This is a genomic window from Roseivirga sp. UBA1976, from assembly GCF_002336325.1.
GTDB lineage: Bacteria > Bacteroidota > Bacteroidia > Cytophagales > Cyclobacteriaceae > Roseivirga > Roseivirga thermotolerans.
Genome location: NZ_DDDQ01000180.1, coordinates 1 through 50724 on the forward strand (window position 1 = coordinate 1; position 50724 = coordinate 50724).

52 protein-coding genes are annotated in these 50724 nt (G+C 44.0%); 29 read left to right on the top strand and 23 right to left on the bottom strand.

Annotated features, from left to right (window positions below):
- The 4 genes from B3763_RS18585 to B3763_RS18600 form a co-directional block, all read left to right on the top strand.
- Nucleotides 1-210 (top strand): WxcM-like domain-containing protein (locus B3763_RS18585; RefSeq protein WP_286748351.1); only part of this gene is annotated, 210 nt, incomplete at its 5' end.
- On the top strand, nucleotides 207-1130 hold the full coding sequence (locus B3763_RS18590; RefSeq protein WP_286748352.1) for a GNAT family N-acetyltransferase: 924 nt from the start codon (nucleotides 207-209) through the stop codon (nucleotides 1128-1130). The genes B3763_RS18585 and B3763_RS18590, both read left to right, overlap by 4 nt.
- Nucleotides 1131-1146: 16 nt before the next feature.
- Nucleotides 1147-2403 carry a hypothetical protein gene (locus B3763_RS18595; RefSeq protein ID WP_286748353.1) on the top strand — a complete coding sequence of 419 codons (1257 nt, stop codon included), beginning with the start codon at nucleotides 1147-1149 and terminating at the stop codon, nucleotides 2401-2403.
- The gene (locus B3763_RS18600; RefSeq protein WP_286748354.1) at nucleotides 2400-3326 is read left to right on the top strand and encodes a glycosyltransferase family 2 protein; all 927 of its coding nucleotides are present in this window, start codon (nucleotides 2400-2402) and stop codon (nucleotides 3324-3326) included. Before B3763_RS18595 ends, B3763_RS18600 begins: the two co-directional genes overlap by 4 nt.
- Nucleotides 3327-3329: 3 nt before the next feature.
- Here B3763_RS18600 and B3763_RS18605 read toward each other — a convergent pair whose 3' ends face one another.
- From B3763_RS18605 to rpsF, 4 genes are all read right to left on the bottom strand, one after another.
- Nucleotides 3330-3911, bottom strand: coding sequence for an HD domain-containing protein (locus B3763_RS18605; RefSeq protein ID WP_286748355.1), 582 nt, complete (start codon nucleotides 3909-3911; stop codon nucleotides 3330-3332).
- A gap of 237 nt (nucleotides 3912-4148) precedes the next feature.
- Complete coding sequence (gene rplI, locus B3763_RS18610) at nucleotides 4149-4592, bottom strand: 50S ribosomal protein L9 (protein WP_189629676.1); 444 nt, start codon at nucleotides 4590-4592, stop codon at nucleotides 4149-4151.
- Nucleotides 4593-4614: 22 nt separating this feature from the next.
- Nucleotides 4615-4866, bottom strand: a complete 252-nt coding sequence (gene rpsR, locus B3763_RS18615; RefSeq protein WP_189629677.1) for a 30S ribosomal protein S18 — start codon at nucleotides 4864-4866, stop codon at nucleotides 4615-4617.
- Nucleotides 4863-5225 carry a 30S ribosomal protein S6 gene (gene rpsF / locus B3763_RS18620; RefSeq protein WP_189629678.1) on the bottom strand — a complete coding sequence of 121 codons (363 nt, stop codon included), beginning with the start codon at nucleotides 5223-5225 and terminating at the stop codon, nucleotides 4863-4865. The genes rpsR and rpsF overlap by 4 nt, the downstream gene beginning before the upstream one ends.
- Nucleotides 5226-5358: 133 nt before the next feature.
- Here rpsF and B3763_RS18625 point away from each other — a divergent pair, with 133 nt between their 5' ends.
- The 3 genes from B3763_RS18625 to B3763_RS18635 all read left to right on the top strand — a co-directional run bounded on the left by B3763_RS18625 (nucleotide 5359) and on the right by B3763_RS18635 (nucleotide 9017).
- A complete protein-coding gene (locus B3763_RS18625) occupies nucleotides 5359-6915 on the top strand; it encodes a sensor histidine kinase (RefSeq protein WP_286748357.1) in 1557 nt (518 codons plus the stop codon).
- Between the two features lie 21 nt (nucleotides 6916-6936).
- On the top strand, nucleotides 6937-7626 hold the full coding sequence (locus B3763_RS18630; RefSeq protein ID WP_189629680.1) for a response regulator transcription factor: 690 nt from the start codon (nucleotides 6937-6939) through the stop codon (nucleotides 7624-7626).
- A 392-nt stretch (nucleotides 7627-8018) separates the two neighbouring features.
- Nucleotides 8019-9017 (top strand): beta galactosidase jelly roll domain-containing protein, encoded by a 999-nt coding sequence (locus B3763_RS18635; protein ID WP_286748358.1) that lies wholly within the window; start codon nucleotides 8019-8021, stop codon nucleotides 9015-9017.
- On the opposite strand, the gene B3763_RS18640 is transcribed toward B3763_RS18635, so the two are convergent.
- A complete protein-coding gene (locus B3763_RS18640) occupies nucleotides 9005-9658 on the bottom strand; it encodes an alpha/beta hydrolase (RefSeq protein WP_189629682.1) in 654 nt (217 codons plus the stop codon). The genes B3763_RS18635 and B3763_RS18640 overlap by 13 nt on opposite strands.
- Nucleotides 9658-10149, bottom strand: a complete 492-nt coding sequence (gene cdd / locus B3763_RS18645; protein ID WP_286748359.1) for a cytidine deaminase — start codon at nucleotides 10147-10149, stop codon at nucleotides 9658-9660. Before cdd ends, B3763_RS18640 begins: the two co-directional genes overlap by 1 nt.
- 277 nt (nucleotides 10150-10426) lie before the next feature.
- On the opposite strand from cdd, the gene B3763_RS18650 reads away from it, so the two are divergent.
- Nucleotides 10427-11770, top strand: coding sequence for a saccharopine dehydrogenase family protein (locus B3763_RS18650; RefSeq protein ID WP_286748360.1), 1344 nt, complete (start codon nucleotides 10427-10429; stop codon nucleotides 11768-11770).
- Nucleotides 11771-11813: 43 nt separating this feature from the next.
- On the opposite strand, the gene B3763_RS18655 is transcribed toward B3763_RS18650, so the two are convergent.
- Complete coding sequence (locus B3763_RS18655) at nucleotides 11814-14153, bottom strand: penicillin-binding protein 1A (protein WP_286748361.1); 2340 nt, start codon at nucleotides 14151-14153, stop codon at nucleotides 11814-11816.
- Nucleotides 14154-14246: 93 nt separating this feature from the next.
- On the opposite strand from B3763_RS18655, the gene B3763_RS18660 reads away from it, so the two are divergent.
- Nucleotides 14247-14912, top strand: coding sequence for a hypothetical protein (locus tag B3763_RS18660; RefSeq protein ID WP_189629686.1), 666 nt, complete (start codon nucleotides 14247-14249; stop codon nucleotides 14910-14912).
- 4 nt (nucleotides 14913-14916) lie between these two features.
- On the opposite strand, the gene ppgK is transcribed toward B3763_RS18660, so the two are convergent.
- From ppgK to aroQ, 6 genes are all read right to left on the bottom strand, one after another.
- On the bottom strand, nucleotides 14917-15663 hold the full coding sequence (ppgK, locus tag B3763_RS18665; RefSeq protein WP_189629687.1) for a polyphosphate--glucose phosphotransferase: 747 nt from the start codon (nucleotides 15661-15663) through the stop codon (nucleotides 14917-14919).
- Between the two features lie 61 nt (nucleotides 15664-15724).
- Nucleotides 15725-16216: a VOC family protein gene (locus B3763_RS18670; protein WP_286748362.1), complete on the bottom strand. Its 492-nt coding sequence runs from the start codon at nucleotides 16214-16216 to the stop codon at nucleotides 15725-15727.
- Nucleotides 16213-16929: a tRNA1(Val) (adenine(37)-N6)-methyltransferase gene (locus tag B3763_RS18675; RefSeq protein ID WP_286748363.1), complete on the bottom strand. Its 717-nt coding sequence runs from the start codon at nucleotides 16927-16929 to the stop codon at nucleotides 16213-16215. Before B3763_RS18675 ends, B3763_RS18670 begins: the two co-directional genes overlap by 4 nt.
- Nucleotides 16930-17084: 155 nt before the next feature.
- A complete protein-coding gene (gene rnhA / locus B3763_RS18680; protein ID WP_189629690.1) occupies nucleotides 17085-17543 on the bottom strand; it encodes a ribonuclease HI in 459 nt (152 codons plus the stop codon).
- On the bottom strand, nucleotides 17540-18112 hold the full coding sequence (locus B3763_RS18685) for a MarC family protein (RefSeq protein WP_189630058.1): 573 nt from the start codon (nucleotides 18110-18112) through the stop codon (nucleotides 17540-17542). Before B3763_RS18685 ends, rnhA begins: the two co-directional genes overlap by 4 nt.
- A gap of 87 nt (nucleotides 18113-18199) precedes the next feature.
- The gene (aroQ, locus tag B3763_RS18690; protein ID WP_286748364.1) at nucleotides 18200-18619 is read right to left on the bottom strand and encodes a type II 3-dehydroquinate dehydratase; all 420 of its coding nucleotides are present in this window, start codon (nucleotides 18617-18619) and stop codon (nucleotides 18200-18202) included.
- A 129-nt stretch (nucleotides 18620-18748) separates the two neighbouring features.
- Here aroQ and xerD point away from each other — a divergent pair, with 129 nt between their 5' ends.
- Entirely contained in the window at nucleotides 18749-19648 is a 900-nt protein-coding gene (gene xerD, locus B3763_RS18695; RefSeq protein ID WP_286748365.1) for a site-specific tyrosine recombinase XerD, read from the top strand.
- Nucleotides 19649-19844: 196 nt separating this feature from the next.
- Here the strand turns inward: xerD and B3763_RS18700 are convergent, their stop codons facing one another.
- From B3763_RS18700 to B3763_RS18715, 4 genes are all read right to left on the bottom strand, one after another.
- A complete protein-coding gene (locus B3763_RS18700; RefSeq protein ID WP_286748366.1) occupies nucleotides 19845-20351 on the bottom strand; it encodes a hypothetical protein in 507 nt (168 codons plus the stop codon).
- A gap of 98 nt (nucleotides 20352-20449) precedes the next feature.
- Complete coding sequence (corA, locus tag B3763_RS18705; RefSeq protein WP_286748367.1) at nucleotides 20450-21565, bottom strand: magnesium/cobalt transporter CorA; 1116 nt, start codon at nucleotides 21563-21565, stop codon at nucleotides 20450-20452.
- A complete protein-coding gene (locus B3763_RS18710; RefSeq protein WP_189629695.1) occupies nucleotides 21495-22376 on the bottom strand; it encodes a mechanosensitive ion channel family protein in 882 nt (293 codons plus the stop codon). The genes corA and B3763_RS18710 overlap by 71 nt, the downstream gene beginning before the upstream one ends.
- The gene (locus B3763_RS18715; protein WP_286748368.1) at nucleotides 22376-23230 is read right to left on the bottom strand and encodes a universal stress protein; all 855 of its coding nucleotides are present in this window, start codon (nucleotides 23228-23230) and stop codon (nucleotides 22376-22378) included. The genes B3763_RS18710 and B3763_RS18715 overlap by 1 nt, the downstream gene beginning before the upstream one ends.
- 132 nt (nucleotides 23231-23362) lie before the next feature.
- Here B3763_RS18715 and B3763_RS18720 point away from each other — a divergent pair, with 132 nt between their 5' ends.
- From B3763_RS18720 to B3763_RS18755, 8 genes are all read left to right on the top strand, one after another.
- Nucleotides 23363-24415 carry a quinone-dependent dihydroorotate dehydrogenase gene (locus tag B3763_RS18720; RefSeq protein WP_286748369.1) on the top strand — a complete coding sequence of 351 codons (1053 nt, stop codon included), beginning with the start codon at nucleotides 23363-23365 and terminating at the stop codon, nucleotides 24413-24415.
- Nucleotides 24416-24476: 61 nt separating this feature from the next.
- Nucleotides 24477-27014, top strand: coding sequence for an FtsK/SpoIIIE family DNA translocase (locus B3763_RS18725; RefSeq protein ID WP_286748370.1), 2538 nt, complete (start codon nucleotides 24477-24479; stop codon nucleotides 27012-27014).
- A gap of 21 nt (nucleotides 27015-27035) precedes the next feature.
- A complete protein-coding gene (locus tag B3763_RS18730; RefSeq protein ID WP_286748371.1) occupies nucleotides 27036-27674 on the top strand; it encodes a LolA family protein in 639 nt (212 codons plus the stop codon).
- Nucleotides 27674-28489 carry an orotidine-5'-phosphate decarboxylase gene (pyrF, locus tag B3763_RS18735; protein WP_286748372.1) on the top strand — a complete coding sequence of 272 codons (816 nt, stop codon included), beginning with the start codon at nucleotides 27674-27676 and terminating at the stop codon, nucleotides 28487-28489. The genes B3763_RS18730 and pyrF overlap by 1 nt, the downstream gene beginning before the upstream one ends.
- A gap of 24 nt (nucleotides 28490-28513) precedes the next feature.
- Complete coding sequence (locus tag B3763_RS18740; protein ID WP_286748373.1) at nucleotides 28514-29788, top strand: DUF2851 family protein; 1275 nt, start codon at nucleotides 28514-28516, stop codon at nucleotides 29786-29788.
- 91 nt (nucleotides 29789-29879) lie between these two features.
- Complete coding sequence (locus B3763_RS18745) at nucleotides 29880-30512, top strand: acetyltransferase (protein WP_189629702.1); 633 nt, start codon at nucleotides 29880-29882, stop codon at nucleotides 30510-30512.
- Between the two features lie 91 nt (nucleotides 30513-30603).
- Entirely contained in the window at nucleotides 30604-31572 is a 969-nt protein-coding gene (locus B3763_RS18750) for a rhodanese-related sulfurtransferase (protein ID WP_286748374.1), read from the top strand.
- On the top strand, nucleotides 31569-32441 hold the full coding sequence (locus B3763_RS18755) for a nucleoside phosphorylase (protein ID WP_286748375.1): 873 nt from the start codon (nucleotides 31569-31571) through the stop codon (nucleotides 32439-32441). The genes B3763_RS18750 and B3763_RS18755 overlap by 4 nt, the downstream gene beginning before the upstream one ends.
- Here the strand turns inward: B3763_RS18755 and B3763_RS18760 are convergent.
- Nucleotides 32428-33012 carry a hypothetical protein gene (locus tag B3763_RS18760; RefSeq protein WP_286748376.1) on the bottom strand — a complete coding sequence of 195 codons (585 nt, stop codon included), beginning with the start codon at nucleotides 33010-33012 and terminating at the stop codon, nucleotides 32428-32430. The two genes, B3763_RS18755 and B3763_RS18760, sit on opposite strands and share 14 nt — an antisense overlap.
- A gap of 442 nt (nucleotides 33013-33454) precedes the next feature.
- Between B3763_RS18760 and B3763_RS18765 the strand changes: the two genes are divergently transcribed.
- The gene (locus tag B3763_RS18765) at nucleotides 33455-34825 is read left to right on the top strand and encodes a M28 family peptidase (RefSeq protein ID WP_286748377.1); all 1371 of its coding nucleotides are present in this window, start codon (nucleotides 33455-33457) and stop codon (nucleotides 34823-34825) included.
- A gap of 75 nt (nucleotides 34826-34900) precedes the next feature.
- On the opposite strand, the gene B3763_RS18770 is transcribed toward B3763_RS18765, so the two are convergent.
- The 3 genes from B3763_RS18770 to B3763_RS18780 all read right to left on the bottom strand — a co-directional run bounded on the left by B3763_RS18770 (nucleotide 34901) and on the right by B3763_RS18780 (nucleotide 38257).
- Nucleotides 34901-35605, bottom strand: a complete 705-nt coding sequence (locus tag B3763_RS18770) for a carboxypeptidase-like regulatory domain-containing protein (RefSeq protein ID WP_286748378.1) — start codon at nucleotides 35603-35605, stop codon at nucleotides 34901-34903.
- 224 nt (nucleotides 35606-35829) lie between these two features.
- Complete coding sequence (locus tag B3763_RS18775) at nucleotides 35830-36870, bottom strand: MBL fold metallo-hydrolase (protein ID WP_286748379.1); 1041 nt, start codon at nucleotides 36868-36870, stop codon at nucleotides 35830-35832.
- Nucleotides 36871-36880: 10 nt separating this feature from the next.
- Complete coding sequence (locus tag B3763_RS18780) at nucleotides 36881-38257, bottom strand: aldehyde dehydrogenase (protein WP_286748380.1); 1377 nt, start codon at nucleotides 38255-38257, stop codon at nucleotides 36881-36883.
- 158 nt (nucleotides 38258-38415) lie between these two features.
- Here B3763_RS18780 and B3763_RS18785 point away from each other — a divergent pair, with 158 nt between their 5' ends.
- Together B3763_RS18785 and B3763_RS18790 are read left to right on the top strand one after the other, a co-directional pair.
- Nucleotides 38416-38760, top strand: coding sequence for a PadR family transcriptional regulator (locus tag B3763_RS18785; RefSeq protein ID WP_189629710.1), 345 nt, complete (start codon nucleotides 38416-38418; stop codon nucleotides 38758-38760).
- Nucleotides 38757-41357, top strand: coding sequence for an ABC transporter permease (locus tag B3763_RS18790; RefSeq protein WP_286748381.1), 2601 nt, complete (start codon nucleotides 38757-38759; stop codon nucleotides 41355-41357). The genes B3763_RS18785 and B3763_RS18790 overlap by 4 nt, the downstream gene beginning before the upstream one ends.
- Before the next feature lie 22 nt (nucleotides 41358-41379).
- Here the strand turns inward: B3763_RS18790 and B3763_RS18795 are convergent, their stop codons facing one another.
- Complete coding sequence (locus B3763_RS18795; RefSeq protein WP_286748382.1) at nucleotides 41380-42210, bottom strand: DNA-3-methyladenine glycosylase family protein; 831 nt, start codon at nucleotides 42208-42210, stop codon at nucleotides 41380-41382.
- 121 nt (nucleotides 42211-42331) lie between these two features.
- Nucleotides 42332-42907, bottom strand: a complete 576-nt coding sequence (locus tag B3763_RS18800) for a hypothetical protein (RefSeq protein ID WP_189629713.1) — start codon at nucleotides 42905-42907, stop codon at nucleotides 42332-42334.
- A gap of 297 nt (nucleotides 42908-43204) precedes the next feature.
- Here B3763_RS18800 and B3763_RS18805 point away from each other — a divergent pair, with 297 nt between their 5' ends.
- The 8 genes from B3763_RS18805 (at nucleotide 43205) to B3763_RS18840 (ending at nucleotide 50546) form a co-directional block, all read left to right on the top strand.
- Nucleotides 43205-43939 carry a phenylalanine 4-monooxygenase gene (locus tag B3763_RS18805; protein WP_286748383.1) on the top strand — a complete coding sequence of 245 codons (735 nt, stop codon included), beginning with the start codon at nucleotides 43205-43207 and terminating at the stop codon, nucleotides 43937-43939.
- Between the two features lie 20 nt (nucleotides 43940-43959).
- The gene (gene hisH / locus B3763_RS18810; RefSeq protein WP_286748384.1) at nucleotides 43960-44541 is read left to right on the top strand and encodes an imidazole glycerol phosphate synthase subunit HisH; all 582 of its coding nucleotides are present in this window, start codon (nucleotides 43960-43962) and stop codon (nucleotides 44539-44541) included.
- A gap of 120 nt (nucleotides 44542-44661) precedes the next feature.
- The gene (hisA, locus tag B3763_RS18815; protein ID WP_286748385.1) at nucleotides 44662-45381 is read left to right on the top strand and encodes a 1-(5-phosphoribosyl)-5-[(5-phosphoribosylamino)methylideneamino]imidazole-4-carboxamide isomerase; all 720 of its coding nucleotides are present in this window, start codon (nucleotides 44662-44664) and stop codon (nucleotides 45379-45381) included.
- A 53-nt stretch (nucleotides 45382-45434) separates the two neighbouring features.
- Nucleotides 45435-46196 (top strand): imidazole glycerol phosphate synthase subunit HisF, encoded by a 762-nt coding sequence (gene hisF, locus B3763_RS18820; RefSeq protein WP_189629717.1) that lies wholly within the window; start codon nucleotides 45435-45437, stop codon nucleotides 46194-46196.
- Entirely contained in the window at nucleotides 46193-46810 is a 618-nt protein-coding gene (hisIE, locus tag B3763_RS18825) for a bifunctional phosphoribosyl-AMP cyclohydrolase/phosphoribosyl-ATP diphosphatase HisIE (RefSeq protein ID WP_189629718.1), read from the top strand. The genes hisF and hisIE overlap by 4 nt, the downstream gene beginning before the upstream one ends.
- A 134-nt stretch (nucleotides 46811-46944) precedes the next feature.
- On the top strand, nucleotides 46945-49293 hold the full coding sequence (locus B3763_RS18830; protein ID WP_286748386.1) for a TonB-dependent receptor: 2349 nt from the start codon (nucleotides 46945-46947) through the stop codon (nucleotides 49291-49293).
- Nucleotides 49286-49738 (top strand): thioredoxin family protein, encoded by a 453-nt coding sequence (locus B3763_RS18835; RefSeq protein ID WP_189629719.1) that lies wholly within the window; start codon nucleotides 49286-49288, stop codon nucleotides 49736-49738. Before B3763_RS18830 ends, B3763_RS18835 begins: the two co-directional genes overlap by 8 nt.
- 19 nt (nucleotides 49739-49757) lie before the next feature.
- Entirely contained in the window at nucleotides 49758-50546 is a 789-nt protein-coding gene (locus B3763_RS18840; protein ID WP_189629720.1) for a transporter, read from the top strand.
- Nucleotides 50547-50724: the final 178 nt, after the last annotated feature.

Sequence of the window (50724 nt, forward strand, 5' to 3'; positions counted from 1 at the left end):
GTGTGCATTCAGGGGCTGGTAGAAGTGGTGTTGGAAGATACGGCCGGAGAGCTGTTTACCTGCACGCTCAGCTCGCCCGATCAGGGGCTGTACATTCCTCCCATGTGGTGGGGGAAGATGCTGTTTAAAGAAAAAGCCATATTGCTGGGGCTAGCTTCAGACGAGTTTTCAGAAGAAGATTACATTAGGCAAAAAGCTGACTTTAAATGATTGAACTGAGCCGTGAATTGCCTGATAAGAGCATGGCCAATGAGCCGGAACAATTGCTGTATGGCCTGCCAGCTTACGGTAAAGTAAGCTCGGGCCAGGAGCCACTTTGTTTCTATGGGCTGAGCCCGGGGGGCTTGTGTTGTCGGGTAAGCTTTACAGCCGGAGAACATGAAGTGATTAGTCTCATGAATGCCCCTTTTTCAGGTATAGACATTGCTCCAAGTTGTACTCATTCGGAGGTGCTGGCTTGGCTGCAACAAGTAGAAAAGCACTTGAAGTCTGCCGGCTACAAGACCGTCACTTTACACCAACCTCCGGCAGTCTACGGCAATCAGTCATTGGTAGAGCGAGTGCTTACAGCCAGCGGCTACCAACTCATAAGCAGTCGTAATTTTCATGTGATTTCGGTCAACGAAAGACCTCTAACCAGTCAAATGTCGGGCATGCAACTACGCAGATTCAGGAAGCTCTTGCGGGAGGAACCCGTGTTTGAAAGGTACGACTCGTCTGCTCTGAGCACTGTATTCCGGCAGATTGAACAATGGCGCAACACGGTAGACCAGCCGGTGAGCTTAGGCAAGGAGCAGCTTTTGGAACAAGTCAAGGCCTGCAAAGGGCATTATCATGCTTTTGGTCTCAGTCTTAAAAATCGGTTGGCGGCAGCCACTGTAGCTGTACGGGTGAGGGAAGATGCTTTGTATCACTTTTTACCGGCTAGCGACAGGGGATTGCATTCTGTGAGCCCTATGGTTGGGCTCGTAAACGGGCTGTACGATTGGTGTAGGCAACAGGGAATTACTATGCTCGATTTGGGGTCGTCCTATGTTCGGGGTATTGAAAAAGCTTCCCTTGTTCGGTTCAAAGAAAGCCTTGGAGCAAAAGCCTCAGTGGCTTTGAGTTGGCAGAAAACACTATCTTAGCAGCAAAAGATTGCGGTTGAAATCTAATTTTCTGAAAAGTTCTTCTTGGTCTTTTACCGCGGTGGTATTCAGAGCCTTGGGAGGCTTTACTATCAATAAGCTTTTCGCGGTTATGCTTGGCACCTCAGGCATTACACTACTCTCACATTTTCAAAACCTCACGTCTTTGTTTACTCTTTTGCCCAGCGAAGGGGTGAACCGAAGCATTATGAAGTACTGGTCTGATGAGACCCTGACCGAAGAGGAGAGGAAAAGGGTTTTTAAGACGGGCTTTTGGGTTACCGCTCTTCTTTTCTCCATTACTTTGGGGTTGCTTTTCTTCTGGAAGCAGGATTACTTTTTCGATCGGTTTATGCAGGAAATGAGCCCCTCCCGGTTTCTGCTCATCTTTGTTCCGTCAGTGTTTCTCATGCTTATGTCGGGCTACCTCAATTCGGTTATTCTGGCCTTGCGTAAGGTAAAAACGTATGCCATTATCAATATTGTGGGCCTTGTACTACTGGTAGCAGTGGTTTATGGAGGGGTAAAGTTTGGTGCCATAGATATGGCTCTGCTTAGTTTTGCCATTGGTTACGGCTTAATGGCTTTTGTGGCACTGGGCTATCTGCTGGCCAAAAGAAGGTCCATTAAGCTGGGTTTTGGGAGCCCTGATAAGCAATCGTTTCAGCGTATATGGAAGTTCGTTCTCATGGCCATTAGTGCCATTGTTTTCGGCCGATTGTTAGACTTTGCAGTTAGGGATTATGTGATAGATCTCTATGGTTTGGACAGAACAGGTCTGTGGCAGTCTGTAGCCAAAATGTCTACAAGCTATCTGCTGGTGTTTACCGGCACCGTGGGAGTGGTTTATTATCCTAAAATGGCCTCTCTAATCCATGAGCCGGGAGCACTGAAGTCGTACGTACTCAAGGTAATGGGTTTTGTTGCGTTCGTTACGGTGTTGTGTCTGGGGGTATATTACCTCAACAAGGAGTTTTTTCTCAAGCTGTTTTTCAGTCAGGGTTTTGAACGAGCAGCCTACCTTGTTCGCTACCAGGTAATAGGCGACTTTTTTGCCATACTCTCATATCTACTGGCCTATGTATTGAGTGCCAGAGTGGAAACAGTAAAGTATATAGGAGCTCAGTTTGTTTCGGCCATTATTTACTTGGGTACAGTAGGCTTGCTTATCGATCATTTTGAGCTGGAAGCCCTGACTCTCGGCTATTTATGGCGCTATTTGGGTTTCTTTATTGTCCTCATCATATTTAACCGCAGACTCTTGTTCCGATGAAGCCGCTGGTCTCAGTAATTTGTATAGCCTATAACCACGCACCCTATGTGCAGGAGGCACTTCATTCGCTCTTTGAGCAAACTTATGCTCCTTTGGAGATCATTGTGCTAGACGATGCCAGCAAGGATAACAGTGTAGAGAATATTGAACGCGCCATAGAAGGCCGTTCGGTTAAGACTGTATTTCATACGAGTAACCGGGGTTATACCAAAACCTTCAACCAAGGACTAGCCATGAGCACCGGGCAGTACATAATTGACTTTGCGCTCGATGATCGCATGAAGCCGGACTTTATTGAAGAGAGCATAAAAGCCTTTGAGCAGGGAGAGAGCGATTTGGGAGTGGTTTTCTCCAATGGAAATTATATTGATGCCCAGGGAAATTTCATAGCCAACCATACCGAGGAGCTCTTGAGGAAACACCTTATGCCCTATATACCCAGTGGAGAGGTGTTTCATTGGATACTGCGCAGATATTTTATTTGTACTCCGACTATGGTAGTGAAGAGAGAAGTATTCGATAGACTGGGTGGATACGATGAAACGCTGGCATATGAGGATTTTGACTTTTGGGTGCGTTCCAGCCGCTTCTGGCAGTATAGGTATGTCGATAAGGTGTTAATCGAAAAACGCAAACTAGCCAATAGCATGTCCAGTCAGCGCTATGCTCATCATCTCAACGAACAAATGAACTCTGTTTTCAAAGTGTGCGAAAAAGCGTTTCAGCTTTGTAAAAGTAAGGAAGACTTTGGTGCACTTGCCGTACGCCTTAACTATGAGTACAGGCAATGCCTTCGCTCCGGTCACCTGGTGCTGGCCTCTCAATACAGGCAACTGATGCGCGAAGCCGGTGTTCAATTTAATCCTGTTTCTTATTTGGCCCGGTGGGTAAATCGGGTAAACCGAAAGAAAATCCGTATATAGCCCTTAAGCCTTTTTGTAGTGCTTATCTACCAATGCTTTAGCGTATTGCCAGAGGCTTTCCGAACCTTCTTTTATTCTTTGTTTTTTGGCAATTACTGTTTCGTACGCCACGTTGTGCTGCGCCCATGTACCTCCTTTGTTCGAAGCATTTTGCATCATTGGAGCCAATCGGTCTATGGCTTTGGCAAATTTGGCCTCGTTGGTTTCTGCCGCTTCAAACTCCTTCCATACCTCAATTAATTCTTCGGCCTGATCTTTAGGTAAGAGGCCAAATATGCGATGAGCAGCTCTTAACTCCTCTTCCGTGTTGTCATGGCTCTTCTGCGTATCGAACAGAAAGGTGTCACCGGCATCAATTTCTACTATGTCATGAATCAGTAACATTTTTAGCACCTTGAGCATATCCAAAGGCTGGTCTGAATGAGGGGCCAATACCAGGGCCATCATACAAAGGTGCCAGCTGTGTTCTGCATCGTTTTCGTGGCGGTTACTGTTAAAAAGGCAAGTCATTCGTTCAACGTACTTGAGCTTGTCAATCTCATGAATGAACTGCACTTGCTTACTGAGGGTAGAAGATGAAGACATAATTTAGAGTAGGGTTTACGAAAAAATAAAATGGGTCTACTTGTTCAAATACTGCAGGTGTACTCGACTATTTATACCTGAGGCACTATACATACAAACCCTGCATTGGTTATTGCCGAAGATACAAATGGGGTCAAAGTATAGAAACCTAATTTTCACCATTTAACAGGTAGCCCGGCATTAAAATAAAAAAACCCGAACATCACTGCCCGGGTTTCAATGTGATTGAAAAAAGACTTATTCAGCTACAACAGTGAATTTAACGTCTTTCTTAACTTCTTTATGAAGGTCGATTTCTACTTCGTATTCACCAACCATTTTTACTTCGCTCTTGAAAGAGATTTTCTTTCTGTCTACTTCAATTCCTTTAGCTTTTAGGGCGTCAGAGATCTGAAGAGTAGTAACCGCTCCGAAAATCTTACCGCTTTCACCTACTTTAGCTTTAATCTCTAAAGTGTCATCGCCAATTGCAGCAGCAATAGCTTCAGCGTCAGCTTTAATTTTTTCTGCCTTGTGAGCAGCTTGTTTTATGTTCTCTTCAACGAGTTTTTTGTTAGACTCATTAGCGATAATGGCAAAACCCTGAGGAATAAGGTAGTTTCTACCATAACCGGGCTTTACACTTACTGTATCGTTCTTGTACCCTAAACCTTTAATATCTGTTTTCAATATTACTTCCATGACGTCTATACAGTTTAGGTGATTATTTCAATCCATCAGTTACATATGGCAACAAGGCAAGGTGTCTTGCTCTTTTCACGGCCTGAGTAACTTTTTTCTGGTACTTTAAGCTGGTACCTGTAATTCTTCTTGGAAGAATTTTGCCCTGCTCGTTCACGAAGCTCAACAAGAAATCAGGATTCTTGTAGTCTACGTATTTGATACCGTTTTTCTTAAAGCGGCAGTACTTCTTTTTCTGCTGCTCTCTGTTTACTGGTTCGTTTACAAGTGTCATGCTGCTACCTCCTCTTTCTTGTTTTTCTTAAATGCGCCAGATCTTCTTTTCTCGTTGTATTCAACAGCGTGCTTGTCTAGGGCAACGGTCAGAAATCTCATTACTCTCTCATCCCTTTTAAATTCGATTTCAAGAGTGGCAATTAAACTTGGGTCGGCTTTGAACTCCATCAGGTTGTAGAAACCGGTAGACTTGTGTTGAATTGGGTAAGCCAATTTCTTAAGTCCCCACTTTTCTACGTTGATTACTTCAGCTCCACCTTCTTTGAGGAGTTGTTCGTATTGGCCGACAGCATCCTTCATCTGATCTTCAGACAAAACGGGATTCAAAATGAATACTGTCTCGTAGTTTTTTAACATTTGAATTAAATTAAGTTTTGGGCTGCAAAGGTAGGTAATTCAGTCTAAAAAACCTTGCCTTGTAAAAGATTGTCACAAAATTAATCAGTCAGCTCTTGAATGCTTAATTTCAGGAGATTAAAATTCTTTCTCATTGACGCGCTCGGCAAAAAAATCTCTTGTGGCCATATTGCTTATACTGGTGTTGCCGGTGGTGGCGTATGGCGTATTTCAGCTCAACTCGCTTACTGTAGATGAAAGAGAGCTTACCACCATTTACAGAAGGCAGTTAGAGTCGGTTTTATTTTCGGTAAACCAAACCGCACAAGAAAAGACCGTTGAAGTGGTGGGCACTGCTTTGGGTGGGGAATGGGGAAAACCTGCCGATTCGGTACTTAAGGAACTATCTACTTTTCCCTTTTTCTATGCCTTGTATATGAAAGAATTGGGAACTGATGAAGAACGTCTGCTGTCCCCCAATCCCAAATTTCATGAGCAAACTTTTATCACCAAGGTCGATAGTTTGGTCGATGCACAAGAGGACGTTGTAAACAGGCTGGTACGCTACATGCAAGAAGGTAAATTCCAAAAGATTCAGTCTTTCAAAAGCTATTTGTCATACCAGGGTATGGATATCGATTATCAGTTTTTCATTACTGTAGTGAATGAAAAAGTATTCTTAGATGTCTATTTTTTCAATGCCGTTGGGTTCATAGAACAGTTGTTGGTGCCACGGTTTCAAGAGATGACACAAGGAGACTTTATCATTACCTGCAACCGAATATCGGATGGTACCCAGATTTACTCTACCTCCGGTGAGTTGGTGGGCGATATTGAAAGCGAACCGCTAGATCTTTTGCCACGATTTGAAGTAGGCATTGCCCGCGAAGGTGGCACGGTAGAACAAGCAGTGAACCGTAGAAAAAACCAAAACCTCATAGCCCTGGGCTTGCTTATGATGGTTATGATTATTGGCGTTTGGCTGGTGTTTAGGAATGTGCAAAAGGAAATGGAGCTGGCTCAGAAAAAAGCCGATTTTGTTTCCAATGTTTCGCATGAAATCCGAACCCCGCTCGCGCTCATTAATATGTTTGCCGAAACCCTGCTGCTGGACAGGGTTAAAGAGGAAGCCAAGAAGAAGGAATACTACGAGATCATAACCAAAGAAGTGAGCCGCCTAACCAATATGCTCAATCGGATTCTGAGTTTCTCTAAAGTTGAGGCCAACAAACGGGAGTACAAAAAAAGTAGGTTAGATGTCTCAGCAGTGGTTGAAGATGTAATGAGTACTTACTCCTACCACTTAGAAAGCAATGGTTTTGAGCACACCATGCAGCTACATCCCAAACCCCTTGAAGTGATGGCCGACAGAGAAGCCATTACCGAGGTATTGGTTAACCTTATAGACAACGGTATGAAGTATAGCCCAGAAAGAAAACAACTGGAAGTGCGGACTACCAAAACCGATGACTTTGCCTGTATTATGGTAAAAGACAATGGACTGGGAATTGCCAAAAACCAACTGGATAAGCTATTCGAGAAGTTTTACCGGGTTCCTACGGGCGATGTTCACGACACCAAAGGAGCGGGCCTTGGGCTCTCTATCGTAAAACACATCATCGATGATCATGAAGGAAGAATAAAAATTGATAGCCAGCCGGGAGAGGGAAGTACCTTTAGCATTCTCCTGCCTTTGGCCAAAAAGCATTAACAGTTAAACAGAACTAAAGAAATGTCTAAAATACTCATAGTAGAAGATGAACCGGCCATGAGATTAGGGCTGAAAGACAATCTGGAGTTTGAGTCGTATCAGGTAGAGTTGGCAATTGATGGAGCCGAAGGCTTAAAGAAGGCCACAGCGAGCCAGTACGACTTGATAATATTAGATGTGATGATGCCCAAAATGTCAGGCTTTGATGTATGTAAAGCCATGCGAAAGGCCGGTGTACTCACCCCAATAATTTTTCTGACGGCTAAGAGTGAAGAGATTGACAAAGTACTGGGGCTGGAGCTTGGGGCAGATGATTACCTCACAAAGCCCTTCAGTTTGAGGGAATTAATCGCCAGGGTAAAGGCCATTCTCAGGCGCAGCCAGGGGAGCTCCGATAAAAACCTGAAAGGAGAGGTTAGCATTGGCAATCTTACGGTAGATTTTGGGCAGTTTGTAGCCCGGACACACGAAGGAGAAGTGCGTATGTCGCACAAAGAGTTTGAAATACTCCAATATTTAATGGAACACACCAACGAAGTAGTGAGTCGGTATGATCTACTCAATAAAGTATGGGGTTATGAAAGTCAGCCAACCACACGAACTGTAGATAACTTCATATTGAGGTTGAGACAGCGAATTGAAGAAAACCCAAACGAACCAAGGCATATATTAACGGTGCATGGTGTAGGCTATAAGTTGCTTAGGGCTTGAGGATGGAAGCGCGAAGTGGGGAGACGGCTGACAAAAGGAATAACGTAAAAGCCCGAGAATAACCCATTGAAGCACAGTGCTTTTAGAGGTCTACGGTTAGAATGAGTCAAAACCTGAAAAGAGAAATATGGGTTTGAAATCAAAGAAAAACCGATATCTAAAACCTAGCTTATGACAACTTATGACATTCGTTTACTACCCAATGACACCGGCTTTGGAATTACAGCGTAAAATTGTACCATAAGCTCAAAGATCAAATAACTCGAACATCACTAAAACTAAAACTACAGAACCAATGAAGAAGCTGTTTCAGAACTTAACGAAGCCCCAAGCCAACAAGCTCAGGCTTGCTATCGTTGATTTTTGAGACAGCCTTCATTGAAAGTTAACCGATGAAAAAAACACTGATAATAGTATTGATAATAGGGGTTCATAGCCTGGCATTTGGTCAGCATGCCAGACGATTAATGAACCTTAGAGGCGATTGGAAATTCTCTATTGGAGACAGGGAGGAGTGGGCCTCTCCGCAATACAACGATTCAGACTGGGAAGAAATATATGTGCCTCAACGCTGGGAGCGAGAGGGGTTTAATGGCTACGATGGTTTTGCCTGGTATCGAAAAACATTTGACGGCAAGGGGTTAAAGCGCGAAAAGGTACACCTGCTCAGGTTGGGATATATAGATGATGTAGACGAGGTTTATGTAAATGGAGTGAAAATTGGCTTTTCAGGAAGTTTTTACCCCAACTATTATACGGCATGGAACGCAGAAAGACAATATGTTATTCCTCCTGAGCTCATTAACTATCAGGGCGAAAACCTCATTGCTGTGAGGGTCTTCGATCAGGGAGGCGAAGGAGGTATTTATAGTGGTGAAGTGGGGATTCTCTATCTCGATGAAGAATTTAAAGACAGTTATTACCTGGAAGGCCTCTGGAAGCTTAAGGTGGGCGACAGGCAGGAATATGCCAGGCCAGACTTTGACGACTCCCGCTGGCAAGATATTATGGTGCCCTCTAATTGGAAAACCATAGGAATATTCGATCTCAATGATTTTGCCTGGTATCGTAAAAAATTCACCATTCCTGCCAATGGTAAGCTCGATGAAATGACCCTTGTATGTGGTAAAATAGACGATTTCGATGAAGTATTCATTAATGGGGTGAAGGTAGGAGAAACCAACGATGGAAGGCCTCTTGGTCGCTCGGGTAGCTACGCCAAACTAAGGGTTTACGACATTCCAAAAGGGGTTCTGAAGAAGGGAGAGAATGTGGTTTCTGTACGGGTAGAAGACATAGGAGCCAATGGTGGTATTTATGAAGGGCCCGTATTGATAATGCCCACAGCCGAGGCCACGCGGATGGCCAGACGCTGGTCTTATTGGCGATAGGGGCGAGCAGCTATCTGCTGCACCACTTCCTCATTAATTTCATGACGACCATCAAAAGTTATTACCTCCGGAGTTACCCGTAGTTGGCGGGCAATTCCATTTTGCTCAGCCATTCTCTCATCCGAAAGAAATTCATCGGCCAAGCCGTATACCAGTAAACATTCTTTGTTACGGAGTCTGTCAGAACTTTCGATAGGAGGTAAATCAGGAGGGAAAATACCTGCCCATAGCACCAGCCTGTCGAAAGGAAGTGAAGTCATAGTGGCTAGTCGCGATATGGTTGCCGCTCCCTGAGAAAAGCCAAGAAAAGTAATTTTTAGAGGTTTATTCAATGGCATGATCACCTCCCGGTAAACCGCTGAGAGATAACTGATGTAATTGGTAATGTCGCTTACACGGTCTTCACGGGTCATCCAGGTAGCACCTACTCTTCCGCTGTAACCCTGCAGATAGTAACGGAAGAGTCCTTCCGGGGCAACTATCAATCTTTTTTCATTCGCAATGGAGCTAAACTTTCGAATGAAGTAGCGCGCCAACTGGCCGTGGCCGTGGCAAACCAGCCATACTTCATCTGTCTGTGGCCCCGCTGTGCCCAGTAGTTCATAGCGCGCATTGAACTCAAAGCCAATTCTCTTTTCCATTATTCCTTTAGATGCTTGTCTGAAAATTTAAAGGGTAGAATATTGTCTATAGACTCAGATTCATACACCTCATTCTTCTCATTGAGCAAAAATAAACGAATAGGTTTTGTTTGCTGGTTCTCGTATTCACTCATCACTTGTCTGCAACTACCACAGGGAGTGGCTAGCTTAAAGCTTTTGGCAGTTTTGGGTTTAGCCACTATGGCCACCATTTCTATTTCTTCCTCAGGGTGTAGGCTTTTGGCAGCAAAGAAGGCTACCCTTTCTGCACACAATCCACTGGGGTAGGCGGCATTTTCCTGATTGTTGCCCTGCACAATTTGGCCATTGCTAAGCCGGAGAGCCGCACCCACCTGAAAATTAGAGTAGGGACAATAGGCCCTTTGGGCTGCTGTTTGTGCCTCTTCCAGCAATTGAACCACTTGCGGATCGGCATCATTTATTGAGTAGACGGTGAGTTTTGAGTTTTTGGTAATTTCTCTTTTTATCATAGGCTTTCTTAAAGAGGGCGATGAATATACAAATCTTTTGGAGGATAGTTAACAAAAGGGCGCACTCCCGCTGTAGCAATTTAAGATCTTCCTGTCTGCGAAAGAATCGCTCAATAAAGCCTTTTTTAACTGTTTTTTATAGAATCTACTGAAAAACAGTGTGTTATATGATTTTCTATTTGGCCTTGCCCGGTAATCGCCAAACTAAGTGACTGTCAAATTTGATCTTGGCCCTCATTTTTGCCTAATTCGCTGAACACGTATTTGTGAACTACCTATGGAGAAAATTTTGATACTGGGAGCGGGTCGCTCTTCCAATTCTTTGATAAGCTACTTACTGGATCATGCCAAAGAACGCAATTGGCAGTTGACCATTGCCGACTATGCACTGCAACTGGCCGAAGACAAAGCCAGAGGCCACGAGCGGGCAAAAGCTGTGGCATTAGACATTACCAACGATCAGGAGCGAAAAGGCTTGGTAAAAGAACATGACTTTGTGGTTTCAATGCTTCCGGCCAAATTTCACCCGGTGGTAGCCGAAGATTGTCTGCAATTAGAGAAGCACCTGTTTACAGCCTCTTACGTTTCGCACGACATGAAGGCTATGCATGACCAAGCCAGGTCTAAAGGGCTATTGTTTTTAAATGAGTGTGGATTGGATCCTGGTATAGACCATATGTCGGCTATGAAGGTAATTGACCACATTAGAGAAGAGAAAGGCCTGGAGTTAAGGGCATTTGAATCGTTTACAGGCGGACTTTTGGCACCAGACCCTACCGATGATAACCCCTGGCAGTACGGGTTTACCTGGAACCCCAGAAATGTGGTGTTGGCAGGTCAGGGAACCGTAAAATTTATTCAGGAAGGACGTTATAAATTCATTCCTTACCACAAGCTTTTCAGGCGAATAGAAATGATTCACATTCCGGGGTATGGCTATTTTGAAGGCTATGCCAACCGAGATTCCCTCATGTATTTGGACGTGTACAACCTAAGAGGCATTAAAACGCTTTATCGGGGAACTTTGAGGAGGCCTGGATTTTGCAAGGCTTGGGATGTATTTGTACAGCTTGGGGCTACTGACGACAGCTACCTGATGGAAGGGGTAGAGGGTATGACCCATCGCCAGTTCATAAACTCTTTTCTTTCTTTTAACCCTAAAGATTCTGTAGAGCTTAAGTTGGCGCACTACCTGGGGTTAGACCTGGAAGGGCCCGAAATGCACAAACTTCAGTGGCTGGGCATGTTCGATGAAGAGCCTGTGGGCCTAATGAAGGGTACACCTGCCCAAGTTTTAGAACACATTCTCAAGAAAAAATGGACCATTGGCCCTGATAAGAAAGATCAAATTGTCATGTGGCATTTGTTCGATTATGAAGAGGAAGGGGTGACCAAACGTATTCGGTCGGCCATGGTGGCTACCGGAGAGAATGCTCGCGAAACAGCTATGTCTAAGACCGTAGGTTTACCTTTGGCCATCGCCATACGCCTATTCTCTGAAGGCAAAATTGAGTCGAGAGGGGTTCAGGTTCCTATTTCCAAAGAGTTCTATGCACCTATACTGGATGAGTTGGATTCTTTAGGGTTTCAGTTCATTGAGGAAGAAGTAATACTAGACTAACTGGAATAAGTGGGCAAACGGGATAACCTCTTATTATGAAAGACTAATTGTCTTTCTTATTCTTCTTTTTAAAGATGTTGCCAATCTTCTTGAATAGCCCTTCTTTTTTGGGAGTTTCTACAGCCGTGCTGTCAATCTCCAGCCGGGTAGTTTTGGGTTTGTCTGTGTTGACGAAAATTCTGCGCAGAAAACCCGCTTCTTTCTCCGGAGCACAGTTCATGAGGTTGAGCACGCGGGTAGAGGGGGGAGAAAACCTGGCATAGGCAATGGACTGATGATCGGTAGAGCGGTTCATTTTCTGCTGAAAGAGCGCATATATGGGCAGGGCAGAGTTAGCCCCCTGGCCCATGGCCGTGGTTCTAAACCCAATGCGATGGTCGTCTGAGCCAACCCAGGTAATGGTAATGAGCCTGGGAGTAAGAGCCACAAACCAACCGTCTTTGTTGTCTTGCGTAGTGCCTGTTTTCCCGGCTATATCATTCGATAGGCCGTATTTCCAGCGTAGTCGCTGAGCGGTGCCCTCAGTTACGGTGCCCTTCATCATTTCTATCATGGCCTGACGATTTTCTTCGGAAAAGACAGGAGTCTCGGCCACTTCCGGTTTAAACTGTGCCAACTCTTTGCCTTTGTTGTCTTCGATTTTCTGAATGAAATAAGGCTTAGCCGGCTTACCAAAATTAATGAAAGAGGTATAGGCTTTGGCAAGCTCCAACATGTTCATTTCTGCTGTGCCCAGGGCAATAGAAGGAACATAGGGTATGTCGGACTCTATGCCCATACGATGAGCCAGGTCAATGATTTCGGGTATTCCGGCATCTTCCATTACTTTCACGGCCACGGTATTTATTGATTTGCTCAAAGCAGTTTTCATTGCGTAGTTCAGGTCGTAAGATTCACCTCCTGAGTTGGTGGCCGTCCAGTTATCGTAGTTGGCATATGTAACCTGTTGTCCGGAATAATAATCGCAGGGTTTGGCCCCTTTCTCCAGAGCCGCAGCATACACTATGGGTTTAAAAGTAGAGCCAACTTGCCTCTTGGCCATACTCACATGGTCATATTGAAAGTGTTCAAAGTTAATGCCTCCCACCCAGGTTCTAACCGCTCCGGTAAAGGGGTCTACAGAAAGAGCACCGCCTTGCAAAAACTTTAGGTAGTGCTTCACGCTATCGAGATGACTCGCCTGAACCACTCTGCTACCTTCCCAGTCCCAAAGTTCCATGGGCCTTTTAAGTTTCAACGAATCCTCAATTTGTTTTTCGGTGAGTTTCTGAGCTTTCAACTTCTTGTAGTAGTCAGATTTTCGTACTGCGTCCTGAATAATGGTGTTGTTCATTAGCCAGGGGGCACGTCTTCCATAACTATCTTCGAATTCATCCTGAAGACTGCTCAGGTGTTCGGCCAAGGCCTCTTCGGCCATCTGTTGCAGGTTATAGTCTAATGTGGTATATATTCTAAGTCCACTGGTAAAAAGATTCAGATCGGTATTGTTCTCTTTGTTGTATTCTTTAAGCCATTTTTCCAGTTTTTTCTGCAAGCTGGCTCTAAAGTATGGTGCAAGGCCGTCTTCATGGCTGAAGGATTTATAGCTTAGTTTGAGTGGTTTTTTACTGGCAATTTGTCTTTGCTCATTCATCAGGTAACCGTAGCGTTCCATTTGAGCCAATACCGTGTTGCGTCTGCTTACCGAGCGTTCCGGAAAAAGCCTGGGGTTATAGCTATGTGAGGCCTTGAGCATACCTACTATTACTGCCGATTCTTCCAGGGTGAGGTCTTCTGTTCGTTTGCCGAAAAACTTTTCGGCAGCGCTTTCAACACCATAAGTATTGTCGCCAAAAGGCACGGTATTGAGGTATAGCGTAATGATTTCTTCTTTGGAGTAGAGCTTTTCTAATCGTGTAGCGCAAATGGCTTCCTTTATTTTACTCACAGGCATGGAGAATATGCCGTGGTCTTTTCTGGGGTATAAATTTTTAATGAGTTGCTGGGAGAGAGTGCTGCCACCACCGGCCGACTCATCGCCCATAAGTATAGATTTGAAGATAACCCTGAGTAAACTTCTACGATCTACTCCGTTGTGTTCATAAAAGCGTGCGTCTTCTGTAGCAATAAGAGCCTCAATAAGGTGCTTGGGAATTTCTTCAAAAGTGACGGGTTGGCGATCGAAAATAAAGTATTTGCCAATGAGTTCTCCTCCCCGGGCATAAACCTCAGTAGCCTGGCTTTGCTTTATGTCAGCCAGTTGTTCAGAAGAGGGGAGAGGCTCCCAAATTTCCCAGCGTACGGAGAGGTAAAAAGAAAATAGGGCAAGCAGCCCCAGGACAGCGCTAAAGCCTATCCACTTGATCCAGCGTTTCCAGCTATTTTTCTTTTTTCGGCTTACCATGGACTTTGGGAAAAACGTATGTTTCTTGTAATTCTTGCAAAATTATAAGAATAGTTTTCCAGAGTGAAGCGTGAACCATAATTTGCTGGTCAGATGGATGTGCAATCGAAGTTTTTGAAGCGCGATGCGGTGGTAGAAGTAGTGCAGGAACTGTACAAGGCCTCTGTGCCAATGAGCTATGATTTTGAGAAACACAGGCTGGAATGGGAACAGGAAGGTCTTCCCTTTTCCTTTCGGTTGCCTATTACCCTGTTTTTTGAACCCAACGGGCAAATGCAAGAGCAAAAGGTGGTTAAATACCTGATGTTGTTGGTGCAGACAGGAAGCGCCTCTGTAGGTGTATTTAATGGAGAAGACTGCCTTTCGCACAAAGTGTTTACGGCTTATATGGTTCGGAAAAAGCAGGGGAAAAGCCAGATAAAGCACTTAAAGACCAAGGGGAAGTCCAGAGCAGGAAGCCGAATAAGACTGGCAAGTGGAATTGAATTTTTCGAGAATATAAACGAGAGGGTTTCAAGGCATTTTCAGGAGCACGAGTTCGACCGTATAGCTTTCAGCTGCTCTAAAATACTTTTGCCTCATTTGTTTGGAGCCAAAATACAACCGCCTTTCGAGAAGAAGGACGAACGCCTATACAAAATACCCAAGCACCTTCATCAGCCTACTTTTGAAGTAATGTTGGGTATGCAGCGGTTTATTAACCAGGGGGAGCTTATTCTTCCTGCTGTTGTAGACCCGGACGACTTGTTTTACCTGTAAGGTATTATTTGTGGTGATCGGCTGCATTTACTGCAGCACCGATGATTCCGGCATTGTTGAGTTTTTCTGAAACTACAAATGGAGTATTAATTTCTATTTGATCCCGAAACTTATGGATGTGTTTACTCACTCCACCTCCCAAAATAATATAGTCCGGAGTAAGAATGCGCTCTACATGTTTTAGGAATTTGTTAAGCCGCTTGCCCCACACTTCGAAGCTCAGGTCTTCTCGCTTTCTGGCCGAATCTGCTGCGTAGTATTCAATAAGTTCTCCGTTTTTGTAGAACATACGGCCCAGCTCAAAATTGGGGATAATCTGACCGTCCCAAAAAACTCCGCTACCCAAACCAGTGCCAATGGTTACCACTATAACCAGACCGGCATGATGGTGTCTTCCGGCCCCAAACCGCATTTCGGCTATACCGGCCGCATCGGCATCGTTAATAACAGTTACTGTTTCTCCGGAATACTCACAAAAGAGATCGTCTATTTGAGTGCCCTTCCAGCTTTTGTGTAGGTTGCTGCTATACATGGCCTTTCCGTTGACTACCACTGTGGGGAAGGCCACGCCTATGTTTTCTTTCCAGTTTAATTGGTCTTTGATTTCCCTCACCACATCGGCAACAGCTCCCGGAGTAGAGGGTTTTGGGGTAGCAATTCTAATTCGGTCCGATATAATCTTGCCTTTTTCGGTATCTACAATGGCTCCTTTTATACCACTACCGCCAACGTCTATTCCCAAAATTTCCATACAAACAGTTTAAAGGCGCACAATTTATTGCAAATATTCTAGGGCTGCAATTTAAGAGTGGCTAATCGTCTAATTCCTGAAGCAGGCTTTGGGTGTTGAGAGGCCGGGTATACATGGCTATTTCTCCCTGAGAATTGACAGGCCACTGTTCTTTGGGTTTGTCCCAATATAGCTCTACACCGTTGCCATCCGGATCGTTGAGATATAAAGCTTCAGATACTCCATGGTCTGCATAGCCGGTAAAAGGGTAGCCTTCATCTAACAGCCTGCTAAAAATAGTGGCCAAGTCTTTTCTAGTTGGGTAGAGAATGGCTGTATGAAAAAGCCCCGGATGGTGACTGGGCGCTGGAGGTTGACCCTTACTTTGCCAGGTGTTGAGGCCAATGTGATGATGATAACCTCCGGCTGAAATAAAGGCTGCCTGTGAACCCATGCGCTGTATAATTTCAAAACCAAGCAGGTGACAATAAAAGTGGATAGACTGGTCTAAGTCAGATACTTTTAAATGCACATGGCCAATTCTGGTGTTGGCAGGAATAGTATAATGGGTCATAAATGCAGATAATAGGGTTGTAGCAGCCCAACAAATTCTTTGGAGTATTCATTCCCCACCTCCCGAATGATAAAGTTTTGCTTTGTTGTATTGATTGGTGTTCGTCCAATACTCACCACTTCTCTAAAAAGAGCCGAGCCGGGCCGGTTATAGATACTCACTTTTTGCTGAGTATATAGGCCCAAATCCTTTGCCAGAGCTTCGAAAATCTGCATTGGTTGTGGAGGCAGAAGTATGTGCGCATTGCCCTTGGGAGACAACAAGCGATTGATGCAAACAGCTAACTGATGATAACCTAGGGTGTTGGTGTGTAGGGCCTGGTTTTTGGCAGAGTTTTCTCCCTGAAGATGATTTTCAAAAAACGGAGGATTGCTAATGATAAGGTCATAGGTCGTATTGGGCTCAAAATGGTCTATGTCTGTGTGGAAGAGTGACAATCTGTTTTTCCATGGCGAGCCGTAGAAGTTCTCACGCGCTTGTAGAAAAGCCTCATCGTTAATTTCTACAGCATCTATGGCGCACTGCGTATGCTGAGCTTTCATGAGCGCGAGCAGGCCGGTGCCAGTGCCAATGTCTAATATACGATTTGGATTATGAGGTTGTGAAAGCTGAGCAGAAAGTGCTCCAAAAATACAGGCTTCGGTGGTTACCTTCATGGCACATTGGGCCTGTTCTACTTTAAATTGCTTGAACCGGAAGAAGGTATTTGCCATGGCCGGGTTTACGTTTGAATGATTTAAGTTCAAAGCTCATTGAAAACAGAACCAACTTCCCCCAAATCTCCTAAAGGGAACTTGGATACACTGCTTGTCTTTGCCCACATTAGATTAAACTCTTATTTTGAACATTGAACCATCGACTTTGAGCTCTAAGAATAAAGCCCTGATTCAAAGCCTTCATCAATCAGCAGGTTGGAACCTTCTGCGGCTTGTACAGCCAGTTGGTCGCAACGTTCATTTTCAGGAATTCCTGCATGGCCTTTAACCCACTGAAAGCTCACCCGATGCTTGTTGTATATTTCAACAAAGCGTAGCCACAAATCTTTGTTTTTCTTGCCTTTAAAGTCTTTTTTAATCCAGCCCCAGAGCCAGCCTTTAGTTACCGAGTCTATGACATACTTAGAGTCTGAATAGATTTTGACGGGGGCATTGGGTACTTTTATAGCCTCCAGGCCAACAATAATGGCCAGTAGCTCCATACGATTGTTCGTGGTTTTTCGGTAACCCTGAGATATTTCCTTTCTGTGTTCTCTGAACTTCATGACAACCCCATAGCCTCCCGGTCCGGGATTGCCTCTGGAGGAGCCATCGGTGTAGATGGTGATCATAGGTTCGCAATATTGTCTTTGAAGAGCTTAATGGCAATGGAAAGCAGAATTATTCCGAATATCTTCTGCAAAATACCTATGCCGCCTTCACCAATTTTGCGCTCCAGCCAGTTGGTAGATTTTAAAACCAGATAAACAAACCCCAGATTAATAATTATACCGACAAGAATGTTGAGTTCATCGTATTCTGCCTTAATGGATATAAGGGTGGTTAGGGTTCCTGCCCCTGCAATTAAGGGGAAAGCTATGGGAACTACAGAGGTGTTGTTGGAGGCCGTGGGTTCATTCTTAAAGAAAGCCCTACCCAAAATCATTTCCATACCAATAATGAACATAATGATGGAACCGGCAATGGCAAATGAACCTACATCGATACCAAAAAGAGCAAGCAGGTTGTCTCCGGCAAACAGGAAGAGTATCATGAGGATGCCGGCTACTATAGTGGCTTTTTCGGATTGTACATGACCTACTTTTTTTCTTAGGTCAATAATAATGGGTATAGAGCCAAGAATGTCTATTACTGAAAAAAGAATCAGGGTTACGGATAGTATCTGTGTAAAGTCCAGCATGGCAAAAATGTTTTTGCAAAGCTAGGGAATAGGGCAAAGAATTAGGTTAAGTCTTTCTGTCGAAATCGTTACCTAAATGAACAAATCTTAACAATCCTTGAGATAGTAAAGAGCCATCTCGTAACCCTTCAATCCAAAACCGGTAATCATACCGGCACAATTGGCGGTGATCAGGCTTAGGTGACGGTACTCTTCACGGGCATGGATATTGGAAATGTGTACCTCAACCACCGGGGTTTTAATGGCAGCCACTGCATCGGAAATGGCTACAGAAGTATGGGTATAGGCTCCTGCATTCAGGATTATACCATCGTATGAAAAACCAACTTCGTGTAGTTTGTTGATCAGTTCACCCTCCACATTACTTTGGTAATACTCTAAATCCAGATCGCTGTGTTTTAGCTTCAATTCCTTAAAGTAATCTTCAAAACTTTTGTTTCCGTAGACACTTTTCTCTCTTACCCCAAGCAAATTCAGATTCGGACCGTTGATGATGATGATCTTCATAGGGCTAAAACTAAGACATTTTCCTCATTTTGGAATTGAAGAGATTCCGGACATTTTCCTTTCTCTATAATTTTGGAAGAAAATTTACGGAATGACGCTTCTGATGGAGCTAATTCATTAAACTTGAAAATGGCCTGGGATATATACATTCAGGAATATGAAAACTACCTTAAGCTCGAACGTTCGTTGAGCCCCAACTCTGTGGAAGCTTATGTGCGCGATGTATCGAAGTTTAAGCAGTTTCTGGAGTTGAATAACTCTGAAAAAACGGCTCAACAGGTTACCATGGTTGAGCTGCAGAACTTTGTAGAATTCATTAATGAGTTGGGAATGAGTGCCTATTCTCAGGCACGGATTATCTCTGGCCTAAAGTCGTTTTACAAGTTTTTGGTTTATGAAGGTGGTTTAGAAACAGACCCTACCGAACTTTTAGAGTCTCCTAAGCTGGGAAGAAAGCTGCCCGATACGCTTTCCGTTGAAGAAATAGATCAGATACTCGCGGCAATCGATCACTCTACTCCCGAAGGAATGCGTAATAGAGCCATGCTGGAGACTCTTTATAGTTCAGGACTCAGGGTTTCGGAGCTTACAGGCCTTAGACTGTCTAATGTGCATTTCGATGTGGGCTTTTTACGCATTTTAGGTAAGGGTAGTAAGGAGCGACTTGTACCGGTAGGCCGCGAAGCCTTAAAGTATATTCGTCTGTACATGGAAGAAGTACGCGTACACCTGGATATTAAGCATGGGCACGAGACGTTTATGTTTCTCAATAGAAATGGTAAGCAGCTTAGCCGTCAAATGGTCTTTATTATGATTAAAAATCTGGTGCAAAAGGCCGGCATCAAAAAGGCTATTAGCCCACATACCTTCAGGCACTCTTTTGCTACCCACCTGATAGAAGGAGGAGCCGATCTTCGGGCCGTACAGGAGATGCTCGGTCACGAGTCTATTACCACCACTGAAATTTATACCCACCTTGACAGGGACTACCTCAGGCAGGTGATTCAGGAATTTCATCCACGGAGTTAGTTCAGGGTTCAAAGTGGGGGGAAATGAGCTTGGGCAAGTGATGAAGCCAAGGGTTCATTAGAAAAATTGGTTTATGGTTTATAATCCCAAGTGATGGAAGGCATTATAAAGCCCACCTTTAAGCGAGAGTGGTAAGGAGGGGTAATTCCTCATTTAGTGGTCGACCCGGAATATTACGTTTGGAGCCTTGAACAGGTTATAATTTCTCTTCATAGGGATGTTTATCTTCTATAGTTACTCCCAGAACCCGGGCAATTGATCTGGCAGTTTGAATTACCTCGGAGTTGAAATTGGCATCTGATCGATCTATTTGAATCTTCTCGCCATTAAACAATACCAGATGTAGCGTGCACTCATCGATAACGTACTTGTTAGGATAATCGACAAGTACTTTTTTTACGTCATCAAATTTGATCCGCTTTTTGCCGTAGATGTCCGCTGTTCGCGTGTTTTTGGAAAAGGTAATTTTGCTGGAAGAGAATCCAGAAGTTAAATATTTAAACGCTTGGGGTATAAGTAGAAGCGGGACGAGATAAAAAATAAACCCCCAACTATCTGCAGTGCTTTTGTAACCTCGAATTAGAGCAACATACCATATGATGGTAAAAAGAAGAATAAGGTAGAAATTAACTTTAGCCCTTGCCGGATTCTTAATGATTGTAAGTTCAGTGTTTGTATTTGAAACAATATACCGTTTTAACATTCGAATAATTTAAAATCACCAAATCCGAGCATTAATAAAAAAATACAGACAGCCACTTTGTACCATAAACTATAAGCCATGAACCAACAAGCCCCAAACTATAACCACCGCTTGCGCTTGAAGTAGTAGATCATGCCTGCCGCAACAATAACAATAGCTCCCCAGAAAATGGGGTAAGAGTATTTATAACTTAGTTCCGGCATGTGCTCGAAGTTCATTCCATATATACCCGCCATAAAGGTGAGTGGAATAAACACCACAGAAAAAATAGTGAGCACTTTAAGCACATCATTTAATTTATTGGTCATGTGCGTGTGGTAGGTGTTGAGGTTGTCGTTTATGGTTTCCCTGTATACCTCAATGGTTTCAGTAACATTGGTTATATGGTCGTGTAAGTCTTTTAAGAAAGGGCGTGTTTTTTTGTCAATGACCGGAAGATCCGATTTGTTGAAGCTAATCACCGTATCGCGCAGTGGCCGGGCAAAGCGCCTCAGATAGTTAACTTCTTTTTTACTCAGGTTCAGGTCGTTGAGAATGCCCTTATTGTAGTTGCCCAGTAGCCGGGCCTCTTGCTCATTAATTTCATCGCCATACTCTTCAATAATCGCCAGGTAGTGGTCCACAATTACATCGAGTAAGGCAAAGGCCAAATAGTCCGATCGTCTGGTTCGAATACGCCCTTTAGCATTACGAAGCCTGTTTCTTACACCATCGAAAATATCGCCCGACTTTTCCTGAAAGGTAATGATGTAGCCTTCACCCACAATCATACTCACTTGCTCAGAGATAATGGCTTCCTGAGCGGTTCGGAACATCTTAGTAGCAATAAAGAAATGGTCGTCATATTCATCGAAAGTAGGCCGCTGGTGTACATTCAGAATGTCTTCCATAGCCAGGTTATGAATATTAAAAGCTTCGCCAATGGTCTTAATATACTCCGTGTCGTGTAGGCCTACCACATTGAGCCAGGCTACATGCCCGTTGCCTTTCACGGTAGATACTTCACTAAGATTAAGGCTACGCTCTTCCAGATGGTCGGTATTAAACATTATTAGGTCCAGACTTACCTTGTCTACATGCTGCTCGCCCGTATAAATTAGCGAGCCGGGCATTTGGTTGAGCTTTTTAGAAACTACACTGGTTTCAGCTTTCTTTTTTCTTCGCCTCCTTATAGACAATAGTTCGGTAGGGGAAAGGTATTTCAATTCCTTCACGATCGAATCTTTCTTTGATTGACTTATTAATATCGCACTTTAATTCAAAACCCTTCATAGGGTCTTCTGTCCATACACTAGCCCTAAGGTTTATGCTCGACTCTCCAAAATCGATAAGGCGCACCACTACAGGCGGCACTTTACGGGCCTTGTCTTCATCGCTGCGCTGGTCAATAAAATGGCGATGCTTCATGGCCTCTTGTTGAATGATCTTTATGGCCAGGTCTATGTCAGAGTCATAACTGATACCATAGAATATATGGTTGCAGACCTTTTCATCTACAATATTAAAATTATGAATGGTTTCGGCACTTATTACAGAATTGGGAATAACCAGTCTTTTGTTTTCAAAATCGCGGATTACGGTGTGCCTTAGGGTAATATCTTCTACCACCCCGGAGTAGCTGGAGCTTATTTTAACGATATCGCCTACTCTGAAGGGTTGAAAAATAACAATGAAGATACCGCTCACTATATTGGAGAAGGCGGCCTGGGAGGCAAAACCAATAATGGCGGCTATAATACCCGCACCAGCAAAAAGAGTTACACCTAGTGTTTTGAGCTCATCGATGGTAAGAAAAATAACAATGAGGGCTATGGTGTAAATAATAAACCCCAGGGCATTGCTCAAAAATGTGTATTTGGTGGGGTCTACCCTCATTTCATCGCTCGACTTATTGATGAATTTTTTGAGAATAGCCCTAAGCATTCGCAACAAAATATAGGCAATAAAGAATATGCCTATGACGTAGCTGGCTAGGTTTACCCAACCGTATGATGTATAATTTAAGAATTCAAAAGGTAATTCCATCAGGCTTGATTAAGGTTAAATGTCATTACCGGAATATCTGACCTGGTAATGAGGTACTCTGTAATGTTTCCCTTAATAAGATCGCGCAGCGACTCGGAGTGTTTCGAAAACAGAGCGATCATGTCCGATTCGTAGAAGTCTGCTGCGTTGAGCAATCCTTTCTGAAGCTGCTTGGTATTATATACATGCAGCTGATGTCCGCTGAGCCCCTGTTTTTCGAACCAGATTCGACTGCGTTTTCTAATTTGTGGCGTGGTATGAAAATTGGCGGGAGTGTTTACAAATACAAACTGTAGTTCGCTCTCAAACTTTTGTGCAAAGGCCAGCAGGTCATTCATTTTTTGAGTGCAGTCATCCTCTAAATTCGTAGGCACCAATATTCGGTTAGGGCTAAAGGTCTCATCAGTGTGGTTTACCGTGATTACCGGGTTTTGAGCCAGTTTGGCGATACGCTCCGGGTGGGTTTTCTTAAGGAACTCATCGAACCGCTGGTGTTCGTAGTTGCCCACTATGGTCAGGTCATAGCCTTCCTCGGCCACCAGCTCGGCAATCTTATCGGGCGAACTGTCAATCTTTAATTTATATGAGATTTTCAACCCTTCTGATTCGAGCTTCTCCATGTACTTTTCCATCTTGCGCTCGTTCTGCTCTATAATCTCTTCCAGAAACTTTTGCCCTGTTTTAGACTTACTCTTGTATATACCCAGTTCGTCCATATATACCGCCAGGGCAGCCTTTACTACATGAATAAGCGCAATTTCTGCATTGGTTTTTTTGGCAATGCACTTGGCTACATCCAGAGCTTTTATGGTTTTGTCCGTAAAATCTACCGGCACAAGTATCTTCTCGTACATCTATCTTAAGATTTTTATCAAATTCAGACATATTCGAGTAATCGCCAAAACAATTTTTGGAAATAGTTGAAAGGGTAGCTTAAAATTTCAATTCTGCTTCAACTCACTTATTTTTGCCCGAAATCTTCAGCCTTGTATAAGTTTCTCATTCGTCCGTTTTTATTTCTCAAGAATCCAGAGCCGGCTCACTATTCTACATTCAACCTGATAAAGAAAACATTTAGCTGGCCGGGTGTTCAGGCTATGTGTCGTGCTTTATTTCGATACGAGCATCCTGACCTACAGGTAGAGTGCATGGGGCTCAAGTTTCCAAACCCTGTGGGGTTGGCAGCCGGTTTCGATAAAGATGCGCGCCTTTTCAACGAGTTAGAGGCATTTGGATTTGGGTTTATTGAAATAGGAACTCTTACCCCCAGACCTCAGGAAGGTAACCCCAAACCCAGGTTGTTTAGGCTGCCCGATGATAAAAGCCTTATCAATCGTATGGGATTTAATAATGAAGGGGTGGAGGCTGCGATTGAACGGCTCAGAAAGAAGAAAACCCGCGTTCTAATTGGAGGAAACATTGGCAAAAACAAAGTAACCCCCAACCACGAGGCGGTAGAAGATTACGTGTATTGCTACAACGCCCTACTGCCTTATGTAGATTACTTTGTGGTAAATGTGAGTTCGCCCAATACTCCCAACCTGAGAGAACTACAAGATAAGGAGCCTCTTACTGCGCTGCTCAATACCTTGCAAGATCGCAAGCGGCAAGCCGGGGCCAGTCAACCTATTTTGCTTAAGATTGCTCCCGATTTAACTACCTCACAATTAGACGATATTATTGATATTGTAAAGGAAACGGGCATTGATGGTGTTATAGCCACAAACACTACTATAGACCGCACGGGGCTAAGCACTCCGGCAGAAACAGTTGAGCAAATAGGAGCCGGAGGTTTAAGCGGTGCTTCCGTAAGGTCAAAGTCTACCGAAGTTATTCGTTACTTACACACCAAATCGGCCGGAGCTTTTCCAATCATCGGGGTAGGGGGTATATCTACTGCCCGCGATGCCATTGAGAAGTTGGAGGCAGGCGCAACGCTCGTTCAGGTATACACAGGGTTTATTTACGAAGGCCCGGCAATGGTGAAGAAAATTAACAAAGGAATTCTTCGTTGGAAAAAAGCGCACGATAGAGGCTAGTGCCAATGTGCGGTTTCCAAAATTCATTTTAACTTCGTACAAACTGGTTTAAAATTTTTCAATGGCCCAAAATACCTACAAGTCCAATACATTTAAGAGTAACCAGGGAAAACAGGCTAAGGCTAAAAAGAAGCTATCGCTAAATCTTAAAATCCCCTTTTTAAAGGATAGAAGGTTTCAGCTCTCTCTCGGGTTCTTTCTGTTGTTGGCTTCGGTATTCATTTTCCTCTCTTGTTTCAGCTATTTGTTTACGGGTAAGGCCGATCAGAGTGTTGTAGAAGCCTTTTTCGATAAAGGAGAATCTGTAAAATCTTTGGGGCAAGAGGCAGCCAACTGGATGAAGCTTCTGGGGGCACTCACAGCCCATAAACTCATCTTCTCGTGGTTCGGAATTGGGGCGTTCCTTATTCCTCCCTTCCTGTTCATTCTGGGGTATAAGATTGTGTGGGGCAAAGAACTCATGAAAATTTCACGGGCTTTGGTTACAACCCTGTTCTTCTTAGTATGGATAAGCCTGCTTATGGGATCAATGATCCGGTCAGACGATTCTGTTTCGGAGTGGAGTTTCTACTCCGGGGGTATGGGATACGAGCTTTCGTTATTCTTCGATGGTCTTTTAGGCTATGGTACCATTCTCTTTCTGGCCTTTACTCTATTGGTGTATGTTATCTTCTTCTTTAACATTACCGAGGTGTTGAGCCTGAAAAAAGCTGCAGTAGGGCCTGTTGAGAAAGACAACTCAATGCCAGAAAGCAAAAGCACAGTAACAGAACCGGAAAGTGAGGAAGAAGAAGCTCAAGAAGATATGGAAGAAGAGCCTGAAGAAGCACTCGAAAACTGGGTGGTAACCGTAAAAGACGAAGACGAAGCAGACTCGGAACCGGAAAAGGAAGAATCGGCTCCAACCATAAACCTTTCTACTACTCCGGCCCAAAATACACCAAAGCCTCAAGTGGAAGAGAAGACCGATGAGCTAGAATTGGAGATTGCTCCGGTAAACACCCCACAGCCCAAGAGTCAGGACAAAGAGCCCGCTTTTGAGGTAGAAATAAAAGAAGCCTCAGAAAAGTTGGTGGAAAAGGCAGGACACTACGACCCAACACTGGACTTACCTAAATTCCAGTTTCCGAATGTAGACCTACTAAATGAATATTCAACGGGTAAAATACAGGTAACCAAAGACGAGCTTCAACAGAATAAAGACAAAATTGTAGAAACGCTTACCAACTTTAAAATTGGCATAGCCAGTATTAAAGCAACCATTGGCCCTACCGTGACCCTATATGAAATAGTGCCGGAAGCAGGGGTTAAAATTTCGAAGATCAAAAACCTGGAAGACGATATTGCCTTGAGCCTAAGTGCATTGGGTATTCGTATTATTGCCCCAATTCCGGGAAAAGGCACCATTGGTATAGAAGTGCCCAATAAAAACAAAGAAATGGTCTCCATGCGCTCGGTTATTTCAACCGATAAGTTCATGAATTCCGATATGGCGTTGCCTATTGCGCTGGGCAAAACCATTACCAACGAAATATTTGTAACCGACCTGGCCAAAATGCCCCACCTGCTAATGGCCGGAGCTACAGGTCAGGGAAAGTCCGTGGGGCTAAACGTTATACTTACTTCCCTGCTGTACAAAAAGCATCCGTCTCAGCTCAAATTTGTGTTGGTAGACCCTAAAAAGGTGGAACTTACGCTCTTCAATAAGATTGAGCGGCACTATCTGGCCAAGTTGCCCGACAATGAAGAACCCATTATTACCGACACCAAAAAAGTAATCTACACACTAAACTCCCTGTGTATAGAGATGGATCAGCGCTATGATCTGCTAAAAGATGCGGCTTGCCGAAACATTAAGGAGTACAACAAGAAGTTTGTAGACCGAAAGCTCAACCCCGAAAAAGGACATCGCTTCCTGCCTTATATTGTGTTGGTTATCGATGAGTTGGCCGACTTGATGATGACAGCCGGTAAAGAGGTGGAAACCCCCATAGCTAGGCTGGCACAGTTGGCAAGAGCCATTGGTATACACCTGGTAGTGGCCACACAACGACCGTCTGTCAATGTAATTACCGGTATTATCAAGGCCAACTTCCCCGCACGTCTCTCGTTCAGAGTAACCTCTAAAGTGGATTCACGAACTATTTTGGACGCTGGAGGGGCCGATCAGCTCATTGGGCAGGGAGATATGCTACTGTCTATGGGTTCCGATATTATAAGATTGCAGTGTGCATTTGTAGATACGCCCGAAGTAGACGAAATTTGTGAATTCATTGGTTCTCAAAGAGGTTATGACTCAGCCTATCTGCTGCCCGAGTTTGTGGGCGAAGATGAAGGTGGAGGAAGAGCCGATGTAGACCTGTCGGAAAGAGATGCTCTGTTCGATGAAGCTGCCCGCCTTATTGTCGCACACCAGCAAGGAAGTACCAGCTTGATACAGCGTAAGCTCAAATTGGGATACAACAGGGCTGGCCGACTGATTGATCAGTTGGAGGCAGCCGGAATTGTTGGCCCGTTTGAAGGAAGTAAAGCCAGAGAGGTTTTAATTCCCGATGAATACAGTTTGGAACAGTTATTGAACAACCTGGGCAATAACTGATTTCGAGAAATTGATAAAAGAATGAAAAGAGTATTAATTGTGATGATTTGGATGGTTGCCTCCTTGGCAGCTGTGGGGCAAAATCAGGATCCGAAAGCCATTTTAGACAAAATGAGTTCGGTCTATAAAGCCATGCCAGGCTTTGAAATAGGGTTCGTGCAAAAAATTCTTAACGAATCGGAAGTTGTGGCCCGGTTAACCGGTGAGGCTTCGGTATCGAAAGAGAAGTTTCGTATAAAGTTTCAAGATCAGCATATCTATTGCAATGGCACTGTGCTATGGACCTATCTTGTAGAGTCTCAGGAATTGACCATTAGTAATTTTGAGCCGGAGGAAGCCGTCATTAACCCCTCCAATGTGTACGACATTTATAAGCAGGGCTTTAGCTTCAATTATAAAAGGCAAGACTCTATAAATGGTGAGCTTGTTCATGTTATAGAGCTAATTTCTACCGATAAGGAATCTGACTTTACCAATGTGATCATGTATATCGGTCAGAAAGACTCTTACCTAAAGGCGTGGGATCTCATTGATTATGACGGAGCCAAGACTGCTTTTGAAGTCTCAAAGTTTACGCCCAACAAAACCTTTCCACAGGGATTTTTCGAGTTTGACGAAGAAAAGAACCCGGTTCAATACAAAGAAGACCTTCGTAATTAATGAACAAAAAACAACTGTTTGATCAAATCAGAGCCAAGGCATCTTATTTGTGCGTGGGTCTTGATAGCGACATTCATAAAATTCCGGAACACCTACGAAAAGCGGACGATCCGCTTTTTGAGTTTAATAAGCAGATTATAGATGCAACCATAGACTATGCTGTGGCATATAAGCCCAATATAGCCTTTTATGAAGCGCATGGACTCAAAGGTTGGGAAAGCCTTATGAAAACCATAGCCTATTTGCCCGATGATGTGTTTATAATTGCCGATGCCAAGCGTGGAGATATTGGTAACACTTCCAAAATGTATGCCCGTGCATTTTTTGAGCAAATGAATTGTGACGCCATTACTGTTGCTCCATACATGGGAGAAGACTCAGTAAAACCTTTTCTGGACTTTCCTGAAAAATGGGTCATTCTATTGGCTCTTACTTCTAATGCAGGGGGTAAAGACTTCCAAAATCTTGCCCTTACAGAAGGTGATCAACTCTATGAGCGAGTGTTAAAGAAAAGCCAGGATTGGGGCTCAGACGAAGAACTCATGTATGTAGTTGGGGCTACCAAAGCGGAGGCCCTTACCAATATTCGCCAGATTGTTCCTAATCATTTTTTGCTCGTGCCCGGGGTAGGAGCGCAAGGCGGGAGCTTGTCTGAGGTTTCAAGGTACGGTCTTAATAGCCAGTGTGGGCTTCTTGTCAACTCTTCTCGGGGCATTATTTATGCCGATGGGAGCGAGTCGTTTGCATTTGTAGCAGGTAGCAAAGCCCGTGAGCTTCAGCAAGAAATGGCTAACTATTTGGAAAAATATTGCTAGATTCATCGGTGTAAGCACACACCGATGATCAAAGAAGACTTTCTACACTTCGTTTGGCAACATCAGTATTTTAACTCCAAAGCACTTAGGACAACCTCCGGTGAACCGGTTGCTGTTATAAAACCCGGAGTGGTAAATCAATTAGCTGGTCCTGACTTTAAGGAGGCATTGGTCGATGTGAACGGAATTCAATGGGCTGGCTCAGTCGAAATTCACATCAAATCCTCCGACTGGAAAGCTCATAAGCATCAAGGCGACCCGAACTACAGCAATGTGGTACTGCATCTGGTTTACTTCAACGACTATCAGGTTTGTGACAACGAAGGTAAACCCATTCCTACGGTAGAACTTAAGGGCCTTATAAAGCCCGGCTTACTCAACCGATATCAGCAAATTATTGAAAGCAATAACCCAATTGCCTGTGCCGAACTTTTTCCAAAGGTGCGCTCAGTTACCAAGCTAGCCATGCTGGAAGCTGCCCTGATTCAACGGCTGCAACGCAAAGGAGCACTTTTTAAGGAGTTACTTGTTAGGAATAAGCAAGACTGGGAGCAATCAGTCTATGAGTGGCTTGCACAGGGCTTTGGTTTCAAAACCAATGCTCAAAGTATGCTGGCTCTGGCACAGACTGTTCCGTTGCGTGTATTGCGCAAGCACAGCGACTTGAAGCAGTGGGAGGCATTGCTTTTTGGGGCCAGCGGGTTACTCAATACCCGTCACACCTCATCCTATGCCTATGAGCTAAAGCGAGAGTATACCTTTTTGGAGAGAAAATACGCTATCAATTCGCAGTTAAGTTTCAACCAATGGCATTTCTCGGGGGTTCGGCCAACCAACTTTCCAACCGTACGAATAGCCCAATGGGCGGCACTTGTACATAAAAACCATAGTCTCTTTTCCCTATTCACAGACTTTTCCAATACCCGAGAACTACAAAAACGCTTGCAGGTACAGCAAAGTACATATTGGCAGCAGCACTTCAACTTTGGGGTTGAAAACAAGCAAGGCAACGATCGTCTCTCCAAGTCTGCCATCTCCAATCTCATGATTAATACAGTAGCTCCGTTGTTGGTAGCCTATTCCGAATACAAAGACGAAACCGATATGTTGGAGCAAGCCATGAATGTGCTCATGAGTTTGCCGGTAGAAAACAACCATATTATTCGTAGTTGGTATGAATTGGGGTGGAATGTCAACTCGGGCTTCGACACTCAGGGTTTAATTGAGTTGTACAACGAGTATTGTAAGCACAACAATTGCCTCAAGTGTAAAATTGGAGTAGAACTCATTCGGTCTTAAAGGTGCTGAGCCTCAGTAGCTCAAGAAGCTTTTGCCATAACTTACTTTTTGCCATGAAAAGCCCTAACTTTGCAGCCCGCAAATAAAAGCTATGGAAAATCCTGTTATAATTTTTGGTGCCAGCGAACTGGGAAGAGCAGCAGTAGAGATATTTGAGAGCAACGATATCATCGTTTATGGCTTTCTGGACGACAAGGAGGAGCTGCATGGTCAAACCATTGGAGAGCTGGCCATTTTGGGGCATACCGAAGACGATGGCTTTTTAAAGTTGATCGGTAAAAAGTGTGAGGCATTTATTGCCGTAGACGATCGGCCTTTGCGAAAAGGGCTGGTAGAGCTTATTAAGACAAGGCGAAAAATGATGCCCGTAAACGCCATTCATAGCAATACAGAAATTGCTCCCTCGGCTCATGTAGGCCATGGAGAGTTCATCAATAGTGGAGTGGTAATTGGTGCCAATGCCCGTATTGGCGACCATTGCATTATTCATACCAATGCCACTATCGATTATAGCGCCAAATTGGGCGATTTGGTGCAGGTGGGAGCCGGCTCAGTTATTGGTAGCGAGGCCGAGATAGGCGAAAACGTATTTATTGGTTCGGGAGCAACCATAGTACCGGGTATTAAAATAGGTAAAAACGCCCGAATAGGGGCCGGTTCGGTAGTAGTGGCCAATGTGGAAGAAGGCCTAACGGTATTTGGAAATCCGGCCAAAGCAGTTTAGTGTTCAAAGGTTCAAGTTCATAGTCGACTTGAAACGTGGAGTATAAAATTTTGAACTAGAAATTCACCCTACAAGCAATAGGGCAGAACATATGGAAAAGAAGTATTCAATATTATTGTATTACTGCTACGCTCAAATCGAGGATTATGAAGCGTACAGAGAAGAACATCACCTCTTTTGTATTGAAAACAACCTTAGAGGAAGAATCATTATATCTCCTGAAGGCCTGAACGGAACGGTATCGGGGTTAAAGGAAGATTGTGAGCGCTACATGGATTATGTAAAGTCAGATCCGCGCTTTGCCGATACAGAATTTAAAGTGGAAGCGCACGACCAAATGGCTTTTGCCAAATTGCATGTACGCGTAAAACCTGAAATAGTACACTCCAGTCTTCGGCATATTAACCCCAGAGAAAGAACCGGGGCTTATGTAGAACCCATTGAGTTTAAAAAAATTCTTGAGGAGCAACCGGAAGATACCGTTATCCTAGACGTACGAAGCAATTACGAACACAATGTAGGTCGATTTAAAAATGCTCTTACACTCGATATTGAGAACTTTCGCGACTTTCCTCAAAAAGTGAAAGAGCTGGAACACTTAAAGGGTAAAAAGATTGTAACCTACTGTACGGGAGGTATTAAATGCGAAAAGGCAAGTGCATACCTTTTAGAACAAGGGTTTGAAAACGTGTATCAACTGCATGGAGGTATAATAAAATATGGGCTGGAAGCCGAGGGTAAAGACTTTGAAGGCAAGTGCTATGTATTTGATAATCGCATTACGGCCGATGTAAACAAGGTCAACCCGACCATCGTTTCGCGATGCCATATTACCGGAAAACCTACCGATCGAATGGTGAACTGTGCCAATCCGGAGTGCAACGCGCACATACCCATGTCGGAAGAAGCAGGGTGGCTAATGGACGGGTGTTGCTCTGAGGAGTGCCGAAAGAACCCGACCAGAAGACCATACGATGGCACCGGTTATTACCAAAAAAATACCAACCACTATAACCCTTTGAAAGGGGTTAAGAGAGAGCCCGCAAAAATTGTTCGATGACATCACGCAGAATTCCAGAATCTGAGCTCATTCTCAACCCAAATGGTAGGATATATCATTTGAACCTGGAACCTGATATGGTGGCAGATACCATAGTGGTTGTGGGCGATCCGGAACGAGTGCCTAAAGTGAGTCGCTATTTTGATAAAATAGACTTACAGATCAACAACCGTGAACTGGTTACTCATACAGGGTTTCTGGGTGGAAAGCGAGTGTCGGTGATAAGTTCCGGCATGGGCACAGACAACGTTGAGCTGCTCATGACGGAGTTGGATGCTCTGGTGAATGTAGACTTTCAAACTCGAACGGTCAGAAAAGAACTGCGTCAGTTAAAAATTGTGAGGGTTGGAACATCAGGCTGTATGCAGCCTGATATTCCATTAGATACCCTTTTGGTTTCCAGAGCGGCACTGGGATTGGATAGCCTCATGAGTTTCTATGAGCGAAGCACAAGTGAAGAGCAACAAATCACGGAAAATAAGATTCAGAGAGTGCTGGAACTTCCTTTTAAACCTTACATAGCTGAGGGTTCGGAGGTGCTTTTCGATTTGTTTAAAAGTACAATGTATACGGGCGTTACAGTAACTGCGCCCGGTTTTTATGCACCTCAGGGGCGCGAAATAAGATTGCGACCTAAGCTTCCCGGCTTTTTAGAAACTCTGGCTAAAACCGATACCCCTTGGGGAAGGTTTACCAATTTTGAAATGGAAACAGCAGGCTACTACGCCATGGCACAATTGCTGGGTCATGAAATGATTAGTCTGAATGCCCTTATAGCCAATAGAGCCCAGGGTACCTTTTCTGCTCAGGCAGAAAAAACTACTCAGAAGCTTATTGAGCTTACGCTGGATAAGCTCAGTTCTTTTTAGGTTTTAAATTACCCTGAATGAGTAGATTGAATTCCACACAGGTGAGTACACCATTGGTAGAATAGGGGCAGGTTTTGTAGAGTATTTCACCGAATTGGTCTCTTCGGGTTATTACATCATCTCCCTTACAAACCGGGCAGACAATGTGATCTTTCTCGTCACAATTAATAGTGTTCAGATAGAAAAACTTGGCGTTAACATCGGCCACACTCCCCGTGCTTCGGTTGTTTCTAAAAGCCTCTTCGGCCTTTTCCAGCAAATCGAGTGTTTCGCGAGAGTACTGGCCTCGGCTCCCCTTCAACTCTAAATACTTATTGAGCCAATCAATGCTTTGGGCATATTTATTCAGGTAGAAAGAGTTTTTACCAAAGAAAAAACAGAAATCGGCTGAGAGCACATCAATTTTTTCCAAAGCCGTCATAAAGAGATCATCCGCTTTACTATACTGGCCAAGGTCCATAAAATAGACGGCCGAATCGATATGTCTTCGGGGGTCAGTGGTTTGCTGTGCATTTCCTTGTGAAAGCCCAAACACGCAGAGATAAAAGGAGATGAATAGAAGCTTTTTCATGAGAAACAATGTTCCGCAAAAATACCAAACTCTACAAACTAAAAAGCCTCGGAAAACCCGAGGCCTAACTACTTAACAGTATTTAACTCTTTTGGTGTAAGATTTATTTACTAGTGCCCTTTTTCTTTGGCAACGCAATTTTCTTGCCCGCAAGACTATAAATACCAAGACCGGTGGCAATTACAGCAGCTGTGAGTAAAATAGTTTTTGTTTTCATTTTATTTGTGATCTCCCTGTTTTAAGACAATGATTGTACCAAATTTGTTACAGTCGTCAGAAATTATTCTTTTGTCTTAGAAAAGTCTCATCTCTAACACACTCATACAACGCAAAACCCCTACCGGTTGGATTCATTTTTTAAAGAAATTTTTCCATTGGTCATTTATCCGTTTTTGGCGGTTGAATTCTTTCTTATTTTGACCTTCCTGAGAATCAAATGGATATGAAAAAACTACTAACCTTTGTATGTGCACTGGGTATGGCCTTGCTAATGACTCCGCTAAAGGCTCAACAGGCCCCTCCGGCCATTGATACCCGAATTTATGACATAATCTCATCTGTGTCAGCCGATCGAATTGAAGCAGATATTCGAAAACTGGCGGGTTTTGGTACGCGGAATACCTTTTCCGATACGGTTTCCGATACCCGTGGTATTGGAGCGGCCAGGCGATGGATAAAAGCCGAATTCGAAAAAATATCACAAGCCTGTGGAGGATGTTTAGAAGTGTTTTATCAAAAAGACCTGGTGACTACCGAAATGGGAAACAGAGTACCGAAAGATGCCTACATAGTAAATGTGGTAGCGGTTTTACGAGGAACAGACAATCCAAACAACTACGTAATGATGTCGGGCGATATCGACTCCAGAGCGTCTAATACTATGGATTATGAAGTAGATGCTCCCGGAGCGAACGATAATGCATCAGGCATGGCCGGCACCCTTGAGGCTGCGCGGGTGCTCTCTAAGAACAAGTTTAAAAACAGTATTGCCTTTGTGGGGCTTTCCGGTGAAGAACAAGGATTGTTTGGAGGGGCAGGGTTGGCTCGCTATGCCCAGGAAAAAGGCTGGAATATAATCGGTGTGCTTAATAACGATATGATTGGCAACATTGAAGGAGTGGATGGGGTAATTGATAACCGAAGTTTCAGAATATTTTCTGAGCCAACACCCGCCAACGAAACAGACCGTGAACGTGCCTCTCGCAGATTTACAGGGGGAGAAGTGGATGGTAACTCCAGGCAATTGGCAAGGTACATACACAAGCAGGTATTGACCTATATGCCCGAGATGAATCCAATGATGATATATCGGTTGGACAGGTTCGGACGAGGAGGTCATCATAGACCATTCAATGATTTGGGCTATGCCGGTGTAAGAATTATGGAGGCACACGAAAACTACAACCGACAACACCAGAACATTCGTGAAGAAAACGGAATTAAATACGGAGATGTAATCGAAGGAGTGAATTTTGACTATGCGGCCAAGCTCACTGCGGTAAATGCCATCTCTCTCGCTGGTCTGGCCTGGGCGCCTCCCGCCCCTGAAGAAGTAAGAATTGGAGGTGCAGTGCAGCCTTCTACCACTTTACAATGGAAGGCATCGGACGATTCGGATGTAGCCGGATATAAGATTTACTGGAGACTGACCACTTCCCCAACATGGGATAATTTTGTGTATGTAACAGGTGTCAATGAACATACGCTGGAAGGTATTGTTATAGACAACTATTACTTTGGAGTGGCTGCCGTGGGTAAAGATGGCAATGAGTCTACGGTTGTATTCCCTTATCAGCAGATTAGAAGAAGGTAACAACCTGCCCTGGTTCGTAAAATCTCCACGGGTTAGCTAATCGGTGGAGACTTTTTTTATTCTGGAGTGGAACCTTTAATCGTTATCTCTTTCAGGAAATTTAACCTTACCGTATTCATCTACTGTGGTAATGAGTACTACTCCATTGGCGCCTCTAAAGCCCATGGGAGCTCCATCTTTCATCACATTTATGGCCTTAATTTCTTCGGGTCGTAGCACCGAAATGTCTTGCCATATTTGCCCGTCTACCAGATATAGGGCGGTGTTGTTGCCATCGTTGCTGAAGTACTGAATGTCTCTGATGATTATGCGTTTCTCACCCAATACGTTTTCAATACGTACGCCCGGGAATTTACCAGCGATCAGCGTGAAAATGTCGGGATAAGTGTGGTAGTCATTGTTGTATTCCAAAAAATTACTGGTGGCGTAAGTCAGTGACTCTCGGGTAAGATGTCCCGAACCAATAGCCACTTCGGCATTTCGTTCACCTTCCAGAAAGAGCATTTTTATATTAAGCTGTTCTCCGGTAGTAACCCGCTTCACCAGTTTTTTAAATCCTGAGCCTTCAAAAACCAGCTTATCGTCTGCTTTGCATTCTAAACTGAATTCACCTCTCATATTTGTGGTGGTAGTTTTTTTAGACTTCTTGGCGGTGACTTTAATGTTGGCAACAGGGGTGTCCTTAAAAGCGAAGACCTTACCGCTTACTTGACCTTCTTGAGCCAGGCTGAGCATAACCGTCAATACCAACAGACAAATGGATAGAGCTATCTTCTGCATGTTTTAATTTATAGAGTTAGGGTTGCTTACATAAGTCCGCATGACGTATGTTTTGACACTTTGCCACTAATTGTGTCTTCACAAATGGCTTTTACAAAGTGCTGTGAAGGCACAGCTTGTAGCTTAAGTGAGCTATTTAGTTTATGTGATCTAAATAAGTAACCCTCTTAATTTATTAAAATATGAGCAGCGAGTCAAAAGATATTGATAGTCAGTGTGTTGATTTATACGTGATCGGCCCACCAGGCATCATCATGGGTGTCTGTTACACCGAAAATTTGCCCCGGAGGTGGTGCGGTTACCATTAGGTTGTCTTTGCGGCCTGCGGCCACAAACTGCTCGGCAGGTTCGGTCCAGCTGTGTTGTGCCAAGGCAAAAGCACCCCAGTGTACGGGCATGGCTTTAGAAACCTTTGCCTCCTTTGCCGCTAGCACCGCTTCTTGCGGAAACATGTGTATTTGATGCCAGTTTTCGTTGTATTGGCCGCATTCCATAAACCCAAAATCGAAGGGACCAAGACGATCTCCTACCTGTTTGAAATGCTTTCCATAACCGCCATCACCACTAAAGTATATGTTTTCATGAGGCGTTTTAATAGCCCAACCACCCCAGAGCGACTGGGAACGATCGGTAAGGCCTCGGCCGGAAAAATGCCGCGAAGGAGTAAAGGTTATTTCAATACCCTCAAAAACCGAATGTTGCCACCAATCGAATTCTTTGATGTTCGACTCAGAAATGCCCCAGTGTTTCAGATGTCTTGCACAGCCCAGAGCTACATAATATTGCCTGATTTTAGGTTTAAGCTTTTGCAGGGTTGCCAGATCCAAGTGGTCATAGTGATCATGGCTAAGTAGCATCAGGTCTATGGTCGGAAAATCATCGACCAGTTTGAGGGTGTCTGTTGAAAAGCGTTTGGTTTTGAATGGCGCAATGGGCGAAGCATCAGCCCCCAGCATTGGGTCAATCAGGATAGTCTTACCCATAATGCGCATCAGAATAGCCGAATGACCATACCACACCATTTGTGCTTTTGAAGGTTCAGCAAAAAACATCTCTCTATTGAATGGCGGTATAGGGAGAGGCTGTTTCGGTACTCTGCCTTTGGTTTTAAAAAATTGTTTGTAAAGGATTACCGGCAACGTACGCCAGTCAATATTCATACTGGTTTCTTCAAGGTTTTGAAATCGGCCATTGAGCCAATGGTTCGATTGGGCGTACTGATTTTTCAGTTCGGTGGTCAACCGGCCTCCAAATTGTTTCAACATATATGGCAACTTAAGTCAAGAGTTTCCTCACCCATCGAAAATAGCGAAACGGAGGGTATCGGAAAGGTAAATCTATCCATGTAGGTGACTTCATAAAGGAGCGTACATGGGAAAAAGTTTCATAACTGTGTTTTCCGTGGTAGTGCCCCATTCCGCTTATTCCAACACCTCCAAAAGGTAGAGAGTGGTTAGATATATGAATGAGTGTGTCGTTTAGGCAGGCACCGCCTGAAGTGGTCTCGCGAAGTAATTGCTTGTTGGTTGCCGAATCGCCAAAGTAGTAAGCGGCCAAAGGTTTGTCTCGCGAGTTAATAAAGTCAATCGCTTCCTGAATCTGACTATAAGTAATTACAGGAAGTATTGGGCCAAAAATTTCTTCCTGCATTACGGGAGCATCAGCCTCTGCAACCTCTAAAAGTGTAGGGCTGATGAATTTGCTTTCCCTATTTACATTTCCTCCATACAGAACTTTCCCCTGATTGAGGTAATTGGCTACACGATCGAAGGCTTCAGGGGTAATCATACGGGCCAGGTAGTTGCTTTCTTCCGGTTGTTCACCAAAAAAGCTTTTCCAGTGATACTTGATACCTTCAACCAACTCGTCTTTAATGCTCTCATGCACGAGCAGGTAGTCAGGAGCAATACAAGTCTGACCCAGATTGACTGTTTTGCCCCAGGCAATACGTTTTGCCGCAAGATTTACTTTGGCCGAATGGTCTACTACGCAGGGACTTTTTCCGCCCAACTCAAGCACTACAGGGGTTAGAGTATTGGCGGCAGCCTGCATTACGATTTTTCCGAGCCTTGAGCTTCCTGTAAAAAATATTTTGTCGAATTTCTGGGCCAACAAAGCCTGATTAGTCTCTTTGCCACCATGTACCATTGCTACATGGTCTTTTGCGAATACCTCGTCTGTAATAGTATTCATAACCTTGTTGGTGTGCACACAGAATTCAGAAGGTTTAAGCACCACACAGTTGCCGGCAGAAACGGCACCAACAAGTGGGGTCATTAAGAGCTGAAAAGGATAATTCCAGGGAGCGATGATTAAAACAACCCCCATGGGTTCGTAGCGAGTGTAGCTGGAAGAGGGGAGTAGATAGATAGGGGTGCTTACACGCCTGGCCTTGCTCCATTTGCGCAGGTGTTTGATATGATAGTCTATTTCCTTAATAACCAGTCCAATTTCTGTAATAAGGCCTTCTTGCGAGGATTTGCTAAGGTCTTTGTGCAGCGCTGCGAGAATATCGGGTTCGTGCTTTAGAATGGTGGTTCTGAGCAATCGGAGTTTTGCAAGTCTCGATTCTACGCTGCGCGTGTGGCCGCTGGCGAAATAAACTCTTTGCTGTTCTACTATTCTGCTTATGGTATTTGCTCCTGTATTCATTGGCCGGTAGTGGTTGCCCTGAAATTTAGCAAAATATAGGTAGGCATGGTTCTGTGCCTTGGGATTCGGTCAAAATCTCGGGCTATTATATTCGCACGAATATTTGTTCTACAAGTATAGAGATAATATATTTGTTCTATGTTTGTAGATGTTTTATAATGAAAGGAAAAGGAAATTACATCGGAGAACTGGAAGAGCTTATACTGCTTTTGGTGGGTATTTTGCGCGATGAAGCCTACGCTGTTTCGGTTTTGAAAGAAATGAAGGAACAGACGGGTAGAGAGCTGAATATTAGTGCTATACATGCCGTGCTTAATAGGCTGGAAGATAAAGGTTGGCTTTATTCAGATATGGGGGGAGCCACCGAAGAACGCGGTGGGAGGCGAAAACGCTATTACCACCTTACAGCGGCAGGTAAAGCAATGCTCGATGAAGTAAAACATCAGAGAGACCAGCTCTATAAACAACTGCCTACCGATTTTGCCTATTCATTTTTTGCATGAGTAAACGGTTCAAGCACAGTCCGCCACGTTGGGCCGATTGGTTTCTCGGCCTCTTTTGCAATCCCGATTTACTTGAGCAGTTGCAAGGCGATGTACACGAACTCTTCTATTGGCGGGTGGAAGAAAAGGGCTATTCTCATGCAAAATGGTCATTTATCTGGGATGTAATCCGACTATTCCGCTGGTCTAACATCAGACGAACAAGAAAACAAGGTCAAAAACTAAATCAAATCGGAATGTTTAAGAACTACTTTAAAATAGGTGTCCGGAACCTGTGGAAGCAGCGAATGCCTAGTGCTATTAATATTATCGGTCTTTCCATTGCTGTGGGCTGTTCCATTGTGGCTTTTAAGTTTGTGGAATTCAGCTATGTAAAGGATAATTTTCATAAGAATAAGGAAGATCTCTTTCTGGTTACACACTGGGAGGAACTAGAATCTAATAAGGGTAGAAACGGAGCTACCAACAATGAATTGACAAGAGAGATTCTTGAATCGGTTCCTGGCATAAAGGCTTCTACCCGCTACAACCGTCTGCAGTTAGAAGCACGGGTGAATAAACACATCACTTATAATCTTACCCACTTCGTAGATCCGGCCTATTTAGAGATGTTTACTTTTGAGCTTCAGGCCGGAAATCCCAAAACGCTCAATTCGGCCGATCAAGTAGTGATTGATGAGAGTACGGCCATCCGGCTTTTTGGGGAGCAGTCGGCTCTGGATCAGTCCATAGAGCTGAAAATTGGAGAAGAGTGGAAGGTGTTTTCGGTGGGGGCTGTATACAAAGATAAACCCCACAACGGAAGCCTTCAGTTGGGTATTCTGGTCAACTACCAGCACTTTGAGCAACACTTGTCTAAACTAGGGCAGGATGACTGGAGTACTAATTTCTTTATTCTGCGGCAGGCGGGTATCCAACCAGAGTTATTGTTGGAGTCTATGGACAAGCTTTTGCCTATTTACAACAAAGACAATGAAGATGGGGCATATAGTAATTTTGAGTTAGAGCCAATAACTACTATGGCCAACAATGCCTACGAAATGAGTAATAGTATTGGTTCCGCACCCAACAAAGCTCCTATTCTTACTCTTTCTGCCATTGCTGTATTTATGTTGCTGCTCTCTACGCTCAACTACGTCAATATTTCACTGGCCATGATAATGAAGAGGCTAAAAGAGATAGGGGTAAGAAAGGTTGTGGGTAGCCCCAGAAGACAACTTATCATTCAGTTTCTTTGCGAAAACCTGTTGCTGTGCTTGCTCTCCATGTTCGTGGGACTTTTGCTGGCCCAAGGGTTGTTTTTACCTAGTTTCAATGAAATAGCAGGTGTTAGTTTTCAGCTCAATTTGCTGTCGCACCAGAACTTTTTAATGTTCCTTGCTGCTTTGTTGTTGTTCATAAGCCTGGCTTCAGGTCTTTATCCTGCCGTTGTGGCTTCGTCATATAAGCCCATTTCTATTTTGAGGAAGGCTACTCAAAGAGGAGGAAGGCGCATTCTCAGTAGTGTTTTTCTTACTTTCCAGATGATTTTGGCAATGGTCACCATTGTTGCGGCCGTTATGTTTGTGTATGCCAACCAAGTCAATGAGTCCATAGAATGGGGTTACGACCAGCACAACAAGTTGGTAATTGGTATTCCGGAAAGTGATTACAGAGATGATTTCCGAGATGTGTTATTGGCCGACCCAAGTGTGGAAGTAATAGCAGGTACACGATCTAATATTGGGCAGTCTCTGAATGGTGTTCAGTTTAAAAACGGTGAGGTAAAAACCTATGCCGAACTGTTTGAAGTAGGTCGTAATTATCCGGAAGTACTAGGGCTTAAGTTGGTTGAAGGCAGGCTGTTCGATGAGAACCTGGAGAGCGATTTTCGGAAGACGCTCATTGTTAATCAATCATTTTTAGAAGACCTGCAGCTCACTTTCGATCCGGATGGTACAACGGTGGTTCAGGATTCGGTTGAATATTCCATAATTGGTGTTGTGGAAGACTACCATTATTGGAATCCCGGAATGGAGATTAGGGGCGCTGCAATGCGCGCAATTCCGGCTAATCTATACACTTCCTACCTTGTTGAAATGAGAGAGGGCAACATCTTTGAACACCGAGGTCGATTGGAAGAAAAACTACAGGCTATGGTAGAAGAGAAGTCTGTGTATGTAGGCGTTCAGGAATTGATGTTTGAAGGGTTCTATGACGAAACCCGAGGAATAGGAAACATTATGATCTTTACGGCCAGTATAGCCATTTTGCTGGCTGCCATGGGGCTCTATGGCTTGGTGAGCATCAACATATCCAGTCAGATTAAGGACTATGGTATTCGAAAGGTGCTGGGCGCTTCTTCATTCAACTTGGCTAAAGCCATTGTTTTAAAATTCCGTTTTGTGCTTCTGCTTGCGATATTGGTTGGTTGTCCTTTGGCGGTATTGCTGGTGGGTGCGTTGGTAGATAATGTATATGCCTATGCTCCCGGCATAGGAGTGGGACCTCTGGCAGTAGCGGTTTTTATTCTGCTTTCAGCCACCCTTTTTACTTTCAATCTTCAGATAAGAAGAGTGAGAAATATGAATCCGGCAGAAACTTTGAGAACCGAGTAGCCCATAAACTTTTGTTCTGGCATTAGGATGAAAGACTGTTCCACAGGTAAAAAACCGTATACGCCTCCCAACCGGGCATGGTTTTAAAAAAGGCTCTAATAGCGTCTTCGTTTTTCCGGTCATCGATAAGCCCCAGGTTAAAGAGCGCCTGTGTAAGGCCAGTGTCACCAAAAGGAATGGCTTTAGGGGCACCAAACGACTTCATTAAGACATAGTTGGCCGACCAAACGCCAATACCCTTTACTGAAGTAAGCAGCGCTTGTTGGCTCTCAAAATCGGGTAAAGTCAGCAAACGTTGATGGCTAATGTTGCCCGAAACAAAAGCTTGAGCCACGTTTTTTAGGTACTTCAGTTTGCTTCGCGAAAATTGCTGATGGTTGTGGAGGTATTCCTCATCTATGGTCAATATTTTTTCGGGGCTAGGGAAGTGGTAAAGGTCCATTTCCTTCCATGTTAACTTTTCGCCATAAAGCTCAACCAATCTTCGTTTGAGTTTATGTGCAAAAGAGAGGTTGATTTGTTGCCCTATAATGCTCCAGCATAAGGCTTCGAACAAATCGGGTATGCCCATTATGCGCAAGCCATGCAGTTGACTGCTCAGATGGGCTAGTTTTGGGTGGCTTTCCACTAGTGCGTAAAAAGGTTTCAGGTCTCTGTCTACATCGAACCATCGGCCTACGTACTGCTTTAGTTGTTCTGTTTGGTGGGGAGTGAGGCTTTGAGGAGTTTCGATGATGATTTCATTGCCCCTGCCAGTCAGAGCTACAGGTATGTACTCATTTTCCAGTTTAATTAGCCGAAACACCGAACCATCAATAACCTGATAAAGTATTTCATCTGTGCTTCTGTACAAGGCGTTTAAGCACTTATTAAAATCGAATGGAGGGGAGCAAGCAAGGCTCAGTTGAGTTTTCACAATTCAACTTAGAAAAATATGGTCACCATATGTGAAGACAAATGAAAGAGTTTGAAAATTAATCGATGACTTCTCGGGTTAGCCGAATGGTAATGTCGTGTGGGGCTGGCTGATTTCCTCCAAAATAAGGCCATAGCCAATAGTTCTCACCACTTTCACAGTTGTCGGTGCGCGGCATGCGAATGGTATTCATTCCATCTCCAGAATACTCATAATGGTCGGTAGCAATCTTTATTCGGAGGCTTAGGGACTCATTAATTTTTGCCGTACCCATCATTTCAAAGCTAAGTTGCCCTTCCCGGTAAGTATAGGCGAGTATTTGCAGCTCGTCATTAAACCAGCGCCAACCAATGCGGGCGCTTTCGCTCTGATGATCCTGACCACAATCCGAAAACCCTACCAGTTTATTAATGTCGGCCTGATCGGAAGCAACTTCTAAAGTGTATCGGGCGCTTTCATCGAAAAGAGCTGTTACCGATATGCCATTGCCTGAAAAAGGTTCGTTTCGGAAAATAGAACTGTGAGACCCTTCAGGAATGGTAAACACTTCAAAGCCTGTGTCCGGGTCAATGTCTATACTTTGGTTGCATCCTAATATGCTGATTACTAGCAGTATAAAGGCGTAATTTTTCATGAGTAGTTTGTAGTTACTAAGATAGCGAACTTTTTTATAGCGGGTTCAAAAGTCAACCAGCTGTCCTATTTATGTATGTTTTGATGTAAAAAGTGAGAAATAACTTGCGCCTAAAAATGGATAAGCTACTTTTGTAGCCATGTTATTCGCAAACGCATATTACTACCACTATTACCATGCTACGCCAGCGCGGAACGGTAGTTTTATGTTTTGATTGATTTAAACTCATTGAAAATAGATAAACCCGGTTCCGCAAGAGCCGGGTTTTTTTTTTGTGCTTAAAACTTAGAAAACCATATGAAACAGATTTACGAAAATTACACAGCAGAAGACCAGAAAGTATGGAAGATTCTGTTCGACAGGCAATTTCCTGAGTTGCCCAAAGCGGCCACTAAGGAGTTTCTGTTGGGCCTCGATAAGGTAAACTTTACAGCCGATGCCATTCCCAATTTTGATGATACCAACAAAATTTTGCGGCAACTTACCGGTTGGGAAATCTATGCCGTTCCGGGAATAGTGGAAGACGGTTTGTTTTTCGAGCTAATGTCGAACAAAAAGTTTCCGGCTACAACGTGGGTTAGAAAAATGAGCCAATTGGACTACCTGGAAGAGCCAGATATGTTTCATGACGTGTTTGCACATATTCCTTTGCTCACTAATCAAGCCTTTGTAGATTTTCTTCAGGCCATCAGCCAATTTGGCCATGAGTGGATTGAAGACGAGTGGGCTATTCACTTGCTTTCTAGAATTTACTGGTTTACGATTGAGTTTGGACTTATCAGAGAAACGGAAGGTCTGCGTATCTACGGAGCCGGTATTTTGTCTTCATCAGGAGAAACCAAATATTCCTTGTCTAATGAACCTAACCATTTTGCTTACGATGTAGATCATATTTTAGATACGGGTTACAGAAAAGACCGAATGCAGGAAAACTACTTCATTATCGATTCTTATGAGCAGCTTTACGAGTCGATTCCTGAAATAAAAGAGAAGATTGAAAAACGATTGAAGGAAAGACCGGTTGTATCCTAAGCTTAAAAGATTTCAAGAATATGAGTGTAGCCATTGTGAATTACAATGCCGGTAATGTGCAGTCAGTAACCTATGCCCTGCAACGCTTGGGGGTAGAGCCTGTACTTACCGATCAGGCTGAAGTGCTTCAGTCAGCCGAAAAGGTGATTTTTCCGGGGGTGGGAGAAGCCAGCACGGCCATGGAATTTCTGAGAAAGAAAGGGCTCGATGTGGTTATAAAGAATCTGAAACAGCCTGTTTTTGGAGTCTGTTTGGGGCTTCAGCTAATGTGCAAGCATTCGGAAGAGAATAATACCGATTGCCTGGGTATTTTTGATGTGCAGGTGAAGAAGTTTGCTCCAAAGCTGAAGGTGCCACAAATGGGTTGGAATAATTTGGAGCAAATGAATTCGCCCCTGTTTAAGGGCTTGCCTGATGAGCCCTTTGTGTACTATGTCCATAGCTATTATGCCGAACTGAGTGATCATACGGTGGCAAAAACGAACTATGTAAACCGCTTTTCTGCCGCTTTGCAAAAAGAAAATTTCTATGCCTTGCAAGCGCACCCCGAAAAAAGTGGAAAAGTTGGAGAGCAGATTCTACGCAACTTTTTGGAGTTGTGAGAGATAGTAAAAACCGCAAATCGATAGTTATTGAGAGGCAAAAAGAGCTTGTTTCTCAGGAGTCTGCAGCATCAGCCAGGCTAAAAAATCATTGATGAATAAACCCTAAAGATTTCAGCATTGAAAATAATACCCGCAATAGATGTTATCTCCGGCAAGGCCGTTCGCCTTACCAAAGGAGATTATAATCAGAAAAAAGAATACTCAGATAGCCCCTTAGAGGTAGCCCAAAGGTTTGAGCAGGCCGGAATTACTCATTTGCACCTTGTGGATTTGGATGGTGCAAAAGCCCAAAAACCTCAAAATTTGGAGGTTTTAGAGGTTATTTCTTCCAAAACCCGGTTAAGAGTAGACTTTGGAGGAGGAGTAAAGTCTGGCGAATCGCTTGAGGCTGTACTCAAAGCCGGTGCACAACAGGTAACAGCCGGAAGCATTGCAGCCAAAGATCCGGAGATGGTTTTCTCGTGGCTGAAGCACTATGGTGCAGAAAAGGTTATTCTGGGGGCGGATGTAATCGATGAAAAAATAGCCATAAGTGGTTGGCAGGAAGACTCAGGGCTCGATTTGTTCCCCTTTTTAGAGCAGTATTTAGCCAAAGGCGTAACGTATTGCATTTGTACTGATGTGAGCAAAGATGGAATGCTTCAAGGACCTTCAATCGAGTTGTATAAGAAGATAATTAAAGAGTTTCCTCAGCTAAAACTTATTGCTAGTGGAGGTGTGGCCGAATTGAACGATTTATATGAGCTCCGCGAAGCAGGTCTTTATGGTGCCATAATTGGCAAAGCCTATTATGAGGGGAGAATATCTCTGGATGAACTAGCCGCATTTAATAAGTAGAACAGGCAAAACTGCCTTTTATAACTGAAAACCATAGATCGTATATCTATATCATGCTAACAAAAAGAATTATTCCCTGCCTCGATATCAAAGATGGCAGAACGGTAAAAGGAGTCAACTTTGTGGGCTTGCGCGATGCCGGAGACCCGGTGGAACTGGCGGCAAGGTATGCCTTAGAAGGTGCCGATGAACTTGTTTTTCTGGATATAACCGCCACGGTAGAAAAGAGAAAAACCCTGGTGGAACTGGTAAAACGGGTGGCGGCAGAAATCAATATTCCATTTACAGTAGGAGGAGGCATTAGCTCAAAAGAAGATGTGTCGGCTTTGCTTAATGCCGGGGCAGACAAAATCAGCATCAATTCATCTGCGGTTAAACAACCGGGGCTGATCAACGAACTGGCTCAGGAGTTTGGTAGCCAATGTGTAGTGGTGGCCATAGATACCCGTTGGCTTAATGAAGAGCATATTGTTCATGTGAGGGGTGGTAGAACCCCCACAGAACTGAGGACTCTTGCCTGGGCAAAAGAGGTAGAGGAGAGGGGAGCCGGTGAAATTTTGTTAACCTCCATGGATCATGATGGAACCAAAGCCGGGTTTGCGAATGAGCTGACGGCCCAAATCTCAACCATGGTATCTGTGCCCGTAATAGCCTCGGGTGGAGCAGGAACTATGGAACATTTTGTTGAGGCCTTTTCGAAGGGCAAGGCAGACGCTGCTCTGGCCGCTAGTATCTTTCACTTTAAGGAGATTGGAGTGCCCGAGTTGAAGACATATTTAAAAGAGAAAAACATCCCTGTAAGAATAGAACAATGAGGAAGCTAACAGACATAAATCAAGTAGATTTTGAGAAGGAAAATGGGCTGGTGCCGGCCATCATCCAAGACCTTAAAACGGCCAAAGTACTGATGCTCGGCTATATGAATAAGGAGGCTTTGGAGAAGACTCTCCATACCGGAAAAGTTACATTTTTTAGCAGGAGCAAACAGCGCCTATGGACTAAAGGTGAGACCTCTGAAAATTACCTTCAACTAAAGTCTGTGGCCGTAGATTGTGATAGCGACTCTCTATTGGTTTTGGTAGAACCAAAGGGGCCAACTTGCCATACAGGATCCGATACCTGCTGGGACGAAATCAATGTGAACAACATCCAATTCCTTTCCTATCTCACTCAGGTTATAAAGGAGAGAAAGCAGCTGCCGACCGATGAATCTTACGTGGCCAGACTATTCTCAAAGGGAATAAATAAGGTGGCTCAAAAGGTAGGAGAAGAGGCGGTAGAAGTAGTGATAGAGGCTAAAGATAATGATGAAAAGCTGTTTCTAAACGAGTCGGCTGACTTACTTTTTCACCTAATGATGCTCCTTGAGGCCAAAGGATATACGCTAAATGAGGTAGTTTCAATACTTAAAGAAAGACATGATAAGTAGTTCGATAACTGTTTGATTTAAAAATAATTAATTAATATAATTTAGATTAGTCTAAAAATAAAATTAGAATAAAGTAAAGTATTGTTTAGTCTTATGGTTCTCGGTGTTTAACTTTGTCGAAATATTTTACTGCGATGAAGGCTGTTTACGTTGTACTGATACTCTTTTGTGCTTTCCAAATTCAGGCACAATCTGTGATAAAAGGAAAGGTAGTGGATGGCGATGGCCCTGTAGCCGGTGCAGTTGTATTTGTTCAACAGAGTAACATATCTGATGTAACTGACGCTCAAGGGCGGTTTCGGATTGAAGTGGCCGAGGCCTTGCAAGTCACACTGGAAGTTCGATTTGTAGGCTATAAAAGAACACTCAAAAAGCTTAATCTCAAGCAAGGTGAGACCCTGGAGATAGAGCTGGTTTTAGAGTTGGATGTGCTGGGTTTAGATGATGTGGTGGTAAGTGCCAGTCGCTATGAAATAGACAAAAAATCAGCACCAGTTGCGGTGAGTGTAATCGGTCAAAAATTGTTCAATGCTACCCAGTCTCAATCGCTGGCCGATGGCCTCAATTTTCAGTCGGGAGTAAGAGTTGAAACCAATTGCCAGAACTGCGGATTTACCCAGGTTCGGTTGAACGGATTGGAGGGGCCTTACACACAAATTTTAGTCAACAGTCGGCCGGTGTTCAGCGCGCTAATCGGGGTATATGGTTTGGAGATGATTCCGGCATATATGATCGAGCGGGTAGAGGTAGTAAAGAGCGGAGGTTCGGCACTATATGGTTCCAATGCCATTGCGGGTACAATCAATATTATTACGAAAGAGCCGGTTCTCAATACCTGGGAGGCCAGAAGTAGTTTTGCTTCCATTGATGGACGAGCCAGCGACTGGAATCACTCTGTCAACGGCTCCTATGTTTCCAATAGTTTGAACTTCGGAATCACAGGCTTTGCCACCAGCCGCAGTCGTGAATCTTTCGATGCCAATAACGATGGCTTTACAGAAATGGTGAATCTGCAAGCCGAAACGCTAGGGCTAAAGAGCTTCTATAAGGTGGGGCGAAACACAAAGCTCTCGGTAGATTTTAACTACATCAATGAATTTAGAAGAGGAGGAAACCGGCTGGATTTGAGGCCTGAGTATACTGATATTACCGAGCAACTCGACCATGAAATAGTGATGGGGGCCTTTAATATCGATCAGTATATTGGTGAAAGAAACAAGCTTTCGCTATATGCCTCCATGCAGCAAACAGATAGAGGGAGCTATTATGGCGGGTTGGGAGGAGCCAGAACACCTGAAGATAGTCTTTTAGCTGCCAATGCTTATGGTATTACCGATGATATGAGCTGGATTACAGGTTTGCAATGGGTTCATTCCAATGATGGCTCTCATTCATTCACTTCAGGTATTGAATTTCAGGAGAACACCACAGACGATGGTATTCCCGGCTATAACCGTGTGGTGGACCAGTCGGTGAAGAATATAGGCTGGTACGGACAATGGGAGTGGCAGCTTAACTCAAAGTTAAAGACCCTGGCAGGGGCTCGTTTCGATAGATCTTTGGTAGAAGGTACCTATCAGGTTGGCGATTTTGATCGAACTATTGACAATGATTTTGGAGTGATTAGCCCACGATTTACGCTGCTCTATTCTTTCAGTTCCAATTGGCAGTTTAGAGGGGGCTATGCTCGCGGCTTCAGAGCTCCTCAGGCGTTTAATGAAGATTTGCACATAGCTTCGGCCGGAGGAGAACCCGTATTCGTTTTGCTCTCCAACGGGTTGGAAAAAGAAACTTCCGATGCCTACACCGGTTCGTTGAGCTATACCCGGGCAGAAGGGCAGCGGCAGTTTGAGTTGAACTTGCAAGGATTCTATACCCAACTCAACAATCCCTTTGTTTTGGTAAATACCGGGAGTCAGTTGCCCAATGGTTCCATCATAGAAGAAGTTAGAAATGGTGAAGGGGCTTTGGTAAAGGGACTAAACCTCGAACTTAACTATCCCCCTTCGAGCCGATGGGTGGCTCAGTCGGGTTTTACCCTCCAAAAAACGCGTTATGAACAAGAGCAAGTACTTTATGAGCCGGAAGACCCGGGAGAAGGGCAGTTGGTGACAACTCAACGATTTACCCGTATGCCCAATGCATACGGCTTTTGGAACCTGACTTATGAAACAACTACAGACTGGCAGTTTTTTATTTCCAATGTAGTTACAGGCCCCATGGTGGTGCCTGAAATACTGCAAGAAAGTGGTGTGCTGGTGCTGCGTAATTCCGGTTGGTTTTGGGATACAACCCTTAAGGCATCGCATCATTTTCACATTGGTAAGAATCTGCACATAGAACTGAGTGGGGGTATTCAGAACCTTTTCAATAGCTACCAGGCCGATTTTCAGACCGGGCCCACAAGAGATTCTGACTACATCTATGGCCCCGGACGTCCCAGAACCTATTTTGTCAGTCTTAAACTGAGCAACAATGATTAAATCGGGGCTCATCGGGTGTTTGTTGTACTGTAGCACGACCGTTTGGGCTCAGGTCAACTGGATGAATTTTGAACAGTTGGATAGCGCCCTGACCAAAGCCCCAAAACCTACAGTGGTTTTTCTTGAAGCCGAGTGGTGTGCCTACTGTAAGAAAATGCAGAAAGAGGCTTTTACCGATACAGCGATACAGCAATTACTGAACGACAAATTCTATGCGGTGAAACTGGATATCGAAAACCCAAACCCGTGTGTTTTTGATGGAAAGGTCTTTAACGGTGCTTCTAATAAGGGCTTTCATGAAATGGCCTACCTTTTTGCCGAAGAGGGCGAAGAGCCTGTTACACCAACCCTGGCTATATTGGATATGGAGTTCAAATTTTTGACAATTAAAAGGAACTACCTCTCCAGAAAAGAGCTACTCAACCTACTACGTAAGGCCCATTAATTTTATACATTTGTGGCTTATGAAACAGGTAAGTCAATTCATTTGTGTGCTGTGTTTTATGGCACTGGTAGTACAGGCCAGAGCACAGAATATTTACACAGACAGGCCCACCCAAACCACCTCTTCTGCCATTGTTCCCAAGGGAGCATTTCAGGTTGAAACAGGGTTTTATTTGCTGGAATATTCGGTTGCCACCATGCAACCGAATGGCAATAGTAAATACCAGTATTTCTCTCTAAACAATACTCTGCTACGCTATGGTGTTTCTGAACGGTTTGAATTGCGCTTTTCCCAGGAAGTAGGTAAAAGAAGACAGGTAATTGATGGTAATATTCTCTTTGTGAACGATGCCCAAGTGGCTCCTACCATGTTTGGCGCCAAGGTGGGATTGGTTAAGGATAATTCTTCCCTACCGGATATAGGGCTTATTGTAAGTGCCGGAGGCGGGATTTTTGAAGAAACCCAAAGTGGCCTTCTTACCGATATACGGCTGGCAGTAGATGCCCCTCTGGCTGAGTCGCTGGCTCTTTCGGCCAACCTGGGAATGACCCACAACAATGGTTTTGAAAACAGAAATACCTTTTACACCCTCATGTTTGCCTATGGGCTCAATGATAAATTGGGAGTGTTTATTGAATCTTATGGAGGATTTCCAAAGGTCGGACAAAGCGAACATGCCATGGATGCCGGCCTTACTTATTTGCTCAGCTCCAGTTTGCAGATAGATGTTTATGGCGGTACTGGGCTTTCAGACAGTGCTTCCAACCTGTTGTTGGGCTTTGGTTTGAGTAAACGATTTTTAAAATAGAAAATATATGAAGCAAGCGGCTGCTAAGATAATGATGGTTCGACCGGCACATTTTGGTTACGATCCATCTACCGCAGAAACAAATTCATTTCAACAAACAGAAGGAGCAGAGCAACAATATGCAATTCAACGTCAGGCCGTAGAAGAATTTAATGGTGCGGTGGCAACCCTAAGAGCT

Coding starts and splice junctions, on each gene's coding strand:
- B3763_RS18590 (WP_286748352.1), top strand. CDS start 207: ATGATTGAACTGAGCCGTGAATTGCCTGATAAGAGCATGGCCAATGAG.
- B3763_RS18600 (WP_286748354.1), top strand. CDS start 2,400: ATGAAGCCGCTGGTCTCAGTAATTTGTATAGCCTATAACCACGCACCC.
- B3763_RS18605 (WP_286748355.1), bottom strand. CDS start 3,911: ATGTCTTCATCTTCTACCCTCAGTAAGCAAGTGCAGTTCATTCATGAG.
- rplI (WP_189629676.1), bottom strand. CDS start 4,592: ATGGAAGTAATATTGAAAACAGATATTAAAGGTTTAGGGTACAAGAAC.
- rpsR (WP_189629677.1), bottom strand. CDS start 4,866: ATGACACTTGTAAACGAACCAGTAAACAGAGAGCAGCAGAAAAAGAAG.
- rpsF (WP_189629678.1), bottom strand. CDS start 5,225: ATGTTAAAAAACTACGAGACAGTATTCATTTTGAATCCCGTTTTGTCT.
- B3763_RS18630 (WP_189629680.1), top strand. CDS start 6,937: ATGTCTAAAATACTCATAGTAGAAGATGAACCGGCCATGAGATTAGGG.
- B3763_RS18635 (WP_286748358.1), top strand. CDS start 8,019: ATGAAAAAAACACTGATAATAGTATTGATAATAGGGGTTCATAGCCTG.
- B3763_RS18640 (WP_189629682.1), bottom strand. CDS start 9,658: ATGGAAAAGAGAATTGGCTTTGAGTTCAATGCGCGCTATGAACTACTG.
- cdd (WP_286748359.1), bottom strand. CDS start 10,149: ATGATAAAAAGAGAAATTACCAAAAACTCAAAACTCACCGTCTACTCA.
- B3763_RS18650 (WP_286748360.1), top strand. CDS start 10,427: ATGGAGAAAATTTTGATACTGGGAGCGGGTCGCTCTTCCAATTCTTTG.
- B3763_RS18655 (WP_286748361.1), bottom strand. CDS start 14,153: ATGGTAAGCCGAAAAAAGAAAAATAGCTGGAAACGCTGGATCAAGTGG.
- B3763_RS18660 (WP_189629686.1), top strand. CDS start 14,247: ATGGATGTGCAATCGAAGTTTTTGAAGCGCGATGCGGTGGTAGAAGTA.
- ppgK (WP_189629687.1), bottom strand. CDS start 15,663: ATGGAAATTTTGGGAATAGACGTTGGCGGTAGTGGTATAAAAGGAGCC.
- B3763_RS18670 (WP_286748362.1), bottom strand. CDS start 16,216: ATGACCCATTATACTATTCCTGCCAACACCAGAATTGGCCATGTGCAT.
- B3763_RS18675 (WP_286748363.1), bottom strand. CDS start 16,929: ATGGCAAATACCTTCTTCCGGTTCAAGCAATTTAAAGTAGAACAGGCC.
- rnhA (WP_189629690.1), bottom strand. CDS start 17,543: ATGATCACCATCTACACCGATGGCTCCTCCAGAGGCAATCCCGGACCG.
- B3763_RS18685 (WP_189630058.1), bottom strand. CDS start 18,112: ATGCTGGACTTTACACAGATACTATCCGTAACCCTGATTCTTTTTTCA.
- aroQ (WP_286748364.1), bottom strand. CDS start 18,619: ATGAAGATCATCATCATCAACGGTCCGAATCTGAATTTGCTTGGGGTA.
- xerD (WP_286748365.1), top strand. CDS start 18,749: ATGGCCTGGGATATATACATTCAGGAATATGAAAACTACCTTAAGCTC.
- B3763_RS18700 (WP_286748366.1), bottom strand. CDS start 20,351: ATGTTAAAACGGTATATTGTTTCAAATACAAACACTGAACTTACAATC.
- B3763_RS18710 (WP_189629695.1), bottom strand. CDS start 22,376: ATGGAATTACCTTTTGAATTCTTAAATTATACATCATACGGTTGGGTA.
- B3763_RS18715 (WP_286748368.1), bottom strand. CDS start 23,230: ATGTACGAGAAGATACTTGTGCCGGTAGATTTTACGGACAAAACCATA.
- B3763_RS18725 (WP_286748370.1), top strand. CDS start 24,477: ATGGCCCAAAATACCTACAAGTCCAATACATTTAAGAGTAACCAGGGA.
- B3763_RS18730 (WP_286748371.1), top strand. CDS start 27,036: ATGAAAAGAGTATTAATTGTGATGATTTGGATGGTTGCCTCCTTGGCA.
- pyrF (WP_286748372.1), top strand. CDS start 27,674: ATGAACAAAAAACAACTGTTTGATCAAATCAGAGCCAAGGCATCTTAT.
- B3763_RS18740 (WP_286748373.1), top strand. CDS start 28,514: ATGATCAAAGAAGACTTTCTACACTTCGTTTGGCAACATCAGTATTTT.
- B3763_RS18745 (WP_189629702.1), top strand. CDS start 29,880: ATGGAAAATCCTGTTATAATTTTTGGTGCCAGCGAACTGGGAAGAGCA.
- B3763_RS18750 (WP_286748374.1), top strand. CDS start 30,604: ATGGAAAAGAAGTATTCAATATTATTGTATTACTGCTACGCTCAAATC.
- B3763_RS18755 (WP_286748375.1), top strand. CDS start 31,569: ATGACATCACGCAGAATTCCAGAATCTGAGCTCATTCTCAACCCAAAT.
- B3763_RS18760 (WP_286748376.1), bottom strand. CDS start 33,012: ATGAAAAAGCTTCTATTCATCTCCTTTTATCTCTGCGTGTTTGGGCTT.
- B3763_RS18765 (WP_286748377.1), top strand. CDS start 33,455: ATGAAAAAACTACTAACCTTTGTATGTGCACTGGGTATGGCCTTGCTA.
- B3763_RS18770 (WP_286748378.1), bottom strand. CDS start 35,605: ATGCAGAAGATAGCTCTATCCATTTGTCTGTTGGTATTGACGGTTATG.
- B3763_RS18775 (WP_286748379.1), bottom strand. CDS start 36,870: ATGTTGAAACAATTTGGAGGCCGGTTGACCACCGAACTGAAAAATCAG.
- B3763_RS18780 (WP_286748380.1), bottom strand. CDS start 38,257: ATGAATACAGGAGCAAATACCATAAGCAGAATAGTAGAACAGCAAAGA.
- B3763_RS18785 (WP_189629710.1), top strand. CDS start 38,416: ATGAAAGGAAAAGGAAATTACATCGGAGAACTGGAAGAGCTTATACTG.
- B3763_RS18790 (WP_286748381.1), top strand. CDS start 38,757: ATGAGTAAACGGTTCAAGCACAGTCCGCCACGTTGGGCCGATTGGTTT.
- B3763_RS18800 (WP_189629713.1), bottom strand. CDS start 42,907: ATGAAAAATTACGCCTTTATACTGCTAGTAATCAGCATATTAGGATGC.
- B3763_RS18805 (WP_286748383.1), top strand. CDS start 43,205: ATGAAACAGATTTACGAAAATTACACAGCAGAAGACCAGAAAGTATGG.
- hisH (WP_286748384.1), top strand. CDS start 43,960: ATGAGTGTAGCCATTGTGAATTACAATGCCGGTAATGTGCAGTCAGTA.
- hisF (WP_189629717.1), top strand. CDS start 45,435: ATGCTAACAAAAAGAATTATTCCCTGCCTCGATATCAAAGATGGCAGA.
- hisIE (WP_189629718.1), top strand. CDS start 46,193: ATGAGGAAGCTAACAGACATAAATCAAGTAGATTTTGAGAAGGAAAAT.
- B3763_RS18830 (WP_286748386.1), top strand. CDS start 46,945: ATGAAGGCTGTTTACGTTGTACTGATACTCTTTTGTGCTTTCCAAATT.
- B3763_RS18835 (WP_189629719.1), top strand. CDS start 49,286: ATGATTAAATCGGGGCTCATCGGGTGTTTGTTGTACTGTAGCACGACC.
- B3763_RS18840 (WP_189629720.1), top strand. CDS start 49,758: ATGAAACAGGTAAGTCAATTCATTTGTGTGCTGTGTTTTATGGCACTG.